Source organism: Pseudomonas lurida, assembly GCF_013522705.1.
Lineage (GTDB): Bacteria > Pseudomonadota > Gammaproteobacteria > Pseudomonadales > Pseudomonadaceae > Aquipseudomonas > Aquipseudomonas quebecensis.
This window is the reverse complement of record NZ_JAAMRE010000041.1, coordinates 1-50,827: the sequence shown is the minus strand read 5'-3', so window position 1 is coordinate 50,827 and position 50,827 is coordinate 1. Positions and strand designations below refer to the sequence as shown.

Here is a 50,827-nt window from a genome sequence, read left to right as displayed (position 1 = left end):
GAACAGGCTGGTCTGGCTGCGGGACTCGCCTTGTATGTAGGCCATAACGAAAAATGCTCCGTATCTTTCGATACGGAGCATTCTCTTAAAGGGCCGGACAGATTGCTAGGTTTTCACACAGTCTGCTGGAGGCCCCTTTGTCTTTACGAATGCCGCGAAACGCTTACGCGTCTGGCGCAGCCTTGGCAGCCGGCTCACTGTTTTCGTAGATATACAGTGGCTTGGACTTACCTTCTATAACGCTTTCGTCGATCACCACTTTACTCACCTCGGACTGCGAGGGGATTTCATACATGGTGTCGAGCAGTACGCCTTCCAGGATCGAGCGCAAACCGCGCGCGCCGGTCTTACGCTCCAGTGCACGCTTGGCCACCGATTTGAGCGCGTCGGTACGGAACTCGAGGTCGACGCCTTCCATTTCGAACAGCTTGGCGTATTGCTTGGTCAGCGCGTTTTTCGGCTCGGTGAGGATCTGAATCAACGCAGCCTCATCCAGCTCGTCCAACGTGGCCAGGACCGGCAGACGGCCAACGAACTCAGGGATCAGACCGAACTTGACCAGATCGTCAGGCTCGACTTCACGCAGGGACTCGCCTACCTTCTTGCCTTCTTCCTTGCTGCGCACTTCCGCACTGAACCCGATGCCACCACGGGTGGAACGGTTTTGAATAACCTTTTCCAGACCGGAGAACGCACCGCCACAGATAAACAGGATATTACGCGTATCAACCTGAAGGAATTCCTGCTGCGGGTGCTTGCGACCACCTTGCGGCGGTACGGAAGCCACCGTGCCTTCGATGAGTTTCAATAGCGCCTGCTGCACACCTTCACCAGAAACATCACGAGTGATGGACGGGTTGTCGGACTTGCGCGAGATCTTGTCGATTTCGTCGATGTAGACGATACCCATCTGGGCCTTCTCCACATCGTAGTCGCACTTCTGCAGCAGTTTCTGAATGATGTTCTCGACGTCCTCGCCCACATAGCCAGCCTCGGTGAGGGTGGTGGCGTCGGCGATGGTGAACGGAACATTAAGCAGGCGAGCGAGGGTCTCAGCAAGCAGGGTCTTACCCGAGCCTGTAGGACCGATCAGCAAGATGTTGCTCTTGCCGAGTTCGACTTCCTCACCTTTCTTGTCTCGCTGATTCAAGCGCTTGTAGTGGTTGTACACCGCTACGGCCAGAATCTTCTTCGCACGCTCTTGACCAATCACATACTGGTCAAGGATGCCGCTGATTTCTTTGGGCGAAGGCAATTTATGCGCGCTGCTCTCGGCCTGGGCTTCCTGCACCTCCTCGCGGATGATGTCATTGCACAGGTCGACGCACTCGTCGCAGATAAAGACCGAGGGGCCGGCAATCAATTTGCGTACTTCATGCTGGCTTTTGCCACAGAAGGAGCAATAGAGCAGCTTGCCGTTGTCCTCGCCGTTGCGGGTGTCAGTCATTCGTTCGATCCAAATCCGATAGGCTTGCAACACAAGATGAAGGCTTATGCGGGCTTTTTCAAGCCCGCCGATGATCGGACACGCCGATCAGCCTTATTTTGAGCGGCTTATATTATGCGGGGCGGTGGTCAATCACTGCGTCGATCAACCCGTATTCACGCGCCATTTCTGCACTCATGAAATTGTCGCGGTTGGTATCGCGCTCGATTTCTTCAAGGGTGCGTCCACTGTGCTTGGCCATCAGCGTGTTCAAGCGCTCGCGGATAAAAAGGATTTCCTTGGCGTGAATCTCGATGTCCGACGCCTGACCCTGGAAACCACCCAACGGCTGGTGAATCATTACACGGGAGTTCGGCAGGCAGAAACGCTTGCCGTGAGCGCCGGCGGTCAGCAGGAACGCACCCATGCTGCAGGCCTGACCAATACAGGTGGTCGATACGTTTGGCTTGATGAACTGCATGGTGTCGTAGATCGACATGCCCGCCGTCACCGAACCGCCCGGCGAGTTGATGTAAAGATGGATGTCCTTGTCCGGATTTTCCGCTTCAAGGAACAGCAGCTGCGCACAGATCAGGTTGGCCATGTAGTCCTCTACCGGACCAACCAGAAAGATCACTCGCTCCTTTAGCAGGCGCGAATAGATGTCATAGGCGCGTTCGCCACGAGCGGATTGCTCGACAACCATCGGGACCAGGCCGCCGGCGGCCTGGATATCAGAGTTCTGCTGAATATAGGAATTACGGAACATGCTCTGCAGTTACTCCCAAATAGTCATGTCTTGAAAACGCATAAGCCAGCGCGAGGCTGGCTTATGGTTGTATTTCCAACGAGTTGGACAATCAGTCGGCTTGTGCTGCTTCCGCCGGTTTGACTGCTTCTTCGTAAGAGACCGCTTTATCGGTCACCTTAGCCTTCTGCAGAACAGTATCCACAACTTGTTCTTCCAGCACAACCGAACGTACTTCGTTCAGTTGCTGGTCGTTCTTGTAGTACCAAGCCACGACCTGCTCAGGCTCCTGGTAGGCCGAAGCCATTTCCTGGATCATTTCGCGAACGCGATCTTCGTCAGGCTTGAGGTCGTACTGCTTGACCACTTCAGCCACGATCAGACCCAGCACAACACGACGCTTGGCTTGCTCTTCGAACAGCTCGGCCGGCAGTTGATCAGGCTTGATGTTGCCACCAAACTGCTGAACCGCTTGAACGCGCAGGCGATCCACTTCGTTGGACAGCAGAGCCTTAGGCACTTCGATCGGATTGGCGGCCAGCAGACCGTCCATGACCTGGTTCTTCACCTTGGACTTGATGGCCTGGCGCAGCTCACGCTCCATGTTCTTGCGAACTTCGGCGCGGAAGCCTTCGATGCCGGTTTCCTTGATGCCGAATTGAGCGAAGAATTCCTCGTTCAGCTCTGGCAGCTTAGGCTCGGAAACGCTGTTGACGGTCACGGTGAACTCGGCGGCCTTACCGGCCAGGTCCAGGTTCTGATAGTCAGCCGGGAAGGTCAGGTTCAACACGCGCTCTTCGCCGGCTTTAGCGCCAACCAGGCCGTCTTCGAATCCAGGGATCATGCGGTTGGAACCCAGCACCAGCTGAGTGCCTTTGGCAGAGCCGCCAGCGAATACTTCGCCGTCAACCTTGCCAACGAAATCGATGTTCAGCTGGTCTTCGGTCTGGGCGGCACGCTCAACCACTTCGAAGCGCGTGTTCTGCTTGCGCAGGATTTCCAGCATGTTGTCCAGATCGGAGTCAGCCACTTCAGCGCTCAGGCGCTCAATAGCGATACCGTCGAAGCCGGCAACTTCGAACTCAGGGAACACTTCGAATACGGCAACGTATTCCAGGTCCTTGCCCGCTTCCAGGGACTTGGGCTCGATCGAAGGCGAGCCAGCCGGGTTCAGCTTTTGCTCGACCACGGCTTCATAAAAGGAAGCCTGGATCACGTCACCGACAGCTTCCTGACGCGCATCGGCACCAAAACGACGCTTGATTTCGCTCATCGGCACTTTGCCTGGACGGAAACCAGCGATCTTGGCCTTCTGGGCAGTCTGCTGCAGACGCTTGTTGACCGCAGTCTCGATACGCTCTGCCGGCACGGTGATGCTCAGGCGGCGCTCGAGAGCAGTAGTATTTTCAACAGAAACTTGCATGGATATTCCTCGTTGCACAGACGTTAGCCGGCCATTTCCGACCCCAATCAAGGGCATGCATTCTAGTGGGTCAAACTCAAGAAGTCACCCTACTGGAAATATGCTCGTAAACAGCCGGCAATTTATCGGTACGAGAGCACTGCTGCTCCTCGTCCCGCTGACAAATACAGCCGATCAAGCCAGGGCCCTGCGCCGCCTCCTTCTATATATAGAAGGCGTCACCACCATCCCCCCCCCTGACGCGGCGACGCGGTAGCCGCGACTACCCAGCGTTCGAACCGCCAAAACCAAAAAAGGCGCCAGACTGTTAAATCTGGCGCCTTTCGAATATGGGGTGGACGAAGGGGATCGAACCCTCGACAACGGGAGTCACAATCCCGTGCTCTACCAACTGAGCTACGCCCACCATATTGCGTTAACAAAGAAACCAAACCACTTCTTTGTCGAGCCCTGCTCTCTCTTACGATTGAACAAAGCTGTGATTGGTGCGGATGAAGAGACTCGAACTCTTACGCCTCGCGGCGCTGGAACCTAAATCCAGTGTGTCTACCAATTCCACCACATCCGCGCTTGCAGCTCTTAAAGCAAAGGCGCCAGACCGTAAAATCTGGCGCCTTTCAAAATATGGGGTGGACGAAGGGGATCGAACCCTCGACAACGGGAGTCACAATCCCGTGCTCTACCAACTGAGCTACGCCCACCATATAGCGCTACTTGTGCCAAAGCTGCCTAATGGCGCACCCGGCAGGACTCGAACCTGCGACCATCCGCTTAGAAGGCGGATGCTCTATCCAGCTGAGCTACGGGCGCCTTATTAATCTGTACTCTTGGAGGATTACAAACTAAGTGCTTCCAGCCTTACAGAACAACTATTCTGCTCGACCTTCTTAACCAGTGCTAGGCTGTGCCCGACAAGTGCGACGAATAGTATAGAGGCCCCAGAAACCCGTCAAATCTTTTTTGAAAAAAATTCATTTTATTTAAGGGGTTAGGCCAATTTGCAGACCAAGCGCCTTTGCCCTCACGCCCTGGCATGCGAGAATGCGCGCACTTTTCTTCCCCCTCTCGATGGTTAATCACGCGTAATGACTGCACAACTTATCGACGGCAAATCAATCGCCGCCAGCCTGCGCCAGCAGATCGCCAAACGCGTCACCGAGCGTAGCCAGCAAGGCCTGCGCACGCCCGGGCTCGCGGTGATCCTGGTCGGCAGCGATCCTGCCTCTCAGGTTTATGTCTCGCACAAGCGTAAAGACTGTGAAGAGGTCGGCTTTATTTCCAAGGCCTACGACCTGCCTGCCGAGACCACCCAGCAAGCCCTCACCGACCTGATCGACAGCCTCAACGATGACCCGGCGATCGACGGCGTGCTGCTGCAACTGCCGCTGCCGGCCCATCTGGACGCGTCCAGATTGCTTGAGCGCATTCGCCCGGACAAAGACGTCGACGGCTTCCACCCTTATAACGTCGGGCGCCTGGCCCAGCGCATCCCATTGCTGCGCCCCTGCACCCCTAAAGGCATCATGACGCTGCTGGAAAGCACGGGTGTCGACTTGTACGGTCTCGACGCCGTGGTAGTGGGCGCCTCCAACATCGTCGGTCGCCCGATGGCCATGGAACTGCTGCTCGCCGGCTGCACCGTGACCGTTACCCACCGCTTTACCAAGGACCTCGCCGGCCACGTCGGCCGCGCCGACCTGGTGGTGGTTGCCGCCGGCAAGCCGGGCCTGGTCAAAGGCGAGTGGATCAAGGAAGGCGCCATCGTTATCGATGTGGGTATCAACCGCCAGGACGACGGCAAGTTGGTCGGCGACGTGGTGTACGACACCGCCCTGCCCCGCGCCAGCTGGATCACGCCGGTGCCGGGCGGCGTCGGCCCGATGACCCGCGCGTGCCTGCTGGAGAACACCTTGTACGCCGCAGAAACCCTGCACGATTAATAACCGCTCGTACTGAAAAAGCCCCGCCTTATCGCGGGGCTTTTTTGTTTCCGGAATAAAACCTGTTTTTTCTTATTTTTGAAGTACTTTCGTCTGGTTATGGAAGAACATTCGACAGTTTCTGATCCATACTCCTAAAATGTAACGCCATTTATCAAAAACCCGTTTCCCAACGGTATTTCTTACTTTTTAGCGAGTTCATCCGCGTGAAAATTCGTCTATCCATCATCAGCATGTTTTTTGCTTTCTCAGGCACGCTCGCACACGCCGCCGAAACCACCCTGGCGCCGCGCGACCCCTCCAAACTGCAAATCGCTTCCGGCAGCGCCATGCTGGTCGACCTGCAAACCAACAAAGTCATCTATGCCAGCAACCCCGACGTGGTGGTGCCCATTGCCTCCGTGAGCAAGCTGATGACCGGTTTGATCGTGCTCGAAGCCAAGCAGAACCTGGACGAGTACATCGACATCAACATCACCGACACCCCTGAAATGAAAGGCGTGTTCTCCCGCGTGAAAATCGGCAGCGAAATGCCGCGCAAGGAAATGCTGCTGATCGCGCTGATGTCTTCGGAAAACCGCGCCGCCGCCAGCCTGGCCCATCACTATCCGGGTGGCTATTCGGCATTTATCGCAGCGATGAATGCCAAGGCCAAGGCGCTCGGCATGACCAGCACGCACTACGTCGAACCCACCGGGCTGTCGATTCACAACGTGTCCACCGCCCGCGACCTGAGCAAACTGCTGGCCGCGGCGCGCAAATATCCGCTGCTGAGCCAGTTGAGCACCACCAAAGAAAAGACCGTGGCGTTCCGCAAGCCCAACTACACCTTGGGTTTCTCCAATACCGACCACCTGATCAACCGCGCCAATTGGGATATCAAGCTGACCAAGACCGGATTCACCAACCAGGCCGGCCATTGTCTGGTGCTGGTGACCAGCATGGGTAATCGGCCGGTGTCTCTGGTTATCCTCGATGCGTTCGGAAAATTCACCCACTTCGCCGATGCCAGCCGCATTCGCAGTTGGGTCGAGACCGGCAAGGGCGGCGCGGTGCCGGACGTCGCGTTGCGCTACAAGGCCGACAAGAACCTGAAGAATCGTGGGAATGCCACTGAAGTGCGCCGCTGAACGACATTAAACAGTGACGCGGGAGGCGCAACGCCCCTCCCGCGTTTTCACCGATGTTCCGCCAACACTTTAAGCGCCTGCGCCGCCGCCTGCTCCTGCCCGGCCTGGGCGGTTGCATTGGCCGCCTCGCGCCAGCGCTGCGCATCCACATTGGCCGGCAATTGGCTCGCGCGCTGGGTGAGGATCGCCCAATGCCCGGCACTGGCCCATTTCGATTCAAAATCGCTGAAGCTCATCACCAGTCGCCGGTCCATGCCCGAACGCAATAGCACTGTGCTCTTCTGCTGATTAAAGCCCACTACCACCACATACCGCGCGTCGGACCACAGCCCGCCGCCAAGGCGCGCCATCACCGGGTAACCCGCCGCCACCTGCGCCAGCACGGCGGTCAGCCTGGCCTCCAGCGGATACACCATAAGCCCGTACTCGCGCGCCAGTTCCGGCATCGTGCGCTCAAGGTTGGCTTCGCCGCCCGGCAACTGCAGCGGTTTATCCAGCAGCCCCGGTGTCATCACAATGCCTTGTTGCGACAGCATGCTGGCTAACGCAGCAGGGCCGCTCTGATAAGCCTCGCTGCGAAAGGTCGGCACGCCATTGAGCTCGACGCGTTCGGGCAGGCCCGCCAATTTCGAAGGTTGCCCGGCACAGGCCGTGAGCCCCAGGGTGAAGGCCAGCAGCAGGGACGCTGTAAGGTTCGACCGTAACCGCACTTTTTTACTCTCTTGATCAGCCGTCGGTGAGGGGCCTGATCATAGCCCAATCACGTTTCCGTGGGGCCTGGATATAGCGAACCGGTTGGACGGACACGACCATTGGTCAATAGCAGGCAACCGCCCGTTGGCTAGACTGTCCATTGAGAAGACTGTGTGTGCCCCCTGCGGGGCGAAGGAGGCCCGAATGAGCCTTGCAACGACGATTTTTTTATTGATCTGCGGTTGGCTGGCAGTAGCCGGCGCCATGTTGTGGGGGGTGTTGCGCATCACCCGCCGGCACCATCACCCCCACGTCAAACCCGCCAAAGCGCATAAGTCAGTGGCGCGTCACGCCTAGCCCGGCATGCAATTGAAGTCCTGGGTCGCCGCGACTTCGTGACCGTGCGCATCCCTGAGGGATGCGCGCACGGTCATTCCCAGGCTGGACTCCACCAAGGTGTAGTGCTCGCCTGCCTTGAAGTGCTTGTACTCCACGCGTCCCTGGCAGTCCTGCTGGTTGTCGTCCCCAGATTCGTCCTCGAACAACGTCACGTCCAGCCGGTGGTCGCCCGGGGTCACCTCGAAGAAGCGCCCATCATCCACGCGCTTGCCATCCACGCGTTCGGCCAGCAGGTCATTGGGCGCTTCCTCTTTAAGGCCGATCCAGGCCTCGCTCGGGTCCGCCTTGGGCATCGGTCCGGCACAGGCCGATAACAGCAATACGGCGCTCAGGACAGGGAGTAACAAAAAGGGTTTGAGTGACATGGCAACGCTCCTCGGGTCAATCATTCGATGGGCGACAAGCTTGGAGAGCTGCTACGGCTGGAACAAATGAAAGCCTATGAAACGATCTTCAGCTGTTACCTAAATGTTCCTTCACCTGGCTGAAAGGTGCGTGTTAGGTGGGTCGGGCAAGACTGCCGGGGTTTGCAATCCTGCTCTGTTGGAGATCCACGCATGCTCGGGCTGGTAAAGACCGCACTGCACAAGCCGTACACGTTTATCGTGCTGGCCATATTCATCTGCATCATCGGGCCAATGGCGGCCCTGCGCACACCCACCGATGTGTTCCCCGATATCGGCATTCCGGTGGTCGCCGTCGTCTGGCAATACAACGGCCTGTCGCCGGACGCCATGGCCGGTCGGGTGATCTATACCTACGAACGCTCCCTGAGCACCACCGTCAACGACATCGAACACATCGAATCGCAATCCCTGCCCGGCATGGGCATCGTCAAAATTTTCTTCCAGCCCGGCGTCGATATCCGCACCGCCAACGCCCAAGTGACCGCCGTGTCACAAACCGTGCTCAAGCAAATGCCACCCGGCATTACGCCGCCGCTGATCCTCAATTACAGCGCGTCCACGGTGCCGATCCTGCAGATGGCGTTCTCCAGCCCGACGCTGTCGGAAGCCAAAATTCGCGACCTGGTGCAGAACAATATCCGCCTGCCCCTCAGTGCCCTGCCCGGCCTGGCGATGCCTACGCCGATGGGCGGCAAGCAACGCCAGATCACCCTCGACCTCGATCCTCAGGCGCTGGCTGCCAAAGGCCTGTCGGCCCAGGACGTGGGCACGGCGCTGGCCCTGCAGAACCAGATCATTCCGGTGGGCACCGCCAAACTCGGTTCGAATGAATACACGGTCCTGCTCAACAACAGCCCCAAGGCCATCGATGAGCTGAACAACCTGCCGATCAAGACCGTCGACGGCGCGCTGATTACCATCGGCCAGGTCGCCCATGTGCGCGACGGTTCGCCGCCGCAGACCAATATCGTGCGCGTCGACGGCCATCGCGCGGTGCTGATGCCGGCGTTGAAAAACGGCAGCATCTCAACCCTGTCGATCATCGACGGCATCCGCCAGATGCTGCCGCGCATCAACGAAACTCTGCCGCCGTCGCTGAAGACCTCGCTGCTGGGTGACGCCTCGGTGTTCGTCAAGCAATCGGTGGGCAGCGTGGCGCAGGAAGGCATTATTGCCGCGCTGCTGACCAGCGCGATGATCCTGCTGTTCCTCGGCAGTTGGCGCTCCACAATCATCATCGCGGCATCGATTCCCCTGGCGGTGCTGGCGGCCATCGCGCTGCTGGCGGCCAGCGGGCAAACCCTCAACGTCATGACCCTGGGCGGGCTGGCGCTGGCCGTGGGGATCCTGGTGGATGACGCCACGGTGACCATCGAAAACATCAACTGGCACCTGGAACAAGGCAAGGCGGTGAGGACCGCGATTCTCGACGGCGCCGCGCAGATCGTCGGCCCGGCGTTCGTCTCTCTGCTGTGCATCTGCATCGTGTTCGTGCCGATGTTTCTGCTGCAAGGCATCGCCGGTTATCTGTTCCGGCCGATGGCGCTGGCGGTGATCTTCGCCATGGCCAGCTCCTTCGTCCTGTCGCGCACCCTGGTGCCGACACTGGCCATGTTTCTGCTCAAGCCGCACACCCCGGAGCAAGGCGCGGGGCACCATCCCGAAGACGAATTCATCAACCATCATGAAGGCGAGCAACACCCGAAACCACGCAATGCCGCGCTGCAAGCGGTGCTGAATTTCCAGCAGGGTTTCGAGCGCCACTTCTCGAATATCCGCGACACCTATCACGGTCTGCTGACGCTGGCCCTGGGCAACCGCAGGGTCTTTATCCCAGGGTTTCTTGCCTGCGTGCTGGCCTCCTTCCTGCTGCTGCCCAGCCTGGGCCAGGACTTTTTCCCGGCCACCGATGCCGGCGCACTGGCCCTGCACGTACGCCTGCCGCTGGGCACGCGCATCGAAGAAAGCGCCGCAGCCTTCGACCGTATCGAAGCGCGCATTCGCGAAGTCATCCCGGCCCAGGAGCTGGACACCATTGTCGACAATATCGGCATGCCGCTGAGCGGCATCGACATGGCCTACAGCAGCAGCGGCACCATCGGCCCGCAGGATGGCGATATCCAGGTCACCTTGAAAGCGCACCACGCCCCCACCGCCGACTACGTGAAAAAACTGCGTGAAGCCTTGCCGCAAAGCTTCCCCGGCAGCCACTTTGCGTTCCTGCCGGCGGACATCAGCAGCCAGATCCTCAACTTCGGCGCGCCGGCGCCGCTGGATGTGAAAATCTCCGGGCGCAGCGATGCAGAAAACCGCGCCTATGCCGTCGAGCTGGAACGCCGCCTGCAGCACGTGCCGGGCATCGCCGATCTGCGTATCCAGCAATCCACCGGCTACCCTTCGCTGCAGGTGAATGTCGACCGCCTGCGCGCCAACGGCCTGGGCATTACCGAGCGCGACGTGACCAACAGCATGGTCGCGTCACTGGCGGGCAGCTCGCAGATTGCGCCGACCTTCTGGCTCAACCCGGCCAATGGGGTGTCCTACTCCATCGTTGCCGCCACCCCGCAATATCGCCTGGACAGCCTGCCGTCGCTGGAAGCCTTGCCGGTCACCGGCGCGAACGGCCAGTCGCAGATCCTCGGCGGCGTGGCAACCATCTCCCGCGTGCAAAGCCCGGCGGTGGTGACCCACTACAACATCGAGCCGACCCTGGACCTGTACGCCAATGTGCAAGGTCGCGATCTCGGTGGTGTGGCGCGGGACGTGCAAAAGGTGCTCGACGACACCGCGGCCATGCGCCCCAAAGGCGCGACGATCAGCCTGCATGGGCAGATCGATGCGCTGCATGAAGCCTTCAGCGGCTTGAGTTTTGGTCTGCTGGGCGCGGTGGTGCTGATCTATCTGCTGATCGTGGTCAACTTCCAGTCGTGGGTCGACCCGTTTGTGATCATCACCGCGCTGCCGGCGGCGCTGGCGGGGATCGTGTGGATGCTATTTCTCAGCGGTACCTCATTGTCGGTACCGGCCTTGACCGGCGCGATCCTGTGCATGGGCGTGGCCACCGCCAACTCGATCCTGGTGGTGAGCTTCTGCCGGGAACGCCTGGCCGAACACGGCGATGCTTTGAAAGCTGCATTGGAAGCGGGCTACACGCGCTTTCGCCCGGTGTGCATGACCGCCCTGGCGATGATCATCGGCATGCTGCCCCTGGCTCTGTCCGAGGAACAGAACGCGCCGCTGGGTCGCGCCGTCATCGGCGGTTTGATCCTCGCTACCACTGCCACCCTGTTGTTTGTACCCGTGGTCTTCAGCCTGGTCCACGGTCGTCACCCTACTCGCGTCACTGCTGGAGAAACGCCCCATGTCGTCTGATCACAAACCCTCGCGCAAGCGCCTGATGCTCCTGGGTGTCGGCGGCCTGACCCTGGCCGCCGTGTTGGTTGCCAACGGCCTGCATGCCCGCACGCTGCACGAACAATCGGTCACCGCCTGGACCGAGACCGCCGCCATCCCTCAGGTAAGAGTGTTCCAACCCAAGCAGAACGTGGCCGGCGACACCTTGCGCCTGCCGGCGCATCTGGAAGCCTGGAGCAAGGCGCCGATTCACGCTCGGGTCAGCGGTTATCTGAAGGACTGGAAAGTCGACATCGGCAGCCACGTCAACGCCGGGCAAGTCCTCGCGGAAATCGACAGCCCCGATCTCGACCAGCAATTGGCACAGACCCATGCACGCCTGGTGCAGGAGCAGGCGAATGCGCGCCTGGCCGGCACCACCGCTACACGCTGGCAAAACCTGCTGGCCAGCCATTCGGTATCGCGCCAGGAGGCGGATGAAAAAACTTCCAATGCCGCTGCCGCCAAGGCCAACGCCGAGGCCGCCGCTGCCGACTATGCCCGGCTGTCGGCGCTGGAAAGCTTCAAGACCCTCCGCGCGCCGTTTGCCGGCACCATCACCGCGCGCAACACCGATATCGGCCAGTTGATCAAAGCCGACACCGACAGCGCTCCGGAACTGTTCAACATTGCCGACACCCACCAGTTGCGCCTTTATGTACCGGTGCCGCAGAACTACGCAGCGGTCATCCATCCGGGCCTGGAAGCCGAGCTGAGCGTGCCCGAGCACCCCGGCGAGCACTTCAAGGCGCGCCTGATCGGCGATTCCACTGCCATCGACCGACGCTCAGGCACCCTGCTCGCCCAATTCGCGGTCGACAACCCCAGCGGCGAATTGCTGCCGGGTGACTATGCCGAAGCGACTCTGCCGATTCCGGCCGACACCCACGGCGTGAGCATCCCGGCCAGCGCCCTGATCTTCCGTGCCCAGGGCACTCAGGTCGCAGTGCTGGATGCGCAGAATCATATCCACCTGCAAGCCATCCATATCGGCCTCGACCTGGGCGAACGCCTGGTGATCGACCAAGGCTTGAAACCCGCCGACCGCATCGTCGACAACCCGCCCGATGCGCTGCGCGAAGGTGATCCCGTGCAACTCGCCGATGCCTCCGGAGGTGCGCATGCGCATAAGGCTTAAACCGCTCGCCGCATTGACGCTGCTGGTCTTGCAGGGTTGCTCGATGGCGCCGACCTACAAGGTGCCGGCGATCGACCTGCCGGCCAACTACCGCGAACAGACCAGCGATGGACCCTGGCACAGCGCCCAGCCCTCCGACCAACTGGCGCCCCAATGGTGGAAGCTCTACAACGATTCGCGCCTGAATGACCTGCAACAGCGGCTGCTCAAGGCCAACCCGGACCTGGCGGCGGCGCTGGCGCACTTTGATGCTTCCCAGGCGTATGCCAGCCAACTGCACGCAGGCCTGTTCCCGCAGATCACCGCCAGCGCGCAACCTCTGCGCCAGCGGCAATCGGATTCGCGACCGTTGCGGGGGGATACGCAACCGTCGGTGTACAACAGCAACATCGCGGGTTTTTCCTTGAGCTACGACCTCGACCTGTGGGGCAAAATTCGCAATCAGGTCGCGGCCGGCGATGCCCAGGCGCAAGCGTCCGGGGATGACCTGGCGGTGGCGCGCCTGAGTTTGCAGCGTCAGCTGGCGACCTTGTACGTGCAGCTCAATGGGCTGGATGCACAGAGCCGGATTCTCACTGGCTCGCTGGATGATTTCAGCCAGGCATTGCAACTGACCCGCAGCCGCTACGAGGGCCAGATAGCCTCGGAGCTGGACCTGACCCGTGCGCAAAATCAACTGGCGCAGGCCAGGGCGCAATTGGACGAGGTACGCGGCCAACGCAACCTCACTGAGCACGCCATCGGCGAGTTGGTAGGTGTGGCAGCCAGTGACTTTACCTTGCCGCCCGACCAGCAACTGATCGCCCTGCCGGGAATTCCGTCGCAGTTGCCAAGCCACCTGTTGCAACGTCGCCCGGATATTGCAGCGGCAGAGCGACGGGTGTTTGCGGCCAACGCAAATATCGGCGTGGCCAAGGCGGCGTGGTATCCGGACTTCAGCTTGACCGGGTTGATTGGCGGGCAGACGCAGGGCGTCGGCAATCTGCTGTCGGCGGGCAATCGGTATTGGGCACTGGGCCCGTTGGTGAACCTGCCGATCTTCGACGGTGGCCGCTTGAGCGCCAATGAACGCCAGGCCAAGGCCGAGTTTGAAGAGGCGTCGGCGCAGTACCGCAGCCAGGTGCTGAAGGCCGTGCGCGAGGTGGAAGATAACCTGGCGCAACTGCGGGATTTGCAGCAGGAAGCGCAGGATGAACAAGCGGCGGCGGATGCGGCGCAGCATACGCAATCGCTGGCGATGAACAGCTATCAAGCGGGTGCGGTGAGTTACCTGGATGTGGTGACCGCGCAGACGGCGGCGTTGCAGGCGCAGCGGACATTGCAGGCGGTGCAGACGCGGCAGTTGCAGGCCAGTGTAGGACTCATGACCGCACTCGGCGGCGGCTGGCAACCTGGCGCCTGACATCACCCCAGGCACAGTGATAGCAGTGGAACAGCCAGTTTATCCGTAGCTGAGCCACCGCAATCGGGGGCAAGCCCCCTCCCACACGGGTCCTGCGTCAGACACATAATGTATAAGCGTCGCTGAGCCAATGTGGGAGGGGGCTTGCCCCCGATTGCGGTGATTCAGTCAATCATCACTGACTGATCCACCGCATATTTCAGCCCTCTGGCCGACTATTAAGAAAAACACTCGCCACTGTGTAATCACTACCATTGGCATGCCGATACAGGGTACTGCTGTGATAGTCGGATACATCCCCCGACACCGAAACCATAATCGAACGGCTCTCGACATCAACTTTTACCGCCCCGTCACGCGTAACTAGAAACGGATTGGCATCTTTCAATAAAGCCAATATTTCACTATCGGTTCCCAAGGTGCGGTAAACGTAATATCGGTAACTGAACGGCACAGTGGCCCCTCCGCGATCATCCTTGACGCCATAGATCGAAGCGTCATCACTGATCGGCACACGGAGTACAACCTCCGTCAATTGCGGACGGCCCGGCGAAAGCAGCCAATCACCAGCGATATACACCAAGCAAAGCGCCAGCAAGATCGTTGTGACCGTTGAATAAAGCGACTTTCTAGTAGTTCCTGAACCTGGCATACCTGATTCCTTTCTTGATCCAATATTGGTCCACTGGATCGTCACCGAAAGGCGCATCCCCCCACCAACGACCAAACTCGGGTTTATCCGTACCCGCCCTGGTTTGAGCAAGTCCCGCTGCACGTAAAAGCACTTCTTCGCTGAAACCGCGGCAATCCCCACGGCGCCATAGTGAAAGTTTCCAAACGCTTCATATTCTTTGGAAATTTGCTTGTAGTCCCACGGGCCGCGATTGCGGACCTGAGTATAAAGCCAAGAATACATAAACGCTGAACCGGCTTTCAGTACATTCTTTTTATGAAAAGCGGGTGGCCATATTTTCGTCAACCGATACACCCGGCGGGGGCATAGGGTTCGCCATTGCATGCTTCCTCTGCATTAGGTTTTTGAGCGGCAGAACCTAACACCGGATAGCCAAGATGATGAGCGAGGAGAAGAGCAAAAGAGGATTCGTACGAAGGAGTAAGACATGCCTTACACCACAGCCTCAAAGCAAGATACTTCCAAGTGCAATGAGGTTGCGGCAGCGTCAGTTCTGGCCTCATCGGGGGCAAGCCCCCTCCCACACTGATCCTGCGTCAGACACATAATGTATAAGCGCCGCTGAGCCAATGTGGGAGGGGGCTTGCCCCCGATGGCGGCCGTCCAGACACATCCTGCCAAAAGCCTGCCGCTCAACCTCCTGCTCTCCAATCTAGCCTCTCTAAGCACATCTAAAGAGGGCCAGGGAATGGCAAATCTACCCGCTTCACACCGCCTGCGCATCGGCCGCTTCAGCGAGCAAGGCCGCATCTACCTCATCACCACCAACACTCACGAACGCACACCGCTATTCAGCCATTTCCACCTTGGTCGCCTGGTGGTCTGGCAATTTCGGTTAGCCCAGTACCAAGGGCTGGCCAACTCTTTGGCATGGGTGATCATGCCGGACCATTTTCATTGGCTGATCGAGCTACGCAAAGGCTCGCTGGCGGACCTGATGCGGCAGGTGAAGTCCAAGAGCACGCGATCCGTCAATGGTGTGAGTGGTCGCAAGGGCCGGCTGTGGCAGCAGAGCTTTCATGACCGGGCCCTGCGCGAGGAAGATGATTTGGTGAAAATGGCTCGGTATGTGGTGGCTAATCCATTGCGTGCGGGTTTGGTCGAACGGATTGGCGACTACCCACTCTGGGATGCCATCTGGGTTTAACGTCAAACACCGCCCAAATATGGGAGGGAGCAAGCGCCCTCCCATATTGTTAATCACACGTTCAGGCGGCGAGTGCAGCAGAGGCCGCCACCATCGCACGCAACAACACCGCACACCCCGCCGCCAGGTCATCCGGCGCGGCGTTTTCGATTTCGTTGTGGCTGATGCCGCCTTCACACGGCACAAAGATCATGCCTGCCGGCCCCAACTCCGCGATGAAAATTGCGTCGTGCCCCGCCCCGCTGACGATGTCCATGTTCGACAGACCCAGGCCGTTCGCCGCGTTACGCACCGCCTCGACGCAGCCTTTGTCGAAGTACAACGGCGGGAAATCGGCGGTGGGTTCCATCTCGAAACTCAATCCGTGTTTGGCACAGGTGTCTTCGATCACTTGGCGCACCTGGGCAATCATCGAATCCAAGCGCGCCGGTTCCAGGTGCCGGAAGTCCAGGGTCATGCGCACTTCGCCGGGGATGACGTTGCGTGAGCCCGGATAGGCCTGCAGGCAACCGACCGTTCCGCAGGCGTGGGGTTGATGCCCCAGCGCCGCCGCATTCACCGCTGCCACGACCGCCGCCGCGCCGACCAGGGCGTCCTTGCGCAGGTGCATCGGCGTCGGCCCGGCATGGGCTTCGACGCCACGCAGTTTCAGGTCGAACCACTTTTGCCCCAACGCGCCGAGCACCACGCCAATGGTTTTTTTCTCATCCTCCAGAATTGGCCCTTGTTCGATATGCGCCTCGAAATACGCACCGACCCTATGCCCACTTTCAGGCCGGGTTCCCGCGTAGCCAATTGCATTCAACGCATCGCCCACGCTGACCCCGTCCGCATCGACCTTGGCCAGGGTATCGGCGAGGGTAAATTTCTCGGCGAACACCCCGGAGCCCATCATGCACGGCGGAAAACGCGAGCCCTCCTCGTTGGTCCACACCACCACTTCCAGGGGTGCCTCGGTTTCGATCTTGAGGTCGTTCAGCGTACGCAGCACTTCCACGCCGGCCAGCACACCGAAGCAGCCATCGAACTTGCCGCCGGTGGGCTGGGTATCAATGTGGCTGCCGGTCATCACCGGCGGCAGGTCGGGGTTGCGCCCGGCGCGGCGGGCAAAAATGTTGCCGATGCCGTCGACGCTCACCGTACAGCCAGCCTCTTCACACCACTGCACGAACAGATCGCGAGCCTTGCGATCGAGGTCGGTAAGGGCCAGCCGACACACGCCCCCCTTGGGCGTGGCACCGAGTTTTGCCAGGTCCATCAGCGACTGCCACAAGCGGTCGCGGTTGATGTGCGGGTGGCTCGATTGCAGAACGTCGAGGGCAGCGTTCATGGGGGTCTCCTCAGGCTTGTATTTCTTATGAATTGACAACGATCGGGCTGGCTGCGCGCCTGGCGTTCAGGCCGTAATACAACAGCCCGCCCAACGCCGAACCGGTAAACCAGCCGTAACTGTAAAACCAGCTGAACGCATCGCTGCCCAGGGACAGCAAGGTCAGCACCACCGGCACACCAAAGGCGATAAACCCGCTCCAGTTCCACGCCGGGTAGACGTCGTCGCGGTACAGGCCGGCCAGGTCCAGCTGCTGCCTGCGGGTGATGAAGTAGTCCACCACCATGATTCCGGCGATCGGCCCCAGCAGGCTCGAATAGCCCAGCAGCCAATTGGAATACACCGTCTCCAGGCTCACATCCGAGACAATCAGGCCGAGTTTCTTGAGCAGTTCATGCGCCATCAGCGCCAGCCCCACCAGGCCGGTGAGGATCACTGCGGTGGTGCGGTTGATCAGCTTGGGCGCGATGTTCTGGAAGTCGTTGGTGGGCGAGACAATATTGGCCGCCGTGTTGGTGGAGAGCGTGGCGATGATGATCAGCGCCATCGCGACGGCCACCCATACCGGGCTTTGGATATGGCCGATGAGGGTGACGGGGTCGGACACGCTCACGCCCACCAGTTTTACCGAGGCGGCGGTCATGATCACGCCGAGGGCGGCGAACAGAAACATGGTCAGCGGCAGGCCGAAAATCTGCCCGAGGATCTGGTCCTTCTGGCTCCTGGCGTAGCGGCTGAAGTCGGGAATGTTCAGCGACAAGGTGGCCCAGAAACCGACCATGGCGGTCAGGCCCGCCATGAAATAACCGGTGAGGCTCGCGCCTTCGGGCCGCTTGGGCGGGATCGCCATCAGCTCGCTGATCGACACATTCGGCATCGCCCACACCAGCAGACCGATGCCCACCGCCACCAGCAAGGGCGCCGACAAGGTTTCCAGGCGCTTGATCGACTCGGCGCCACGCAGCACGACCCACAAATTCAGGCACCAGAAAATCATGAACCCGATCACCTCGCCGGTGCCGCCCAGGGACTTCCAGCCTTCGAAAATCGAGCCCAAAAACAGGTGGATCGCCAGCCCGCCGAACATAGTCTGGATGCCGAACCAGCCGCACGCCACCAGGGCGCGAATCAGGCACGGCACGTTGGAACCGAGAATACCGAACGAGGAGCGCAGCAGCACCGGAAACGGAATACCGTACTTCGTGCCGGGAAACGCGTTGAGGGTCAGCGGCAGCAACACCACGATATTGGCCAGCAGAATCGCAATCAGCGCCTCCCCCACCGACAAGCCGAAATACGCGGTAAGCACACCGCCCAGCGTATAGGTGGGCACACAGATCGACATGCCGACCCACAGCGCGGTGATATGCCATTTGTTCCAGGTTCGTTCATGCACCTTGGTCGGTGCCATGTCGTGGTTGTAGCGAGGGCTGTCGAGGACGTCGGGGCCGGCGTCGAGTTCGTACAGGCCGTTGCGCTCAATGACTTGCGATCTGTTCTGTTGCATGGCCGCTCCACGGTTTTTTCGAATTATTGTTGCTCACCCCCTGCAACGCAGGAGATGGCCGGAGTACCTCGTAAACAACATGACATCACAGGCCCGGCCAGCCGCCACTGCACTCAATATTCGTGCCGTTAACCGCCGCCATGCCCTCACCGCTTATATAACTTGCTGATGTTAATCAACTTTCAGATTGAATCCGGGTTACTTGTTGCTGGGTTCAGCCGGGGCATTAAGCAAGTTGCCTGAACCGGTCGGACTCAATCTGGTGCAACACAATTATTTTCATTTTTCACTCCCGTCAAGCGGCATATCTCAAGCACCTGATTTGCAATAAGAAATGTTGCTCAATTTGCAAACCTGTCAAGTGCGTCAAAATGGTGAACGCCCGCTACATTTTGGTGACTCCAACATTTTTTAGTTTATTTTCAATAGGTTATATCTTGAATAAGCTTATAAAAAATACGCTTGCCCAATCGGAAAACTCGGGCTAGTTTCTATTCCTGTCACCGATGTCAGGAATAAACCTGAGATGGGAACGCAGCATTACAACACTTAGAACTGGCACAAGCCGGTCAAGCCTGTGAGGAATTCGACATGTCGCTGTTGATCCGTGGCGCCACCGTAATTACCCATGATGAAAGTTACCGCGCCGATGTTTTATGCGCAGGCGGTCTAGTTCGCGCTATTGGCATGGACCTGGACATTCCTGTCGGCACCGAAGTGCTCGACGGCAGTGGCCAATACTTGATGCCCGGCGGCATCGACCCGCACACCCATATGCAACTGCCCTTCATGGGCACCGTGGCCAGCGAAGATTTTTTCAGCGGCACGGCGGCGGGTTTGGCCGGCGGCACCACATCGATCATCGATTTCGTGATTCCCAACCCGCAGCAGTCGTTACTGGAAGCCTTCCATCAGTGGCGCGGCTGGGCGGAAAAATCGGCGGCCGACTACGGTTTCCATGTCGCGATCACCTGGTGGAGCGAACAGGTGCGCGAGGAAATGGCCGAGCTGGTCAGCCACCACGGTATCAACAGCTTCAAGCACTTCATGGCCTACAAGAACGCGATCATGGCGGCGGACGACACCCTGGTCGCCAGCTTCGAACGCTGTCTGGAACTGGGCGCGGTGCCCACCGTGCATGCGGAAAACGGCGAGCTGGTGTACCACCTGCAACGCAAGCTGATGGCCCAGGGCATCACCGGCCCGGAAGCGCACCCGCTGTCGCGGCCGTCCCAGGTGGAAGGCGAAGCGGCCAGCCGGGCGATCCGAATCGCCGAAACCATCGGCACGCCACTGTACCTGGTGCATGTGTCCACCCGAGAAGCCCTGGATGAGATCACCTATGCCCGTGGCAAGGGCCAGCCGGTGTACGGCGAAGTGCTCGCCGGCCATCTGCTGCTGGACGACAGCGTCTATCAGCACCCCGACTGGCAGACTGCAGCCGGCTATGTGATGAGCCCACCGTTCCGTCCGCGCGGGCACCAGGAGGCGCTTTGGCACGGCCTGCAATCGGGTAACCTGCACACCACCGCCACCGACCACTGCTGCTTCTGCGCCGAGCAAAAAGCCGCCGGGCGCGACGACTTCAGCAAGATCCCCAACGGCACCGCCGGGATCGAAGACCGCATGGCACTGCTATGGGATGAAGGGGTCAACACCGGCCGCTTATCCATGCAGGACTTCGTTGCGCTGACCTCCACCAACACCGCGAAGATCTTCAACCTCTACCCCCGCAAAGGTGCGATCCGCGTGGGTGCCGATGCCGACCTGGTGCTGTGGGACCCGCAGGGCACACGTACCATTTCCGCCAAGACCCACCACCAGCAGGTCGACTTCAACATCTTCGAAGGCAAGACCGTGCGCGGCGTGCCGAGCCACACCATCAGCCAGGGCAAGCTGGTCTGGGCCGATGGCGACCTGCGCGCCGAGCGCGGGGCCGGGCGCTATGTGGAGCGGCCGGCGTATCCGGCGGTGTTCGAGCAGTTGAGCAAGCGGGCCGAGCATTCCAGGCCAATTGCTGTGAAGCGCTGAACATACAGCGCACATGATCGTTCCCACGCTCTGCGTGGGAATGCAGCCAGGGACGCTCCGCGTTCCAAGAGCGGACGCAGAGCGTCCAGTGAGGCATTCCCACGCAGAGCATGGGAACGATCGCCCATCAGAGGCAGAACCTCAATAACCGTGAGGCCATCACCGTGATCCAGACCCTGACCCACCTCCCCCATCCCGTAGAAGATGGCGCAACCCTCGCCAGCCATTTCACCGACCTGGCACCGCCTCTCAACGCCCGCCAGGCCCAACTGGAAGCCTCACGCTGCCTGTATTGCTACGACGCGCCGTGCGTGAATGCATGCCCCAGCGAGATCGATATCCCCTCGTTCATCCGCAATATCCACACCGATAACGTGCAGGGCGCCGCGCAGAAAATCCTCTCGGCCAACATCCTCGGCGGCAGCTGTGCGCGGGTCTGCCCCACCGAAATCCTGTGCCAGCAGGCCTGTGTCCGTAATAACGCCGAAGAATGTGCGCCAGTGCTGATTGGCCTGTTGCAACGCTATGCGGTCGACAATGCCCACTTCAGCGAACACCCGTTCCAACGCGCCGCGCCCACCGGCAAACGCATCGCCGTGGTCGGCGCCGGGCCCGCCGGCCTGGCCTGCGCCCATCGCGCGGCGCTGCACGGCCACGACGTGGTGATTTTCGAAGCGCGGGAAAAGGCCGGCGGCCTGAATGAATACGGGATCGCCAAATACAAACTGGTGGATGACTTCGCCCAGAAGGAACTGGAGTTCCTACTGCAGATCGGCGGCATCGACATCCGCCACGGCCAGCGCCTGGGCGACAACCTGACCCTGAGCGAACTGCATCAGCAATTCGATGCAGTGTTTCTCGGCCTGGGCCTGGCCGCCAGCAAGCAACTCGGTCTACCCCATGAGGACGCCCCCGGCCTGCTCGCCGCCACCGACTACATCCGCGAACTGCGCCAGGCCGATGACCTGACCCAACTGCCGCTGGCCGACCGCTGCATCGTGCTCGGCGCCGGCAACACCGCCATCGACATGGCCGTGCAGATGGCCCGCCTCGGTGCCCGCGATGTCAACCTCGTCTACCGCCGTGGCCTGGCCGATATGGGCGCCACCCACCATGAGCAGGACATCGCCAAGGCCAACCAGGTACGCCTGCTGACCTGGGCTCAGCCTGAAGAGGTGTTGCTCGACGATAAGGGCCACGTTCGCGGCATGCGCTTTGCTCGCACACGCATGGAAAACGGGCGTCTGAGTGCCACGGGGGAAACCTTCGAACTGGCCGCCGATGCGATATTCAAGGCCATTGGCCAAGGCTTCGATAACGAGGCGTTGCACGACCCACTGGCCCAGCAACTGCACCGCGTGGGCGAGCGGATTTTCGTCGACGAGCACCTGCGCACCAGCATTCCAGGCGTCTATGCCGGCGGCGACTGCGTCAGCCTCGGCCAGGACCTTACCGTGCAGGCGGTACAACATGGCAAGCTGGCCGCCCAGGCCATGCACGCCCAACTCATGCTGAATGTGGAGGCTGCGTAATGGCCGATCTCTCGATTGTCTTCGCCGGTATCAAAGCCCCCAACCCGTTCTGGCTGGCCTCCGCGCCGCCCACCGACAAGGCCTACAACGTGGTCCGGGCTTTTGAAGCCGGCTGGGGCGGCGTGGTGTGGAAAACCCTCGGCGAGGACCCGGCGGCGGTCAACGTATCCTCGCGTTACTCGGCGCACTATGGCGCCAACCGTGAAGTGCTGGGCATCAACAACATCGAGCTGATCACCGACCGCTCCCTGGAGATCAACCTGCGGGAAATCACCCAGGTGAAAAAGGACTGGCCCGACCGCGCGCTGATCGTGTCGCTGATGGTGCCTTGCGTTGAAGAGTCGTGGAAAAACATCCTGCCCCTGGTGGAAGCCACCGGCTGCGACGGTATCGAGCTGAACTTCGGCTGCCCCCACGGCATGCCCGAACGCGGCATGGGCGCGGCGGTGGGCCAGGTGCCGGAGTACGTGGAACAGGTGACGCGCTGGTGCAAGACCTATTGCTCGCTGCCGGTGATCGTCAAGCTCACGCCGAATATCACCGACATCCGCGTGGCGGCACGCGCGGCGTATCGGGGCGGGGCGGATGCGGTGTCGCTGATCAACACCATCAACTCCATCACCAGCGTCGACCTGGAGCGTATGGTCGCGCTGCCGACGGTTGGCACCCAGAGCACCCACGGCGGTTATTGCGGTTCGGCGGTCAAGCCGATCGCCCTGAACATGGTCGCTGAAATCGCCCGCGACCCGCAGACCCAAGGCTTGCCGATCTGCGGGATCGGCGGCATCGGCACCTGGCGCGACGCCGCCGAATTCGTCGCCCTCGGTTGCGGCGCGGTGCAGGTGTGCACGGCGGCGATGCTGCATGGGTTTCGCATCGTCGAAGAGATGAAGGACGGGCTGTCGCGCTGGATGGACAGTCATGGCTACCAGAGCCTGCAAGCGTTTTCCGGCCGCGCGGTGGGCAATACCACGGACTGGAAGTATCTGGACATCAACTACCAGGTGATCGCCAAGATCGACCAAGAGGCGTGCATTGGCTGTGGGCGTTGCCATATTGCCTGTGAGGATACCTCGCACCAGGCCATCGCCAGCCTGAAACAAGCGGACGGCACGCATAAATACGAAGTGATCGATGATGAATGCGTGGGCTGCAACCTGTGCCAGATCACCTGCCCGGTGGCCGATTGCATCGAGATGGTGCCCATCGACACGGGCAAGCCGTTTTTGAATTGGACGCAGGATCCGAGGAATCCGTACAGGGAGGCGGTGTAGCCCTTCAGGCCTCATCGGGGGCAGCCCCCTTCCACATTCGACCGAGTCTGTCTGAATGAATGCGGTCAAGTGTGGGAGGGGGCTTGCCCCCGATGAGGCCCCAAGCCCCACCACGATACTCAAGGCTCCAACCCAATCCCCCGCAGAATCACACTGGTCACCGTCTGGATCGCCTTCTCGAACTGCATATCCGACAACGGCTGGTGATCATTCAAAATCGTCACTTGGTGATCAAAGTCGGCGTAGTGCTGGGTCGAAGCCCAGATCATATACAGCAGGCTCGACGGTTCCACCGGCAGGATGCGTTTGTCTTCCACCCACTGGCGAATTTTCGCTTCCTTCATCTTGGCCCAGTCGTACAGGCTTTCGTCGAGCGCCTCACCCAGGGTCGGCGCGCCGTGGATGATTTCGTTGGCCCAGACTTTCGAGCCGTACGGCCGTGTGCGTGAACGCTGCATCTTGGCGCGGATGTAGCTGCTGAGCACCACCCGTGGGTCATCGAAGGTTTCAAAACTCAGGGCATCCTGTTTCCACAGGTCCAGCAGATCGAACAGCACCGCGCTGTACAGCTCGCTCTTGGTGGTGAAGTAGTAATGCAGGTTGGAGCGCGGCAGTTGCGCTTGTTCGGCGATGTCGGCCATGGCGGTGCTGCCATAGCCTTTCTCGGCGAAGACTTTCTCCGCCGCCAGCAGGATTTTTTCGACGTTGGCTCGGCGAATGCCACTCTTGTGATTGCCCATATGGGCTCCCTGACAAAGACATAAACCAAAGACTACCACCGCTCTAGATCGGGGCGACAGGCACAGTCGAAACTTCGTACACTGCCCGCTCTTCCCCATTGATTGGTATTGCACAATGTTGATCAAGCAAGCCCTGACCACCGTCGCCCTGCTCGCGTCCCTGCTGGGCGCTTCGGCGGCATTTGCCCATGCCCACCTGAAAAGCGCCACCCCGGCGCAGGACAGTACCGTCACCGCGCCCAAAGACCTGCGTCTGACTTTCAGCGAAGGCGTCGAGGCCACCTTCACCAAGGTGTCCCTGAGCAAGGACGGCACCGAAGTCGCTATCAAAGGCCTGGAAACCCCGGACGCCGACAAAAAAGTCCTGGTGGTCACACCGGCCGCGCCGCTGGCAGCCGGCACTTACACCGTCGAGTGGCATGCGGTCTCCGTCGACACCCACAAAAGCGAAGGCACTTATCGCTTCAAGGTCGGCCAATAAGCGATGGCAACCCTGCTGGTGCTGTGCCGCTTCGTGCATTTTATCGTCGTGCTGCTGATGTTCGGAGCCTGGGCCTTCAGGCCCTGGCTGCTGGGCAGCGATACACAGCCGGCGTTGGACCGCACCTTGCTGCGCCTCACCCGTGGGCTGGCCTGGATCGGCCTGGCGTCCGGCGCGGCCTGGTTGCTGCTGATCACCGCGAGCATGGCCGGCGGCTGGGACGCAGCACTGCAGCCGAACACCGTACGCCTGGTGTTGAGCAAGACGTTCTTCGGCCAGGTGTGGGTCTGGCACCTGTTGCTGAACCTGCTGCTGGTGATCGCCCTGGTCAAACCCTGGCCGGCACTGCGCCTGCCGCTGCTGGCACTGTTGCTGGCCACTCTGGCCCCGGTGGGGCACGGCGCTATGCTGGACGGGATGAGCGGACGCCTGCTGATCCTCAACCAAGTGGTGCACCTGGTGTGTGTCGGCGCGTGGCTGGGCGGGTTGCTGTTGCTGGTGCTGATCTTCAGGCAAGCGTCGCGTTACCGGCTGGAGCCGGTCCTCAGGCGTTTCAGCGGCGTCGGCTATGGCCTGGTTGCGGCGTTACTGGTGAGCGGGTTGATCAACGTGCGTGTCCTTACTGGGCAACTGTGGCCCACGCCGTTGTTCAGTGGTTTTGCCTTGATTCTATTGATCAAGGTGATGCTGGTGCTGGGCATGTTGGGCTTGGCCCTGCTGAACCGGCTGCGCCTGGATAGCGACGAACAGCGCTTGGCCAGTTTGAAAGGCAGCGTGATGCTGGAGTGGCTGCTCGGTGTTTGTGCGGTAGCGGCCGTTTCGGTGCTGGGCACCTTGCCTCCGATGGTCCTGGCTGGCTGAAATGTGGGAGGGGCGGTGCGACGATTCGACTTGCCTGCGATAGCCATAGGTATCTACACAGGTCTTAGAGGCTGACACATAACTCTGTGGAGAGCAGGCCTGCCCCGTGGTGAGCTGGCTCACCACAAGAGCCTCAAGGGATGTTTTCACTGATACCCGTGCCGCCCCCTCTCAAATTAACCTCGCGCACCTTAGTCATCGTATGACTTCTGCTTGACACTCCGAGAATTTCTCGCAAATATCCGCACCAATGTTGTACGACGACGTATGACATCTAATAAAAACAACAAAAGAATGGAGCGTCACTGTGAGTCAACTCGCCCGCAATTCCTGCGCACGCCTGGGCCTGGTCGGCCTCGGCAGCCTGGCCATCACCCTGCCCTTCGCCGCGCATGCCGACGGCTTTGTCGACGACGCCAAGGCCACCCTCAACCTGCGCAACGCCTATTTCAACCGTAACTTCACTAACCCAGGCAACGCCCAGGGCAAGGCTGAAGAGTGGACGCAGAACTTCATTCTCGACGCCAAGTCCGGTTACACCCAAGGCACCGTTGGCTTCGGGATTGACGTGCTGGGGCTGTACTCGCAGAAACTCGATGGCGGTAAAGGCACCGGCGGCACCCAGTTGTTGCCGATCCACGACGACGGCCGCCCCGCCGACAACTTCGGACGCCTGGGCGTGGCGCTGAAAACCAAGTTGTCGAAGACTGAATTGAAAGTCGGCGAATGGATGCCGGTGCTGCCGATCCTGCGCTCCGACGATGGCCGCTCACTGCCGCAAACCTTCCGCGGCGGCCAGGTCACATCCAATGAAATCGCGGGCCTGACCCTCTACGGCGGGCAATTTCGCGGCAACAGCCCGCGCAACGACGCGAGCATGGAAGACATGTTCATGAACGGCAAAACCGCGTTCAAGTCCGACCGTTTCAACTTCGGCGGCGGTGAATACACCTTCAATGACAAACGCACCCAGGTCGGCCTGTGGTACGCCGAGCTCAGCGATATCTACCAGCAGCAGTACGTCAACCTCATCCACAGCCAACCGCTGGGCGACTGGACCCTGGGCGCCAACCTCGGTTTTTTCAACGGCAAAGAGGACGGCAGCGCACTGGCCGGCGACCTCGATAACAAAACCGCGTTTGCCCTGCTCTCGGCCAAGTACGGCGGCAACACGTTTTACGTGGGCCTGCAAAAACTCAGCGGCGACAGCGTGTGGATGCGCGTCAACGGCACCAGCGGCGGCACCCTGGCCAACGACAGCTACAACTCCAGCTACGACAACGCCAAGGAAAAATCCTGGCAACTGCGTCACGACTTCAACTTCGCGGTGCTCGGCGTACCCGGCCTGACCTTGATGAACCGCTACATCAGCGGCAGCAACGTGCACACCGGAACGATCACTGACGGCAAGGAATGGGGCCGCGAATCGGAACTGGCCTACACCGTGCAGAGCGGCGCGCTGAAAAACCTCAACGTGAAATGGCGCAACTCGACGATGCGTCGGGATTTCAGCACCAACGAGTTCGATGAGAACCGGATATTCATCAGCTACCCGATCTCGCTGCTCTAAAGATTGCACAACCTGAAACTGACGCCCAACTCATGTGGGAGGGGGCTTGCCGCCGATGAGGCCGGGTCAGCCGATGTTTCCTCAGCTGACCCACCGCTGTCGCGGCGAGCCGAATCGACGTTGACAACCCGAAGCTCCGTAACAATACTTCGACATAGTCATACGACAACCTACAACAAAAATCTGGAATGCTCATGACCACCATCACCCCAACTCCCTTCCATCGCCTGCTGCTCACCGGGGCCGCCGGCGGCCTGGGCAAAGTCCTGCGCGAACGCCTGCGCCCCTACGCCCACGTACTGCGCCTGTCGGATATCGCCGAGATGGCCCCCGCCGCCAACGCCCAGGAAGAAGTGCAGCCGTGCGATCTTTCGGACAAACAAGCCGTGCATCACCTGGTGGAAGGCGTCGACGCAATCCTGCACTTTGGCGGCGTGTCGGTGGAGCGACCGTTCGAGGAGATTCTCGGCGCGAATATCTGCGGGGTTTTCCATATCTATGAAGCCGCGCGCCGCCATGGCGTCAAACGGGTGATCTTCGCCAGCTCCAACCATGTGATCGGCTTCTACAAGCAGGACGAAAAAATCGACGCCCGCTCCCCGCGCCGCCCGGACAGCTACTATGGTCTGTCCAAGTCCTACGGCGAAGACATGGCGAGTTTCTACTTCGATCGCTACGGCATCGAGACCGTCAGCATCCGCATCGGCTCCTCGTTCCCCGAGCCGCAGAATCGCCGGATGATGCACACCTGGTTGAGCTTCGATGACCTGACCCAACTGCTCGAACGCGCCCTGTACACGCCCAACGTCGGCCACACCGTGGTCTACGGTATGTCGGACAACCTCGACACCTGGTGGGATAACCGCTACGCCGCGCACCTGGGCTTCGTGCCCAAGGACAACTCCGAAGTGTTCCGCGCCCAGGTAGAAACCCAGCCGCCGGTGGCTGACAACGACCCGGCCAAGGTGTATCAGGGCGGCGCGTTCTGCGCGGCCGGGCCGTTTGGCGATTGAGCGTTCACCAACCCAGGAAGTGGCCATGACTGCTGAATTGATCGTCGACGCCCGCAACGCCGTGGGCGAATGCCCGGTGTGGGTACCCGAGGAAAACGCCCTGTATTGGGTGGATATCCCCAACGGCGGCCTGCAGCGCTGGAGCGCCGCCACCGGCCACCTGGCTGCGTGGAAAGCCCCGCAGATGCTCGCCTGCATCGCCCGCACCGACGCGGGCAATTGGGTCGCCGGCATGGAAACCGGGTTTTTCCAACTCACCCCGCATAACGACGCAAGCCTCGACGCCACGCTCCTGGCCGGTGTCGAGCACCCGCGCACGGACATGCGCCTGAACGATGGCCGCTGTGATCGCCAGGGGCGCTTCTGGGCCGGCAGCATGGTACTGGACATGGGCCTGAATGCGGTCGAGGGCATCCTTTACCGCTATGCGTCAGGTTCCGCGCCGCATGCTCAGCTGGAAGGCTTTATCACGCTGAACGGCCTGGCCTTCAGCCCCGACGGCCGCACGATGTACGTCTCGGATTCGCACCCGTTGGTGCAACGGATCTGGGCTTTTGATTACGACCTCGACACCGGCACACCGTCCAACCGCCGCGAGTTCGTCGACATGCACAACCATCTCGGCCGTCCCGACGGCGCCGCCGTGGACGCCGACGGCTGTTACTGGATCTGCGCCAACGACGCCGGGCTGATCCACCGTTTCACCCCCGACGGCCGCCTCGATCGCTCCTTGAGCGTACCGGTGAAAAAGCCCAGCATGTGCGCGTTTGGCGGTAGTCGCCTGGACACCTTGTTCGTCACCTCGATCCGTGATGACCAGGGCCCGCAGTCGCTCGCCGGCGGCGTATTCGCCCTCAACCCCAGGGTGACCGGCCTGCCGGAGCCCACCTTCACCCTCTGACTGATTCTTCCTGCGCGCCTGTGTGGGCATGCATCCTGTGACGCTGCGCGTCAAGATCCAACAGCATCCAAGGCAGCGCTTCCACGTAGAGCGTGGGAGCGCTCAGCGGAGTGATCATGCTTGAACTTGAAGACCATGTGACTCACCTCACTCTGAACCCTGCCGTGGGCGGCAGCCTCGTCAACTGGTGCGTGCGCGCCACCGGCCAGCCGCTGTTACGGCATAGCGACCAGCAGGCATTGAACACCGGGCTGCCCGGCAAGCTTGGCTGCTATCCGCTGGTGCCGTGGTCCAACCGCATCGCCGAAGGCGGTTTTGAGAACCCCGACGGCTGGCTGGCCCTGACGCCCAACAGCCTTACCGACCCCTTTGCAATTCATGGTTCGGCCTGGCAGCAGGCGTGGCAAGTGGTCAGCCAAACGACGACTGAGGCAGTGTTGGAGGTGTTGTGCCAAACGCCCTTCGCCTATCGCGCCGAGCAACGGTTTCGCTTGAATAACGGCGAACTGAGCATTCAATTGTGCGTGACCCATCTGGCCGAAAAGGCGGCGTGGCATGGGTTGGGGTTGCACCCCTACTTTCCGCGCCGGGCCGGCACACAATTGCAGGCCAGGGCGGCTCAGGTATGGCTGAGCGACGCGAGCAAGTTACCGACAGCGTTGGCGGCGATTCCGGATGCCTGGGATTTCCACATATTGAAAAACCTGCCGGATGGCCTCGTGGACAATGGCTTCTGCCAGTGGGATGGGGCCTGCCGGATCGAACAGCCGGAGCTGGGCTATGCCCTGGAGTGCCGGGCCACCGGCGCCGATTACTTCCTGCTGTACTGCCCGCCGGGGCTCGGCTTCTTTTGCATCGAACCGGTAAGCCATCCGGTCAATGCCCATCACCTGCCGGGCAGGCCGGGGCTGAAGCTGCTGGAACAGGGCCAATCAACCCACCTCGATTTCACCCTGAAATACCTCCCGCACTGACCGCAATCCTTCAGGGCGGGCTGTTTTTCAGGCGGCCGGCGGTGTCGATACTCACCACCACCGACAACCCCGGCCGCAACCGTTCGCTCTCGGCCTGATCCGGGTCGACGGTAATCCGCACCGGCACGCGCTGGGCAATCTTCACAAAATTGCCGGTGGCATTGTCGGCCTGCAACAGGCTGAACTCGGAACCGGTGGCTGGGGAAATATGCTGCACCGTGCCGTGAAACCTGCGGTGGTTCAGCGCGTCCACGGTAAAGGTCACCGGCTGGCCGACCTGCACATTGTCCATCTGGGTTTCTTTCATATTGGCGATCACCCACAACTGCTTCGGCACCAGCGCCATCAACTGCGCGCCGGAGTTGACGTAGGCGCCCAGGCGCACGCCGATCTGCCCTAATTGGCCGTCACGCGGTGCGGTAATGCGGGTATTGGACAGGTCGATCCGCGCCAGCTCCACCGCCGCCTCGGCACTGGCCACCGCGGCCTCAAGGGAGCCGCGGTTGACGATCACCGTTTGCAGATCCTGCCGGGCGATTTCCAGGCTGGCCTGGGCCTGGGCTACTGCCGCCTGGGTCTGGGCATTCGCTGCGCGGGTGACGTCCAGCTCGCGCTTGGACACCGAGCCATCGCTGATCAGCTCCTGGTTACGCCGCAGGTCGGCGGTGCTTTTGCGCGCCTGGGCCTGGCTGTCCGCCAAGGCTGCCTGACGCAGTTTGATCGTGGCTTCGGCGCTGTTGCGCTGCTGCACTACATTGGCCAGCGCGGCCTTCTGCACCGCCAGTTGCGCCAGCGCCTGATCGAGGCGCTGCTTATAAATGCGGTCGTCCAGGCGCACCAGCAGATCGCCGGCCTTGACGTACTGAAAGTCCTGCACCGGCACCTCGAACACATAGCCGCTGAGCTGCGGGCCAATGATCGTGACCTGGCCGCGTACCAGGGCATTTTCAGTGGTTTCCACCGCGCTGCTGAACGGCGGCAATTGCCAGGCGTACAGCACAATCAACACACCGACGATGGCAATCGCGGCAAAGCCCAGGGATGACAGGATGCGCACCCGCAGCGAGCGCGGTTCATTCACGGTCGCACCCGAGGGCGTGGTGCCTTCGGGGGTGGAGGCGATGGCGTTGGTGGTAGTCGTTGTTTCAGTCATGAAGTAACGCCGCTGGATTGAACGGGAGGGGTTGCTGCCTTGGTTGTACTCATCAGCCACAGGCTGCGGATGAAGATCCACAACATGGTCAGGATGGCGATGATCGCGATCAGCATGAACACATCGTTGTAGGCCATCACATTCGCCTCACGGGTGGCCGCCGTGGCCAGGCTGCGAATGCCCATGAGGTTGCGCAGTTCCGGGTCGGCGACCAGCCCGCCATAGGCCGAACCGCCGCTCTGCACGCGCGCTGCCACACGAGGGTCGAGCAGGGTCAGGTGCTCGACGATCATGCTGGAGTGATACTTCTCGCGCACCACCTGGAAAGTGCCAAGCAACGCCGCGCCAATCAGGCCGCCGAGGTTTTGGCAGATGCCGAACATTACCGAAAAACTCACCAGGTTGCGCGGGTTGGTCAGCACGTTCCTGGTCCCCAGCACCATGGTCGGCCCCAGAAAGAACGTACCGCCAAAGCCGAGCAGGAACTGGCTGACATACAGGTTCTGCGGCCGGGTCAGGTTGTTGGAAAAGCTGTCCATCACCGACCCCGTAGCCATCAGCGCCAGGGAGATGATCAGCGGCATCAACAGATGCGCCGGATTGATCGTCAACGCACTGACCACCAGCCCGCTGATCGCCCCGGCCAGCATCACCACATACAGGGTGTGCATCTGCTCGTAGCTCATATTGAGCACCTGCATAAAACCCACCGCGCCGGTGGACTGCTCGGACAACACCATGCGAATCAACACCACCGCCAGCGCCAGGCGGATCATCACACCGCTGCCCAGCCAGCGCGTCATCAGCAGCGGGTTGGCGCGATTATGTTCGATGGCCAGGCCGGCCATGATCAGCACAAGCGAGCAAGCCGAGGCGATGCCGATCCACGGCGCTTCCAGCCACCAGTCGATACGCCCCAGGGACAGCACCGCACACAGCAGCGCTACGCCGCTGGCGAGGATCGCAAAGGTGAGGAAATCGAGTTTTTCAAAGGTCTTGAAACGGTCACCGGGTGGCAGTTTGAGCAGAAACACGCAACCCAGGCAGATCAGCGCCAGGCCCAATTCGAACAGATACAAGCCGCGCCATTCAGCGATCTGCAGCAAATCCTCGGAGAACAATCGCGCCAGCGGCAGCGCCAATTGCGCGGTGCCCAACCCCAGCACCAGGGCTTTCATGCGCCACTTGGCCGGGAACGCCTGGATCATGTAGTACAACCCCAACGAACTCAGCGCCGCGCCGACCATGCCATGGGCCGCCCGCACGGCGATGGCCGAGTTAAGGTCGTTGACGAACAGATGGCCGAAGGTCACCAGCGCGTACAGCACCAGAAATACTTCGGTAAAGGCACGCAGACCGAACTGCTGGCGAAACTTCACCAGCAGCAGGTTCATGCACACGTTGGTCATCACATAGGCGGCAGGCAGCCAGGCCATTTCCGCGGTGGTCGCACCGAGTGCGCCTTGCAGGTATTGCAGGTTGGCGATCACCAACGAATTGCCCAGCCCACCGGTGATCGCCACCAGCACGCCGACCATCGCGAACAGCCAGCGCTTATAGGTGGGGTGCAATGGCGTCGACGGCGAACCGGGCAGGCTCGGGCGTTCGTGGGGTTGCCAGGTGCGGGGGGTGTATTTGTCCATTCAATGACCTAGATGACCGACGGGGGCGTCGGTGATACCTCTACTCAGAGAACAGTAAACCTGAGCGGAGTTCATCTTGCCATCTTGGGGTGGAATGGATGTCAGAAGTGGGTAGGGTAAGAAAGTGGGAGGGGCAAGCCCCCTCCCCCATTGGATCTCAGGTGCAGCCAGAGGTAAACGTCAAATCAAATCCAACCGAGCCAACTCCAGTAAGTCGCCGCCAGCACCCACATCAACCCATACCCGATCAACGTCACTAGAATCCCCACCTTGGCAAACTGTCGCGCGGTAAACGTTCCGGTGCCCAGGCACACCATGTTCTGCGGCGCGTTGATCGGCAGGATAAACCCGTAGCTCATCACAAACCCAAGCAACAGGGTCATGCCCAAGCGGTTGAATTCGCCGGGCAGGGTTTGCAGTACCGCAATCAGGATCGGCAACAGCGCCGAGGTCAACGCCGTGGCGCTGGCAAACCCCAGGTGAATCAGGATCAGGAACGCACCCAGTATCGCGAACACCCCCAGCGGCCCGACCTGATCCAATCCTGTGTGGGCCACCACCGCAGCCCCCAGCCACTGCCCGGCCTGGGTGGTCAGCAGCGCCGTACCCAGGCTGATACCCACGCCGAACACGATCACCGTGCCCCACGGAATGCGCGACTGCACATCTTTCCAGGTCATCACGCCGATGCCCGGCAGCAGCAGGAACACCAACCCGGCGTAGGTGGTCGAGGTGGTGTCGAAAGGATGCAGGCGCCCTTCCGTGGCCCATGCCAACAGCAGCAGCACCGACACCGCCAGCAAGCGTTTCTGTGGGCCGGTCGTGGGGCCGATGTCCACCAGGGACTGGGCCACCGCTTCCTTGCCGCCGGGGATGCTGTCGGTTTCCGGCGGCAGCAGCTTGAGCACCAGCAACAGCAACACCGCCGACATGATCAGCGCCCACGGCGCGCCGGCGATCAGCCAGTCAAGCCACGACACGCGCTGGCCGAGCATCTTGTCCATAAAGCCGACGGTGAGCAGGTTCTGTGCTGCGGCGGTCTGGATGCCGACGTTCCAGATGCTGGTGCCCTGGGCCACCACAATCATGATCCCGGCGGCGATATTCGAGCGCTTGTCCACGCCGAAGGCGGCGATCACGCCCATCATGATCGGCACCACACAGGCACTGCGCGCCGTGGCGCTGGGCACCACCAGGCTGAGCAGGATCGTCACCGCAATCGCCCCCAGCAGGATGCGCCGGGTGCTGGTACCGATGCGGCTCAACGTCACCAGGGCGATGCGCCGGTCCAGGCCGGTGTGGGTCATGGCCGCCGCGATGAACAAGGCCCCCGCCACCAGCGCCAGCGCCGGGTTGGCGAAGCCGGTGAGCGCCATGCCGATGGCCGGGCTGGAGCCAATCAGGTGCGCGGGGTCCTGCAGCGAGGGTGCCGTGCCGAGCAGAAATGCCATGAGCGAAGTGATCATGATCGCGCTGGCTTCATAGGACACCGCCTCGGTGATCCACACCACCACGGCAAACGCAAGGATCGCCAACATACGCTGGCCGGCCACCGGCAGGTCGGCGGGCAGCGGCAACAGCAGCACGCCGGCCAGCGCCAGCACGGCGACCACCAGGCCCATGGGCAGTTTGAAAGGTGCGGCGTTCATGGCGTACTCCAGGCCTCCGGGTCAGGCCTTAAGCTTGCCGCAACGCCGGCTGCGACGTGTTGACAGGTATCAAGCTTCTAAGCCAGCAACTGGCTGAGCACGGCACGCAGCTTCCCAGGCTTGACCGGTTTGTTCAGCAGCGGCGCATCCAGCCTGCGCAGCGCGCGGCGGCATTGGTCGGTGCGGTCGGCGGTGATGATCACGGCGGGGATCTTGTGACCGAAATGCTCGCGCAGTTGCTTGACCACCAGGCAGCCCACCACCCCGTGGTCGAGGTGATAGTCGGCCAGGATCAACTCCGGCGCCCTGCCCTGCAGCGCCATCAATGCGCCGGCCTGGTCGGTGGCGGTGACCACGTCGCAGCCCCATTGGCCCAGCAGCGCGCGCATGCTGTCGAGGATACTGATCTCGTTGTCGATCACCAGCAAACGCCGCCCCGGCAGCGGGTTGCCGGTGCTGGGCAGGGTCGGCAACTGGCTGATCGCGGGCGGCATCTCTGCGCTGATGGGCACCTCGATGCTGAACATCGAGCCGCGCCCCGGCCATGAACGCACGGCCACCGGGTAGCCGAGGATCTCGGCGATGCGCTCGACAATCGCCAGCCCCAGGCCCACGCCCTTGCGCTCCGACGCGCGGCCGACGTCGAGCTGGTTGAACTCCAGGAAGATCGCCTCCAGCCGGTCGGCGGCGATCCCGCGCCCGGTGTCCCACACTTCCAGGCGCAGGCAATCGCCACGGCGGCGGGCGCCGAGCAGAATGCAACCTTCGTCGGTGTAGCGGCAGGCGTTGCTGAGGAAGTTACGCAGGATCCGCGTCAGCAGGCGCAGGTCGGTATGAATCGCATAACCGCCGGTGCGCGCACGCAGGTTCAGCCCCGCCGCCTGGGCCACCGACTGGAACTCCGAGACCAGCGGCGCAAACAGTTCCTCCAGGCGATACACCGCCACGTCCGGCTTGACCGCCGCCTGGTCGAGTCGCGAGATATCGAGCAGATCCGTGAGTAAGTCCTCGGCGCCTTCCAAGGCCTGATGGGTGCGCTCCACCAGTACCTGCTCGACACTGGGCAATGCCCGCTCGCGCAGGGTGGCGATCAGCAGGCGCGCGGCGTTCAGCGGTTGCAGCAGGTCGTGGCTGGCGGCGGCGAGGTATTTGTCCTTGCTGCGGTTGGCGGCCTCGGCGGCGTCGCGGGCGTCGCGCAGTTGCCGTTCCACCTGTTCACGCTGGGCGATCTGCTGTTGCAGATTGCGGTTGGCATCCAGCAACTCATCGGTACGCGCCGCCACCCGCTGTTCCAGTTCATCGTTGAGACGGATATGGCGCCGCCGCTCGGCTTCCAGTTCGTCCAGGCGCGCTGTCAATTCGGGGTAATGGCTCTTGCGCGCCGACTGGTCGCCCAGCCCGAGCAACCCGGCAAGAGCGCGCTGCTGGTCGTCAGAGAGCTTCGCCATACACGACCTCAACGTCACGCTGGCTCGACTCGCGCGGGTTGGTGAGGATGCACGGGTCGTGCATCGCATGCTGGGACAGGAATGGAATATCCGCCACCCGCACACCGTGCAGGCCGAGGGTTTCATGAAAGCCGATGGCGTGCTTGAGCGCAATCAGGTGTTCCACCAGCCGCGCGCAGATCTGCCGATGGTTCAGGCCTCGGCAGTCGATGCCGAAGGTCTCGGCAATCACCTTGAAGCGCTCCGGCGCCGAGTTGTAGTTGAACGCCACCACATGCTCGACCAGCACCGCGTTGCACAGGCCATGGGGTAGGTCGAGAAAGCCGCCGAGGCTGTGGGACATGGCATGCACCGCGCCAAGGATCGCATTGGAAAACGCCAGCCCGGCCTGCATGCTGCCGAGCATGATCTTCTCGCGCAGGGCAATGTCCGTGGGGTTGGCGATCATCTGCACCAGGTTGCCGTTGATCAATCGCATGGCCTCCAGGGCATGGGGATCGGTGAGCGGGCCATGGCCGGTGGATACGAACGCCTCGATGGCATGCACCAATGCGTCGATGCCGGTGCAGGCGGACAGGAACGGGTCCATGCTGGCGGTGGTTTCCGGGTCGATCAGCGACACATCCGGCACCACCGCCTTGCTGACGATGGAGAACTTCATGCGTTCCTGCTGGTTGGAAATAATCACGAACTGCGACACATCCGCCGAGGTACCGGCGGTGGTCGGGATCAGGATCAGCGGCGGGCTGGGCACGCGGATGGTGTCCACGCCTTCGAAGTCCAGAATGCTGCGCCCATGGGCCACCACAATGCCGATGGCCTTGCCGCAGTCCATGGGGCTGCCACCGCCGATGGCGACAATCACATCGCAATGGTTTTCCCGGTACACCTCGGCGCCGAGCATCACCTCCTCCACGCGCGGATTGGGCGACACCGCGCTGTACAGGCAGTAGTCGATGCCGATGGCCTGCAGGCTGGCTTCCACGTCGGCGACCCAGCCGGCGGCGATCACACCGGGGTCGCTGACCACCAGTACTTTGCGCGCACCGAAGGTTTTGGCGTAGTTGCCGACGTTATGCCGGCAACCGGCACCGAAGATGATTTCAGGCGAGACGAATTTACGCAGGAGGCTCAGGTTGGGGCTCATTGGAAAGCCTGTTCTTATTATTTTTGGAAGATGCGCTCCACACTAACCGATCCGCAGGCGTTTGCAATCAGACCAAAGGGTCATTCCCAATAGCGCACCGGCCAGCACTGGGCTGGCCGGGTTTGAATCAACGGCTGGCGAAGTACATGGTCACTTCAAAGCCGATACGCAGGTCGGTGAAGGCGGGTTTGGTCCACATGGGAGAGTCCTCTTGTTGTGCCGGAAGATTCCGGTAAACGCATTAGTGCATGGGGGGATGGGGGTGCGAATGCTACTTTCGAAGTAAATACCGCAGTGCATTGGTCGCGAATGTACAGGGAGCAAAACTATGGTATGGCGCTTGCCCCAATGCCGGTCAGTTAAGAGACGGAACGGGCAACCAGTACCCTGTGGCGAGCGGGCTTGCCCCGCGTTGGGCTGCGAAGCAGCCCCAAAACATAGTCCCGGAGCTGCCTGGCATACTGCGACGCTCCTATTGAGGGCTGCTGCGCAGCCCAACGCGGGGCAAGCCCGCTCGCCACAGGGTACTGGTCCTCCTTAACTGACTGGCATCGGGGCTTGCCCCCGATGGCGGTGTGTCAGTCACAACTGTTTAAGCTGACACTCCCTCATCGGGGGCAAGCCCCCCTCCCACACTGGGTCGCATTGCAATTAGAAAATCAGAAGAACCCCAACGGGTTGATGTCGTAGCTCACCAGCAGGTTCTTGGTCTGCTGGTAGTGGTCCAGCATCATCTTGTGGTTCTCACGTCCCACGCCCGACTTCTTGTAGCCGCCGAACGCCGCATGCGCCGGGTACAGGTGATAGCAGTTGGTCCACACCCGACCGGCCTTGATCGCCCGGCCCATGCGGTACGCACGGTTGATGTCGCGGGTCCACAGCCCGGCGCCCAGGCCGAATTCGCTGTCGTTGGCGATGGCCAGGGCTTCGGCTTCGTCCTTGAACGTGGTGATGCCCACCACCGGGCCGAAGATTTCCTCCTGGAACACGCGCATCTTGTTATGGCCCTTGAGCAGGGTCGGCTGGATGTAGTAACCGCTGGACAGGTCGCCCTCCAGGTGCTCGGCCGCGCCGCCGGTGAGCAGCTCGGCGCCCTCCTCCTGGGCAATCTTGAGGTAGGACAGGATCTTGTCGTATTGCTGCTCGGACGCCTGAGCGCCGACCATGGTCTCGGTGTCCAGTGGATTGCCACGCTTGATCTTGACGATCTTCTTCATCACCTCGGCCATGAACGGCTCGTAGATCGACTCCTGCACGAGCGCCCGCGACGGGCAGGTGCACACTTCGCCCTGGTTGAAAAACGCCAGCACCAGGCCCTCGGCGGCTTTTTCGATGAACTGGGGTTCGGCACGCATGATGTCTTCAAAGAAGATATTCGGTGACTTGCCACCCAGCTCTACGGTGGACGGGATGATGTTCTCGGCGGCCGCATGCATGATGTGCGCGCCAATCGGCGTGGAGCCGGTAAAGGCGATCTTGGCGATGCGCTTGCTGGTGGCCAGCGCCTCCCCGGCTTCGCGGCCAAAGCCCTGGACGATGTTCAGCACGCCCGGTGGCAGCAGGTCATTGATCAACTCGGCAAACACCATGATCGACAGCGGCGTCTGCTCGGCCGGCTTGAGCACGATGCAGTTCCCGGCGGCCAGGGCCGGAGCGAGTTTCCACGCGGCCATCAGCAGCGGGAAGTTCCACGGAATGATCTGGCCGACCACGCCCAGTGGTTCGTGGAAGTGGTAAGCGGCGGTGTGTTCGTTGATCTCGGCGGCGCCGCCTTCCTGGGCGCGGATGCAGCCGGCGAAATAGCGGAAATGGTCGGCGGCCAGCGGCACGTCGGCGTTGAGGGTTTCGCGCACGGCCTTGCCGTTGTCCCAGGTTTCGGCCACGGCAAGCACTTCGAGGTTGTGCTCGATACGGTCGGCGATTTTCAGCAGCACCAGGGCGCGGTCCTGGGCCGAGGTCTTGCCCCAGGCATCGGCGGCGGCATGGGCGGCGTCCAGGGCCTTGTCGATATCGGCGGCGCTGGAGCGCGGGAATTCGGCGATCACTTCACCGGTGACGGGCGAAGTGTTGGTGAAGTACTCGCCGTTGAGCGGCGCGACGAACTCGCCGCCGATGTAATTACCATAGCGCTGCTTGAAGCTGACGATGGCGCCAGGGGTGCCAGGTTGTGCGTAGATCATGTTGAAGCCTCTGTCTGGGTCCGGGCCTGTCGATCAACAGGCGATCACCCGATAGTAAGGTGCCCCCACGGCAGGGCGAATGCGCCGTTGGCAGGGGGGCGTTGCTCATTTGGTCGTAGACCTAGTGCTTGGCCACCAGGTCTTTGGGCAACTTGAAGGTCCAGAGCATGCCGCCCTGGTTGAAGTCCTTGATGCGCTTGGCCACTTCACCGCCCCACAGCGGCACCGCGCCGCCCCACCCGGAGACCACCGAGACATACTGCTCGCCGTCCATGTCCCAGGTAATCGGCGAGCCGAGCACGCCGGAGCCGGTCTGGAATTCCCAGACTTTCTCGCCGGTCTTGGCGTTGAAGGCCTGCAGGAAACCTTCCGGCGTGCCGGTGAACACCAGGTTGCCCTTGGTCGTGAGCACGCCACCCCACAGCGGCGCGAAGTTTTTATGCCGCCAGACTTCCTTGCCGCTCACCGGATCAATGGCGCGCAGCACGCCGATGTAGTCTTCGTTCAACGGTTTGATGGTGAACCCGGCGCCGAGGAACGCCGCGCCTTTTTTGTAGGCGATGCCTTCGTTCCACATGTCCATGCCCCACTCGTTGGACGGCACATAGAACAGGCCGGTGTCGCGGTTGTAGGCCATCGGCATCCAGTTTTTCGCGCCGAGGAAGGCCGGCGCAACGAACACCGACGTGCCCTTGGCTTCGCTGCCCGGAGCGCCGGGGCGGCTGGCTTCGTTGTAGATCGGCCGGCCGTTCTTATCCAGGCCGGTGGCCCAGGTGATCTTGTCGACAAACGGGAAACCGCGGATGAACTTGCCGTTGGTGCGGTCCAGCACATAGAAGAAACCGTTGCGGTCCGCCGTGGCCGCTGCTTTGATTTCTTTGCCGCCTTCGGTGTAGTTGAAGGAGATCAGCTCGTTGACGCCGTCATAGTCCCAGCCGTCGTGGGGCGTGCTTTGGAAGTGCCATTTGATGCTGCCGTCGTCCGGGTTCAGCGCCAGGCGCGACGAGGAATAGAGGTTGTCGCCGGGGCGCAGGTGCGAGTTCCATGGCGCCGGGTTACCGGTGCCGAACAACAGCAGGTTGGTTTCCGGGTCGTAGTAGCCGCCCAGCCACGGCGCCGCGCCGCCGGTCTTCCACAGATCGCCCGGCCAGGTCTTGCCCGCTTCGCCGCCGGAGATACCGTTTTCCACGGCCTTGCCGTCCTTGTACACATAGCCCATGTGGCCTTCGACAGTCGGCCGGGTCCACAGCAGGTCACCGTTTTTCGGGTCGTAGGCTTCGATCTTGCCCACCACGCCGAATTCGCCGCCGGCCACGCCGGTGATCAGCTTGCCGTTGACCACCAGCGGCGCGGCGCTGATGGAATAGCCTTCCTTGTGGTCGGCCACGCGTTTGCTCCACACCACCTTGCCGGTGTCTTTGTTCAAGGCCACCAGTTTGGCGTCCAGGGTGCCGAAGAACACCAGGTCGCCGTACAGCGCCACCCCTCGGTTGATCACGTCGCAGCAGGGGCGGATGTCATCCGGCAGACGCGCATCGTACTGCCAGAGTTTCTTGCCGGTGCGCGCGTCCACCGCGAACACCCGCGAATAGGAGCCGGTGAGGTACATCACCCCGTCCTTGACCATCGGCTGCGCCTGCTGCCCACGCTGTTTCTCGCCGCCAAAGGAGAATGCCCAGACCGGGCGCAGGTCCTTGACGTTGTCCACATTCAGAGTGTCCAACGGACTGTAGCGCTGGCCTTGCACACCCAGACCGTTGGTGACGATCTGCCCGGGGTTTTTCGGGTCCTGGAGAATGTCCTGATCGCTCACGGCGGCCATGGCCTGGCCGGATAACAGGATGGCACCGAGCAACACACTCAAGGCGAAGGGTTGGCGGCGGGCGGGTTGGGTCATGACGGCTACCTCTGCGGTTTTTTGTTATACCCGGGAAATTTTCCCGGTCTGGTGCCGATTCTTGGGCGCAGGGGCAGTTGTCACAATTGACCGCAGTATCGAGATTGCTAGTTCCTTAGTAGCGGGTATCGACCCGTTGCATCTGCGCGCGTTCGTAGCGCGGGTACAGGTGGCTGACGCTGCGGATCAGTTCGTAGCGGCTCAGGCTGATCGCGGCGAAACGCTCAGGGATGGGGCTGCGGATCATCTCGGCCATGGCGCTGCCCTGAGCCGCGCCGTCGCGCAAGAGTTGGTCGAGCCAGGTGAGGTAGTCGCGCATCTGTGCGAAGGGCTGTGCATCGTCGGCCACCGGACCGTGGCCGGGCACGATCAGGCGCCAGGGCAAGGCTTGCAGGGTGTCGAGGTCGGCCAGCCACACCGCCAGCCCTGGGCTGTGCGGCGTGGTGAGGGCGCGCTGGTAGAACACCAGGTCACCGGCAAACAGCACGCCGGTACGCTGGTCGAGAATGGCCAGATCGGCGCCGGTATGCCCGGCCAGCGCAAGCAAACGCAGGTCATGCTGGCCCACGCTCAATACACCGGGTTGCAGCACCTGGGTCGGCAGCACCACCTCGGTGCCGCGCATCCAGTCGCCGACCATGCGGTAGAGGTTCTCGGCCATGCTGTCGCCCTGCTCCTGCAGCAGTCGCGCGGTGTCGGCCAGGGCACCGATGGGCACGTCCTTGAACGCCTGGTTACCCAGGGCGTGGTCGGGGTGATGATGCGTGATCAGCACCTGGATTACCGGCTTGGAGGTGACCTGGGCGATGGCCTGACGCAGGGCTTCGCCGTAGCGCCGCGACGGCCCGGTGTCGATCACCACCACGCCGGCCTCGGTGACGATAAAGGCAGTGTTGACGATATTGCCGCCATTGGCTTTGGCGAAGTTGTCGGTGCTGCCTTCAAGCAGCCAGGTGTCTTCGGCGATCAGCCGGGGCTTGAGGGCGTAGTCCAGGTCCGCCAGGGCCGGCAGGCTCAGGCCCAGGCACAACAGGAAAATCCAGCGCATGGCGCGCTCCTTCTGGTCAGGGGATGGCCGCGTCGAACTCATTGCCGCTGTTGTCGCGCAGCACCAGGCGAGTGGGTCCCGGCGCGTCGATATCGAAGGCCAGGTTGGGGTTCTCACTGACCGCCGGGAACAACTCCAGCTCGGCCAGCACCTGATCGTCCTGACCACGCAGTTGCGCATGATTGATAAAAAATTCGGGGATACCGCTGACCATGCCGTTGTCCATCGGGTGCGCCACCTGCACGCGCACGCGGCTGAATTCGCCACGGGGGTAGCGCCCGCCGAGCACCTCGCCGATGTGCTCTTCCCAACCCGGCTGGGTGCGTACCACGCTGGGCGCGGTGCAGCCGCCACCGGCCGCGTCAATCAGAGTCGAGCCCACATGCCACAGGCCGTCGTCGGTAAGCACTGCGGCGCGCAACGGCGTGGCCTGTTCGACACGAATGCGCAGCGACAACCACGGCAGCACGCCGGCCCTGGGTTGGAAGTCGACGATTTTCGGCAATGGGTTGAGCTCGGCCCAGGCGAGGATTTTCACCACATGACCGCTGAAGGCGCGCGCATCGATTTCCAGCGGCACCTGGCGCGCATCTTCGGCGAATGGCGGCGCCAGCAGCTTGACTCGGTCGTCGAACACGAACGGTGCCTGCGCCAGGAACTGCTTGTGATAGAAGTCCCACATCACCGACGGCACCGGGTCGACCTCCACGGCGTGGGCCGCCAGCGGCAGCCAGCAAGCCAGGATGCAGCTCAGTCGCCAGTTCATCGCCTGCTCCTATTGATACATCTCGGGCACTTCGTAGCGCAGGCCGTAATGGGCATAGATGGCGTGCACCACGCCGTCACGGATCAGGCTTTCCAGCGCTTCTTCCACCGCATAGGCCAACTGGCGATTGCTCTCGTGCACCGCCATGCCGATCTCCCAGCGTTGCTTGCCCAGGTTCGGGTAGGCGTTTTCAGCCAGGGCCAATTGCGGGTCATGGGCCTCGTGCACCTGCCAGTCAACTTCGCCGCGCATCGCCATCACGGCGTCGACCTCACCGGCCTTCATCGCCGCAAAGGCCTGGGGCACGTCGGGGTAGTGATGGGTCCTGGCGGCGAGCATGCCGTTGAACACCGAGGTGAGGTAGAACGACGGTACGCTGTCGACCTCGACGCCGATCGGGTGCCGTTCGAACACCGCCACGCTGGCGAAGCTGGCCAGGCGCCGCCGGTCATAAGCCACCTGCCATTGTTCATTCTGGTACGGCCCGAACATCACCACATGGGCATTTTCCAGCTCGCCCTGATCGTTGCGCTTTTGCGCGTAATCGTGATCGTAGGGGGCACGCATCATAAGGTCGGCCAGTTGCTGGTTGTGCAACGGGCTGCCGCGCCAGATGTAGTCGCGCAGGTCGTCGTCGAGCTTCTCCCCGGCCGGCACCCAGATCAACTTGAGCTGCACCCCCAGCGCCTTGGCCAGGGCCTGGGCCAGCTCCACGTCGACCCCGCGCGGGGTGCCACCGTCCTGGAAACTGTAGGGGGCAAAGTCCTGGTACACCGCCACGTTGATTTCGCCGGCAGCGATCATCTGGTCATAGCTGCGCACCTGCGCCTGTGCCGGCTGGCAGCACAGCAGGGCCAGGCCAAGCACATAAGCGAACAGGCGCATGGCTTACTCCTCGACGTGCACGCTGTCCAGGTAGGTGCGCACCGCCCACAAGGCTTCCTGGCTCAAGTAATCGGCCATTTTCGGCATGTACACGCGGCCGTCGCGCACGGCGCCATGGCGCACGCGCTCGACGAACCACTCATCACCGGCTTCGCCCACATCGAGCATGCGCAGGTCGGGGGCGATCCCGCCGGACTTGGCCTCCAGGCCGTGGCAGGCGGCGCAGTTCTGGTTATAGGCCGACGCACCGATTTCCACGGCGCGGTCGTGTTCAGGCGAGGTGCGGTACGGATTGACCGCCGCCCAGCCGTCTTCGTTGACCGCTACGCCGGCGTCCTTGATCGAGGTCAGGCCCTTGGTTTCCACCGCTTGCGGGACCACGTTGCCATGGGCCCAGGCGGAGCCGGCAGCGATCACACCGGCCAGCAGCCCGGCCACGAGCAAGGCGTTGTGTTTTGTTGTCATTATTTTTGCCCTCAGGATTGCACGCAAAACCTCATTGCAGAGGCTATGGCAACCATCTTAGAAACCCCGGCGCATGGGCCGTATGCTGCTTTGGTGGGCGCGCTCTCCTCCCTTGGTAGTAGGGCTTGTGGGGCAGGCCTAAAACAGCGGCGCCTCGGGAAATCTTCCCGGCCACGGCGGGACTTTACAGTGCAGGCTGGCGGGGCGCGCTCGGCGGTGTCGCCCAGTCAGGCCACCACCGCCGCGGCCGATTGCAATTCGCGCTCCACGTCCGCCAAGGCTTGGTGCAGCAGCAGTGCCATACACGCGCCGGTCACCAAGGTGAAGAAGCCGCACACCCACAGGTTGATGCGCCACAGGGCCGACAGCCCAGGCCGGGCGGTGAAGACGCGCATGCTCGTGTCACTCCTGTGAATGAGGCCAGGTGGTCCATGCTAAGACCGTCGCTCGCCGCCGCTACTACCTTGGTACTGCCCCAGCGCTACTTTCTGCATATTTGCAGCAACCCTAAGGCTTCCTATGCTGGCGCTACCTGTCATGGAGTGCCTTATGCGCCAGCTCGCCCCTTATGCCGTGATCTGCCTGCTGACAATGGGCTGGGCTAGCCACGGCCAGGCCGCTGAAGCGCCCTTGCAGGTGCAGATCGGCTACCTGGGCTATCGACCCGACCCAGGGCCGCTGCTGTCGAATGTGATTCCCGAACCCGCCGATGCCGGGCAGCGCGGCGCCGAGCTGGCGATCATCGACAGCAACAGCACCGGCGCGTTTCTCAACCAGCGCTACAGCTTGACCAGCGCCAGCGTGGACAGCCCCGAAGCGCTGCTCACTGCGGCCCAAGCCCAGCACGCTCAGGGCCTGCGCCTGTTCGTGGTGAATGCCCCGGCCGCCAGCCTGCGTCAACTCAGTGCCGCCCTGCCCGACAGCCTGCTGTTCAACGCCGGGAGCCCGGACGACCGCCTGCGCAGCACCGACTGTTTGGCCAATGTGCTGCATACCCTGCCCAGCCGCGCGATGCTCGCCGATGCGTTGGCGCAGTTTCTGGTGCTGCGCAAATGGCAGAAGGCGTTGCTGATTGTCGGCCCCACCGAAGACGATCAGGCCTACGCCGCCGCCCTGCGCCGTGCCGCCAAACGTTTCGGCGTGCAGTTGGTCGCGGAAAAAGCCTGGCGTTTCGATAACGACCAACGCCGCAGCGCCCAGGCCGATATGCCGCTGTTTACCCAGACCGCCGACTACGACGTGGTGCTGGTGGCCGACGAACGCGGTGACTTCGGCGAGTATGTCCCCTATCAAACCTGGTACCCGCGCCCCGTCGCCGGCACCCAGGGCCTTACACCCACCGGCTGGCACAAGACCGTGGAAACCTACGGCGCCGCCCAATTGCAAAAGCGCTTCGAAGCCCTGGCCGGACGCTGGATGAACGACCGCGATTTCGCCGCCTGGATGGCCGTGCGCAGCGTTGCCAGCGCGGTCAACAAACTGCGCCAGGTCGACCCTCAGGCGATTCGTCAACTGGAGCTGAGCGAACAGTTGCCCCTGGATGGTTTCAAGGGCCGCAAGCTCAGCTACCGCGCCTGGAACGGCCAACTGCGCCAGCCGATTCCCATCGTGCAGCCGCGCGCGCTGGTCAGCACGTCGCCCCAGGACGGTTTCCTGCACCCCACCAATGAAATGGACAGCCTGGGTTATGACCAACCCGAGGTGACCTGCCGCTTTCCCTGATCGCTCACAATAATAAGGAACTCGCCATGCGCCGCACCCTGCTCTCATGCGCCCTGCTGCTTGCCGCCGGGCATGCCATGGCCAGCACCGCCTGGGTCTCCAACGAGAAAGACAACAGCCTGAGCCTGATCGACATGCAGACACTGCAAGTCACCGACACCCTCAAGGTCGGCCAGCGCCCACGGGGCCTGCTGTTGTCCCATGACAATAAGCTGCTGTACATCTGCGCCAGCGACTCGGACCGTGTGCAGGTGATGGACGTGGCCACGCGCAGAATCGTCAAGGAGCTGCCTTCCGGCAAAGACCCCGAGCAGTTTGCCCTGCACCCCAATAACCGCTGGTTGTATGTGTCCAACGAAGACGATGCGCTGGTCACCGTGATCGACACAGAGACCGCCAAGGTGCTCGGCCAGATCAGCGTCGGCGTGGAACCCGAGGGTATGGCCGTGAGCCCGGACGGCAAGTGGGCGGTCAATACCAGCGAAACCACCAACATGCTGCACTGGATCGACACCAGCACCCAGACCCTGGCCGACAGCACCCTGGTGGATCAACGCCCGCGCTTCGTCGAGTTCAACCATGATGGCTCGCAGCTGTGGGCCTCGGCGGAAATCGGCGGCACCGTGACCATTCTCGATGTGGCCAGCCGCAAGGTGCTCAAGACCCTGACATTCGCCATCAAGGGCGTGCACCCGGATAAGGTGCAGCCGGTCGGTATCAAACTCAGCGCCGATGGCAAATACGGGTTTGTCGCCCTCGGCCCGGCCAACCATGTGGCGGTGGTCGACGCCAAGACCTTCGAAGTGCTCGATTATCTGTTGGTGGGCCGCCGCGTATGGCAGCTGGCATTCACCCCGGATCAGAAGCAACTGCTGGCCACCAACGGCGTCAGCGGCGATGTGTCGGTGATCGATGTGGACAGCCTGAAGGTGATCAAGTCGGTGAAGGTGGGACGCTATCCGTGGGGCGTGGTGGTCACGCCATGAACGCTCTCGAGGTGCGCGACCTGCACTTTGCCTATGGCGCTCGACAGGCGTTGTGCGAGGTGAGTTTCAGCCTGGCGCCGGGTCGCTTTAGCGCATTGCTGGGGCCCAACGGTGCCGGCAAATCCACCCTGATCGCGCTGTTGACGCGGCTGTATGACCTGCAACGCGGCGAGATCCACGTCGGCGGCCACTCCCTGCGCGACGCACCGCGGGCGGCCCTCACTCGACTGGGGGTGGTGTTCCAGCAAAGCACCCTGGACCTGGACCTGAACGTGGAACAGAACCTGCGCTATCACGCCGCCCTGCATGGCTTGTCACGCCGGCAAACCGACCTGCGCGTCGAGGCCGAGCTGGCGCGCCAGGGGCTCGGCGAACGGCGGCGCGAAAAGGTCCGCGCCCTGAACGGCGGGCACCGGCGCCGCGTGGAAATCGCCCGCGCCCTGCTGCATGAACCGCGCCTGCTGTTGCTGGACGAGGCCAGCGTGGGCCTTGACCCGGCCAGCCGCCTGGGGCTGAACCAGCATGTGCGCCGGCTGTGCCGGGAGCACGATCTGAGCGTGCTGTGGACCACGCACCTGCTCGATGAAGTGCACACCGATGACGCGCTGATGATCCTGCATCAGGGCCGGTTGGTGGCCAGCGGACAAGTCGACACGCTGGTGCAGGACCACGACGGCGACCTGGGCCGCCTGTTCGCCGGCCTGACCCGCCCCACCGCAACGGGAGCGCCGGCATGAACGCGTATTGGCAGTGCCTGCGTGGCATCGTGCTGCGCGAATGGCTGCGCTTTGTGTTGCAGCGCACGCGGTTTCTCAGCGCCCTGGTGCGGCCGCTGTTGTGGCTGGTGGTATTCGCCGCCGGGTTTCGCGCCGCGTTGGGCATCTCGGTAATCGAACCCTACGACACCTACATCCCCTATGAGGTGTACATCATTCCGGGGCTGGCCTGCATGATCCTGCTGTTCAACGGCATGCAGGGCTCGCTGGCGATGGTCTACGACCGTGAGATGGGCAGCATGCGCGTGCTGCTGACAAGCCCGCTGCCGCGCACGTTTTTGCTGTGCAGCAAATTGCTGGCCACGGCGTTGATTTCGCTGTTGCAGGTGTACGGGTTCCTGGCCATTGCCTGGGTCTACGGCGTGCAGCCGCCGGCCATGGGTCTGTTGCTCGCCTTGCCCGCGTTGCTGCTGGTGGCGTTGATGCTCAGTGCGTTGGGGCTGTTGCTGTCCAACGCGATTCGTCAGTTGGAGAATTTCGCCGGGGTGATGAATTTCGTGATTTTCCCGCTGTTTTTCCTGTCATCGGCGCTGTACCCGCTGTGGAAGATGCGCGATGCCAGCCAGTGGTTGTACTGGTTGTGCGCGGTCAACCCGTTCACCCACGCGGTGGAGCTGGTGCGCTTTGCCCTGTATGAACGACTGGCCGGCCTGGCCCTGGTGATCTGCCTGGGCCTGACCGGGTTGTTCACCCTGCTGGCGGTGCTGACCTTCAACCCGCAGCACGCGGCCTTGCGAAAACCGGGCTGAGGGCGCAAAAACTAATACTTTGGTACTGGTTTTGCTGTCTATCGTCGCATTCCCAAGGGCGCGGGACTCACGTGTAATGGGCGCATAACGATAAGGATCGCCCTGCCATGCTGCCCGCCCGACTGCCCCTGCTGGCGTTGCTGTGCCTGCTCACCGCCCAGGTCCAGGCCGACACGCCGCTGTTTTCCACCGACGGCTATCGCATCAGCCTGTACCGTAGCCCTACCCCCGACCATGTGCCGGGGGCGACCATCGTCGACACCCCGGCCCTGCAAGCCTTGCTCGGCCAGGTGCCCGCACCGGTGCTGATCGACGTTTACCGTCGCCAATGGCTGCAAGGTCGTTTCATCCAAGACCAGCCCCACGCCAACCTGCCCGGCAGCTATTGGCTGGCCAATACCGGCGACGGCGACCTGACGCCGGAGTGGCAAGGTTACTTCGCGCGGCACCTGTACAAGTACACCGGCGGCGACCTGTCGCGCCCGCTGGTGTTCTACTGCCGCTCCGATTGCTGGCTGAGTTGGAACGCGGTAAAACGTGCCGCCAACCTGGGCTATACCTCTGTGTATTGGTACCGCGACGGCTTGGATGCATGGGAAGCGGCAAACCTGCCAGTGACGGCTGCGACACCCGAGCCTTTTCAATAACCACAACAAGAAGGTGAACGGCCATGTACAAAATCCTGATTGCCGACGATCACCCGCTGTTTCGCGAGGCGATCCATAACGTCATCAGCGACGGCTTCCCCGGCAGCGAAGTGATGGAAACCGCCGACCTGCACAGCGCCCTCGCCCTGACCCAGGAACACGACGACCTCGACCTGATCCTGCTCGACCTGAATATGCCGGGCATGCACGGGCTCAACGGCCTGATCAACCTGCGCAATGAGTCGCCGACCATCCCGGTGGTAATCGTTTCCGCCGAGCAGGACAAGCAGATTGTGCTGCAAGCCATCACCTATGGCGCGGTGGGGTTTATCACCAAGTCCTCGCCGCGCCTGCAAATGACCGAGGCGATCCAGCAGATTCTCAACGGCAACGTGTACCTGCCGCCGGACATCATCCGCACCCAGAAACCCGGGGCCCAGCGCCGCCTCAACGAAAACCCCGGCTTCGCCCCCGAACTGCTGCAAGCCCTGACGCGCAAGCAATTGCTGGTGCTGGAACGCATGACCAAGGGCGAGTCGAACAAACAGATCGCCTACACCCTGGAAATCGCCGAGACCACAGTGAAGGCCCACGTGTCGGCGATCCTGCGTAAGTTGAATGTGCATAACCGGGTGCAGGCGATCCTCAGTGCCGGGGATATCGATTTCGGCTCATACCTGCGCCGCTGACCCGTCTGGCACAACACAAATCAAATGTGCTGATCGTTCCCACGCTCCGCGTCACGCCCGTTAAGAGCGGACGCAGAGCGTCCAGTGCGGCATTCCCACGCAGAGCGTGGGAACGATCAGTTGTCAGGGCCGACCGAGCAGGTGGCTCATGGCGGTCTTGAGTTTCATTGGGCGTACCGGCTTGTGCATCACGGTATGGATGATCGTTCCCACGCTCCGCGTGGGAATGCAGCCTGTGACGCTCCGCGTCACGCCCGTTAAAAGCGGACGCAGAGCGTCCAGTGCGGCATTCCCACGCAGAGCGTGGGAACGATCAGTTGTCAGGGCCGACCGAGCAGGTGGCTCATGGCGGCCTTGAGTTTCATTCGGCGTACCGGCTTGTGCATCAAAGTATGGATGATCGTTCCCACGCTCCGCGTGGGAATGCAGCCTGTGACGCTCCGCGTCACGCCCGTTAAAAGCGGACGCAGAGCGTCCAGTGCGGCATTCCCACGCAGAGCGTGAGAACGATCAGTTGTCAGGGCCGACCAAGCAGGTGGCTCATGGCGGTCTTGAGTTTCATTGGGCGTACCGGCTTGTGCATCAAGGTATGGATGATCGTTCCCACGCTCCGCGTGGGAATGCATCCTGTGACGCTCCGCGTCACGCCCGTTAAGAGCGGACGCAGAGCGTCCAGTGCGGCATTCCCACGCAGAGTGAACTGACCCCCAAAGGTTGGACACAACCTTTGGGGGCGTCATGGGTAAGTACACAGAGCAAGCAAAACTCGCAGCCGTGCAGGACTATTGTTCCGGTAGCGCGGGTTTGAGGGATGTTGCACACC

43 protein-coding genes, 4 tRNA genes and 2 pseudogenes are annotated in these 50,827 nt (G+C 61.7%); 22 read left to right on the top strand and 27 right to left on the bottom strand.

All coding sequences use genetic code 11. The features are described from left to right. Window positions 1–163: 163 nt before the first annotated feature. The 7 genes from clpX to G7025_RS25405 form a co-directional block, all read right to left on the bottom strand. On the bottom strand, window positions 164–1,447 hold the full coding sequence (gene clpX, locus G7025_RS25435; RefSeq protein WP_034098852.1) for an ATP-dependent Clp protease ATP-binding subunit ClpX: 1,284 nt from the start codon (window positions 1,445–1,447) through the stop codon (window positions 164–166). A gap of 112 nt (window positions 1,448–1,559) precedes the next feature. Then, window positions 1,560–2,195, bottom strand: a complete 636-nt coding sequence (gene clpP, locus G7025_RS25430; protein WP_181081753.1) for an ATP-dependent Clp endopeptidase proteolytic subunit ClpP — start codon at window positions 2,193–2,195, stop codon at window positions 1,560–1,562. 91 nt (window positions 2,196–2,286) lie between these two features. Continuing rightward, complete coding sequence (gene tig, locus G7025_RS25425) at window positions 2,287–3,597, bottom strand: trigger factor (protein WP_181081752.1); 1,311 nt, start codon at window positions 3,595–3,597, stop codon at window positions 2,287–2,289. Between the two features lie 330 nt (window positions 3,598–3,927). Beyond that, window positions 3,928–4,003, bottom strand: a tRNA-His gene (locus G7025_RS25420). A 77-nt stretch (window positions 4,004–4,080) separates the two neighbouring features. After that, window positions 4,081–4,165 (bottom strand) — tRNA-Leu (locus G7025_RS25415). A 57-nt stretch (window positions 4,166–4,222) separates the two neighbouring features. Beyond that, a tRNA-His gene (locus tag G7025_RS25410) sits at window positions 4,223–4,298 on the bottom strand. Window positions 4,299–4,330: 32 nt separating this feature from the next. After that, window positions 4,331–4,407, bottom strand: a tRNA-Arg gene (locus G7025_RS25405). Window positions 4,408–4,682: 275 nt separating this feature from the next. On the opposite strand from G7025_RS25405, the gene folD reads away from it, so the two are divergent. Together folD and pbpG are read left to right on the top strand one after the other, a co-directional pair. Then, a complete protein-coding gene (folD, locus tag G7025_RS25400) occupies window positions 4,683–5,537 on the top strand; it encodes a bifunctional methylenetetrahydrofolate dehydrogenase/methenyltetrahydrofolate cyclohydrolase FolD (protein ID WP_181081751.1) in 855 nt (284 codons plus the stop codon). Window positions 5,538–5,743: 206 nt separating this feature from the next. After that, window positions 5,744–6,667: a D-alanyl-D-alanine endopeptidase gene (pbpG, locus tag G7025_RS25395; protein ID WP_181081750.1), complete on the top strand. Its 924-nt coding sequence runs from the start codon at window positions 5,744–5,746 to the stop codon at window positions 6,665–6,667. A 47-nt stretch (window positions 6,668–6,714) separates the two neighbouring features. Here the strand turns inward: pbpG and G7025_RS25390 are convergent, their stop codons facing one another. Continuing rightward, window positions 6,715–7,377 carry a peptidase C39 family protein gene (locus G7025_RS25390; RefSeq protein WP_181081749.1) on the bottom strand — a complete coding sequence of 221 codons (663 nt, stop codon included), beginning with the start codon at window positions 7,375–7,377 and terminating at the stop codon, window positions 6,715–6,717. A 187-nt stretch (window positions 7,378–7,564) separates the two neighbouring features. Between G7025_RS25390 and G7025_RS25385 the strand changes: the two genes are divergently transcribed. Then, complete coding sequence (locus G7025_RS25385; protein ID WP_181081748.1) at window positions 7,565–7,717, top strand: hypothetical protein; 153 nt, start codon at window positions 7,565–7,567, stop codon at window positions 7,715–7,717. On the opposite strand, the gene G7025_RS25380 is transcribed toward G7025_RS25385, so the two are convergent. Then, window positions 7,714–8,124: a PA0061/PA0062 family lipoprotein gene (locus G7025_RS25380; RefSeq protein WP_181081747.1), complete on the bottom strand. Its 411-nt coding sequence runs from the start codon at window positions 8,122–8,124 to the stop codon at window positions 7,714–7,716. The genes G7025_RS25385 and G7025_RS25380 overlap by 4 nt on opposite strands. A gap of 192 nt (window positions 8,125–8,316) precedes the next feature. Between G7025_RS25380 and G7025_RS25375 the strand changes: the two genes are divergently transcribed. The 3 genes from G7025_RS25375 to G7025_RS25365 are packed head-to-tail and all read left to right on the top strand — an operon-like array spanning window position 8,317 to window position 14,099. Further along, window positions 8,317–11,538: an efflux RND transporter permease subunit gene (locus G7025_RS25375; protein WP_181081746.1), complete on the top strand. Its 3,222-nt coding sequence runs from the start codon at window positions 8,317–8,319 to the stop codon at window positions 11,536–11,538. Then, a complete protein-coding gene (locus G7025_RS25370) occupies window positions 11,528–12,697 on the top strand; it encodes an efflux RND transporter periplasmic adaptor subunit (RefSeq protein ID WP_181081745.1) in 1,170 nt (389 codons plus the stop codon). Before G7025_RS25375 ends, G7025_RS25370 begins: the two co-directional genes overlap by 11 nt. Then, window positions 12,681–14,099 (top strand): efflux transporter outer membrane subunit, encoded by a 1,419-nt coding sequence (locus G7025_RS25365; protein WP_181081744.1) that lies wholly within the window; start codon window positions 12,681–12,683, stop codon window positions 14,097–14,099. The genes G7025_RS25370 and G7025_RS25365 overlap by 17 nt, the downstream gene beginning before the upstream one ends. 199 nt (window positions 14,100–14,298) lie before the next feature. Here the strand turns inward: G7025_RS25365 and G7025_RS27295 are convergent, their stop codons facing one another. Further along, window positions 14,299–15,117: a hypothetical protein gene (locus G7025_RS27295; protein ID WP_445675392.1), complete on the bottom strand. Its 819-nt coding sequence runs from the start codon at window positions 15,115–15,117 to the stop codon at window positions 14,299–14,301. Window positions 15,118–15,481: 364 nt separating this feature from the next. Here G7025_RS27295 and G7025_RS25350 point away from each other — a divergent pair, with 364 nt between their 5' ends. Beyond that, a complete protein-coding gene (locus G7025_RS25350; RefSeq protein ID WP_181081742.1) occupies window positions 15,482–15,940 on the top strand; it encodes an REP-associated tyrosine transposase in 459 nt (152 codons plus the stop codon). A gap of 61 nt (window positions 15,941–16,001) precedes the next feature. On the opposite strand, the gene G7025_RS25345 is transcribed toward G7025_RS25350, so the two are convergent. Together G7025_RS25345 and G7025_RS25340 are read right to left on the bottom strand one after the other, a co-directional pair. Continuing rightward, entirely contained in the window at window positions 16,002–17,270 is a 1,269-nt protein-coding gene (locus G7025_RS25345; RefSeq protein WP_181081741.1) for a Zn-dependent hydrolase, read from the bottom strand. A gap of 25 nt (window positions 17,271–17,295) precedes the next feature. After that, window positions 17,296–18,777, bottom strand: coding sequence for an NCS1 family nucleobase:cation symporter-1 (locus G7025_RS25340; RefSeq protein WP_181081740.1), 1,482 nt, complete (start codon window positions 18,775–18,777; stop codon window positions 17,296–17,298). Between the two features lie 591 nt (window positions 18,778–19,368). Here G7025_RS25340 and hydA point away from each other — a divergent pair. The 3 genes from hydA (at window position 19,369) to preA (ending at window position 23,614) form a co-directional block, all read left to right on the top strand. After that, the gene (hydA, locus tag G7025_RS25335) at window positions 19,369–20,808 is read left to right on the top strand and encodes a dihydropyrimidinase (RefSeq protein WP_181081739.1); all 1,440 of its coding nucleotides are present in this window, start codon (window positions 19,369–19,371) and stop codon (window positions 20,806–20,808) included. Window positions 20,809–20,972: 164 nt separating this feature from the next. After that, entirely contained in the window at window positions 20,973–22,340 is a 1,368-nt protein-coding gene (locus tag G7025_RS25330; RefSeq protein WP_181081754.1) for an NAD(P)-dependent oxidoreductase, read from the top strand. Further along, window positions 22,340–23,614 (top strand): NAD-dependent dihydropyrimidine dehydrogenase subunit PreA, encoded by a 1,275-nt coding sequence (gene preA, locus G7025_RS25325; protein ID WP_181081738.1) that lies wholly within the window; start codon window positions 22,340–22,342, stop codon window positions 23,612–23,614. The genes G7025_RS25330 and preA overlap by 1 nt, the downstream gene beginning before the upstream one ends. A gap of 119 nt (window positions 23,615–23,733) precedes the next feature. Here the strand turns inward: preA and G7025_RS25320 are convergent, their stop codons facing one another. Beyond that, window positions 23,734–24,354, bottom strand: coding sequence for a TetR/AcrR family transcriptional regulator (locus tag G7025_RS25320; protein WP_181081737.1), 621 nt, complete (start codon window positions 24,352–24,354; stop codon window positions 23,734–23,736). 115 nt (window positions 24,355–24,469) lie between these two features. On the opposite strand from G7025_RS25320, the gene copC reads away from it, so the two are divergent. From copC to G7025_RS25290, 6 genes are all read left to right on the top strand, one after another. After that, window positions 24,470–24,835: a copper homeostasis periplasmic binding protein CopC gene (gene copC / locus G7025_RS25315; RefSeq protein WP_181081736.1), complete on the top strand. Its 366-nt coding sequence runs from the start codon at window positions 24,470–24,472 to the stop codon at window positions 24,833–24,835. A gap of 3 nt (window positions 24,836–24,838) precedes the next feature. Beyond that, window positions 24,839–25,696, top strand: coding sequence for a copper homeostasis membrane protein CopD (copD, locus tag G7025_RS25310; RefSeq protein ID WP_181081735.1), 858 nt, complete (start codon window positions 24,839–24,841; stop codon window positions 25,694–25,696). A 307-nt stretch (window positions 25,697–26,003) separates the two neighbouring features. Continuing rightward, window positions 26,004–27,266: an OprD family porin gene (locus tag G7025_RS25305; protein ID WP_181081734.1), complete on the top strand. Its 1,263-nt coding sequence runs from the start codon at window positions 26,004–26,006 to the stop codon at window positions 27,264–27,266. 194 nt (window positions 27,267–27,460) lie between these two features. Further along, window positions 27,461–28,279 (top strand): NAD-dependent epimerase/dehydratase family protein, encoded by an 819-nt coding sequence (locus G7025_RS25300; RefSeq protein WP_181081733.1) that lies wholly within the window; start codon window positions 27,461–27,463, stop codon window positions 28,277–28,279. Between the two features lie 25 nt (window positions 28,280–28,304). Continuing rightward, window positions 28,305–29,180 carry an SMP-30/gluconolactonase/LRE family protein gene (locus G7025_RS25295; RefSeq protein WP_181081732.1) on the top strand — a complete coding sequence of 292 codons (876 nt, stop codon included), beginning with the start codon at window positions 28,305–28,307 and terminating at the stop codon, window positions 29,178–29,180. Between the two features lie 116 nt (window positions 29,181–29,296). After that, complete coding sequence (locus tag G7025_RS25290; RefSeq protein WP_181081731.1) at window positions 29,297–30,154, top strand: aldose 1-epimerase; 858 nt, start codon at window positions 29,297–29,299, stop codon at window positions 30,152–30,154. A gap of 10 nt (window positions 30,155–30,164) precedes the next feature. Here G7025_RS25290 and G7025_RS25285 read toward each other — a convergent pair whose 3' ends face one another. The 13 genes and pseudogenes from G7025_RS25285 to G7025_RS25225 all read right to left on the bottom strand — a co-directional run. Next, window positions 30,165–31,307, bottom strand: a complete 1,143-nt coding sequence (locus tag G7025_RS25285; RefSeq protein WP_181081730.1) for an HlyD family secretion protein — start codon at window positions 31,305–31,307, stop codon at window positions 30,165–30,167. Beyond that, window positions 31,304–32,950 (bottom strand): MFS transporter, encoded by a 1,647-nt coding sequence (locus G7025_RS25280; RefSeq protein WP_181081729.1) that lies wholly within the window; start codon window positions 32,948–32,950, stop codon window positions 31,304–31,306. Before G7025_RS25280 ends, G7025_RS25285 begins: the two co-directional genes overlap by 4 nt. A gap of 185 nt (window positions 32,951–33,135) precedes the next feature. Continuing rightward, window positions 33,136–34,599, bottom strand: coding sequence for a DASS family sodium-coupled anion symporter (locus G7025_RS25275; RefSeq protein ID WP_181081728.1), 1,464 nt, complete (start codon window positions 34,597–34,599; stop codon window positions 33,136–33,138). A 77-nt stretch (window positions 34,600–34,676) separates the two neighbouring features. Continuing rightward, window positions 34,677–36,047 carry an ATP-binding response regulator gene (locus G7025_RS25270; RefSeq protein WP_181081727.1) on the bottom strand — a complete coding sequence of 457 codons (1,371 nt, stop codon included), beginning with the start codon at window positions 36,045–36,047 and terminating at the stop codon, window positions 34,677–34,679. After that, the gene (gene ercA, locus G7025_RS25265) at window positions 36,031–37,194 is read right to left on the bottom strand and encodes an alcohol dehydrogenase-like regulatory protein ErcA (RefSeq protein WP_181081726.1); all 1,164 of its coding nucleotides are present in this window, start codon (window positions 37,192–37,194) and stop codon (window positions 36,031–36,033) included. The genes G7025_RS25270 and ercA overlap by 17 nt, the downstream gene beginning before the upstream one ends. Before the next feature lie 127 nt (window positions 37,195–37,321). Next, window positions 37,322–37,393: a pyrroloquinoline quinone precursor peptide PqqA gene (gene pqqA, locus G7025_RS25260; RefSeq protein WP_010209364.1), complete on the bottom strand. Its 72-nt coding sequence runs from the start codon at window positions 37,391–37,393 to the stop codon at window positions 37,322–37,324. A gap of 460 nt (window positions 37,394–37,853) precedes the next feature. Continuing rightward, on the bottom strand, window positions 37,854–39,374 hold the full coding sequence (gene exaC, locus G7025_RS25255; RefSeq protein ID WP_181081725.1) for an acetaldehyde dehydrogenase ExaC: 1,521 nt from the start codon (window positions 39,372–39,374) through the stop codon (window positions 37,854–37,856). A 121-nt stretch (window positions 39,375–39,495) separates the two neighbouring features. Next, window positions 39,496–41,271: a PQQ-dependent methanol/ethanol family dehydrogenase gene (locus G7025_RS25250; protein WP_181081724.1), complete on the bottom strand. Its 1,776-nt coding sequence runs from the start codon at window positions 41,269–41,271 to the stop codon at window positions 39,496–39,498. 115 nt (window positions 41,272–41,386) lie between these two features. Continuing rightward, window positions 41,387–42,319: a quinoprotein relay system zinc metallohydrolase 1 gene (locus tag G7025_RS25245; RefSeq protein WP_181081723.1), complete on the bottom strand. Its 933-nt coding sequence runs from the start codon at window positions 42,317–42,319 to the stop codon at window positions 41,387–41,389. A 16-nt stretch (window positions 42,320–42,335) separates the two neighbouring features. After that, on the bottom strand, window positions 42,336–43,085 hold the full coding sequence (locus tag G7025_RS25240; protein WP_181081722.1) for a quinoprotein dehydrogenase-associated SoxYZ-like carrier: 750 nt from the start codon (window positions 43,083–43,085) through the stop codon (window positions 42,336–42,338). Window positions 43,086–43,094: 9 nt separating this feature from the next. Then, window positions 43,095–43,970 carry a substrate-binding periplasmic protein gene (locus tag G7025_RS25235; RefSeq protein WP_181081721.1) on the bottom strand — a complete coding sequence of 292 codons (876 nt, stop codon included), beginning with the start codon at window positions 43,968–43,970 and terminating at the stop codon, window positions 43,095–43,097. A 3-nt stretch (window positions 43,971–43,973) separates the two neighbouring features. Beyond that, on the bottom strand, window positions 43,974–44,435 hold the full coding sequence (gene pedF / locus G7025_RS25230; protein WP_181081720.1) for a cytochrome c-550 PedF: 462 nt from the start codon (window positions 44,433–44,435) through the stop codon (window positions 43,974–43,976). Window positions 44,436–44,665: 230 nt separating this feature from the next. After that, a pseudogene (locus tag G7025_RS25225) lies at window positions 44,666–44,803 on the bottom strand (sensor histidine kinase); the annotation flags it as partial. 181 nt (window positions 44,804–44,984) lie between these two features. On the opposite strand from G7025_RS25225, the gene G7025_RS25220 reads away from it, so the two are divergent. The 6 genes from G7025_RS25220 to G7025_RS25195 all read left to right on the top strand — a co-directional run bounded on the left by G7025_RS25220 (window position 44,985) and on the right by G7025_RS25195 (window position 50,004). Next, window positions 44,985–46,157 carry an ABC transporter substrate-binding protein gene (locus tag G7025_RS25220; protein ID WP_181081719.1) on the top strand — a complete coding sequence of 391 codons (1,173 nt, stop codon included), beginning with the start codon at window positions 44,985–44,987 and terminating at the stop codon, window positions 46,155–46,157. Window positions 46,158–46,183: 26 nt separating this feature from the next. Further along, window positions 46,184–47,143, top strand: coding sequence for a YVTN family beta-propeller repeat protein (locus G7025_RS25215; protein WP_181081718.1), 960 nt, complete (start codon window positions 46,184–46,186; stop codon window positions 47,141–47,143). Further along, window positions 47,140–47,880: an ABC transporter ATP-binding protein gene (locus G7025_RS25210; RefSeq protein WP_181081717.1), complete on the top strand. Its 741-nt coding sequence runs from the start codon at window positions 47,140–47,142 to the stop codon at window positions 47,878–47,880. The genes G7025_RS25215 and G7025_RS25210 overlap by 4 nt, the downstream gene beginning before the upstream one ends. Next, window positions 47,877–48,668, top strand: coding sequence for an ABC transporter permease (locus G7025_RS25205; protein ID WP_181081716.1), 792 nt, complete (start codon window positions 47,877–47,879; stop codon window positions 48,666–48,668). Before G7025_RS25210 ends, G7025_RS25205 begins: the two co-directional genes overlap by 4 nt. Before the next feature lie 107 nt (window positions 48,669–48,775). After that, window positions 48,776–49,315: a PQQ-dependent catabolism-associated CXXCW motif protein gene (locus G7025_RS25200; protein WP_181081715.1), complete on the top strand. Its 540-nt coding sequence runs from the start codon at window positions 48,776–48,778 to the stop codon at window positions 49,313–49,315. Between the two features lie 23 nt (window positions 49,316–49,338). Beyond that, entirely contained in the window at window positions 49,339–50,004 is a 666-nt protein-coding gene (locus tag G7025_RS25195; RefSeq protein ID WP_181081714.1) for a response regulator transcription factor, read from the top strand. A gap of 517 nt (window positions 50,005–50,521) precedes the next feature. Here G7025_RS25195 and G7025_RS27220 read toward each other — a convergent pair. Beyond that, a pseudogene (locus G7025_RS27220) lies at window positions 50,522–50,596 on the bottom strand (hypothetical protein); the annotation flags it as partial. Window positions 50,597–50,827: the final 231 nt, after the last annotated feature.

Excerpts from the sequence above, each read along its gene's own strand:
- clpX (WP_034098852.1), bottom strand. The coding sequence starts at position 1,447 with ATGACTGACACCCGCAACGGCGAGGACAACGGCAAGCTGCTCTATTGC.
- clpP (WP_181081753.1), bottom strand. The coding sequence starts at position 2,195 with ATGTTCCGTAATTCCTATATTCAGCAGAACTCTGATATCCAGGCCGCC.
- tig (WP_181081752.1), bottom strand. The coding sequence starts at position 3,597 with ATGCAAGTTTCTGTTGAAAATACTACTGCTCTCGAGCGCCGCCTGAGC.
- folD (WP_181081751.1), top strand. The coding sequence starts at position 4,683 with ATGACTGCACAACTTATCGACGGCAAATCAATCGCCGCCAGCCTGCGC.
- G7025_RS25385 (WP_181081748.1), top strand. The coding sequence starts at position 7,565 with ATGAGCCTTGCAACGACGATTTTTTTATTGATCTGCGGTTGGCTGGCA.
- G7025_RS25380 (WP_181081747.1), bottom strand. The coding sequence starts at position 8,124 with ATGTCACTCAAACCCTTTTTGTTACTCCCTGTCCTGAGCGCCGTATTG.
- G7025_RS25375 (WP_181081746.1), top strand. The coding sequence starts at position 8,317 with ATGCTCGGGCTGGTAAAGACCGCACTGCACAAGCCGTACACGTTTATC.
- G7025_RS25370 (WP_181081745.1), top strand. The coding sequence starts at position 11,528 with ATGTCGTCTGATCACAAACCCTCGCGCAAGCGCCTGATGCTCCTGGGT.
- G7025_RS25365 (WP_181081744.1), top strand. The coding sequence starts at position 12,681 with ATGCGCATAAGGCTTAAACCGCTCGCCGCATTGACGCTGCTGGTCTTG.
- G7025_RS27295 (WP_445675392.1), bottom strand. The coding sequence starts at position 15,117 with ATGCAATGGCGAACCCTATGCCCCCGCCGGGTGTATCGGTTGACGAAA.
- G7025_RS25350 (WP_181081742.1), top strand. The coding sequence starts at position 15,482 with ATGGCAAATCTACCCGCTTCACACCGCCTGCGCATCGGCCGCTTCAGC.
- G7025_RS25345 (WP_181081741.1), bottom strand. The coding sequence starts at position 17,270 with ATGAACGCTGCCCTCGACGTTCTGCAATCGAGCCACCCGCACATCAAC.
- G7025_RS25340 (WP_181081740.1), bottom strand. The coding sequence starts at position 18,777 with ATGCAACAGAACAGATCGCAAGTCATTGAGCGCAACGGCCTGTACGAA.
- hydA (WP_181081739.1), top strand. The coding sequence starts at position 19,369 with ATGTCGCTGTTGATCCGTGGCGCCACCGTAATTACCCATGATGAAAGT.
- preA (WP_181081738.1), top strand. The coding sequence starts at position 22,340 with ATGGCCGATCTCTCGATTGTCTTCGCCGGTATCAAAGCCCCCAACCCG.
- G7025_RS25320 (WP_181081737.1), bottom strand. The coding sequence starts at position 24,354 with ATGGGCAATCACAAGAGTGGCATTCGCCGAGCCAACGTCGAAAAAATC.
- copC (WP_181081736.1), top strand. The coding sequence starts at position 24,470 with ATGTTGATCAAGCAAGCCCTGACCACCGTCGCCCTGCTCGCGTCCCTG.
- copD (WP_181081735.1), top strand. The coding sequence starts at position 24,839 with ATGGCAACCCTGCTGGTGCTGTGCCGCTTCGTGCATTTTATCGTCGTG.
- G7025_RS25300 (WP_181081733.1), top strand. The coding sequence starts at position 27,461 with ATGACCACCATCACCCCAACTCCCTTCCATCGCCTGCTGCTCACCGGG.
- G7025_RS25295 (WP_181081732.1), top strand. The coding sequence starts at position 28,305 with ATGACTGCTGAATTGATCGTCGACGCCCGCAACGCCGTGGGCGAATGC.
- G7025_RS25290 (WP_181081731.1), top strand. The coding sequence starts at position 29,297 with ATGCTTGAACTTGAAGACCATGTGACTCACCTCACTCTGAACCCTGCC.
- G7025_RS25285 (WP_181081730.1), bottom strand. The coding sequence starts at position 31,307 with ATGACTGAAACAACGACTACCACCAACGCCATCGCCTCCACCCCCGAA.
- G7025_RS25280 (WP_181081729.1), bottom strand. The coding sequence starts at position 32,950 with ATGGACAAATACACCCCCCGCACCTGGCAACCCCACGAACGCCCGAGC.
- G7025_RS25275 (WP_181081728.1), bottom strand. The coding sequence starts at position 34,599 with ATGAACGCCGCACCTTTCAAACTGCCCATGGGCCTGGTGGTCGCCGTG.
- G7025_RS25270 (WP_181081727.1), bottom strand. The coding sequence starts at position 36,047 with ATGGCGAAGCTCTCTGACGACCAGCAGCGCGCTCTTGCCGGGTTGCTC.
- ercA (WP_181081726.1), bottom strand. The coding sequence starts at position 37,194 with ATGAGCCCCAACCTGAGCCTCCTGCGTAAATTCGTCTCGCCTGAAATC.
- exaC (WP_181081725.1), bottom strand. The coding sequence starts at position 39,374 with ATGATCTACGCACAACCTGGCACCCCTGGCGCCATCGTCAGCTTCAAG.
- G7025_RS25250 (WP_181081724.1), bottom strand. The coding sequence starts at position 41,271 with ATGACCCAACCCGCCCGCCGCCAACCCTTCGCCTTGAGTGTGTTGCTC.
- G7025_RS25245 (WP_181081723.1), bottom strand. The coding sequence starts at position 42,319 with ATGCGCTGGATTTTCCTGTTGTGCCTGGGCCTGAGCCTGCCGGCCCTG.
- G7025_RS25240 (WP_181081722.1), bottom strand. The coding sequence starts at position 43,085 with ATGAACTGGCGACTGAGCTGCATCCTGGCTTGCTGGCTGCCGCTGGCG.
- G7025_RS25235 (WP_181081721.1), bottom strand. The coding sequence starts at position 43,970 with ATGCGCCTGTTCGCTTATGTGCTTGGCCTGGCCCTGCTGTGCTGCCAG.
- pedF (WP_181081720.1), bottom strand. The coding sequence starts at position 44,435 with ATGACAACAAAACACAACGCCTTGCTCGTGGCCGGGCTGCTGGCCGGT.
- G7025_RS25220 (WP_181081719.1), top strand. The coding sequence starts at position 44,985 with ATGCGCCAGCTCGCCCCTTATGCCGTGATCTGCCTGCTGACAATGGGC.
- G7025_RS25215 (WP_181081718.1), top strand. The coding sequence starts at position 46,184 with ATGCGCCGCACCCTGCTCTCATGCGCCCTGCTGCTTGCCGCCGGGCAT.
- G7025_RS25210 (WP_181081717.1), top strand. The coding sequence starts at position 47,140 with ATGAACGCTCTCGAGGTGCGCGACCTGCACTTTGCCTATGGCGCTCGA.
- G7025_RS25205 (WP_181081716.1), top strand. The coding sequence starts at position 47,877 with ATGAACGCGTATTGGCAGTGCCTGCGTGGCATCGTGCTGCGCGAATGG.
- G7025_RS25200 (WP_181081715.1), top strand. The coding sequence starts at position 48,776 with ATGCTGCCCGCCCGACTGCCCCTGCTGGCGTTGCTGTGCCTGCTCACC.
- G7025_RS25195 (WP_181081714.1), top strand. The coding sequence starts at position 49,339 with ATGTACAAAATCCTGATTGCCGACGATCACCCGCTGTTTCGCGAGGCG.